The organism is Pseudomonas cremoricolorata DSM 17059 = NBRC 16634 (genome assembly GCF_000425745.1).
Classification (GTDB): Bacteria; Pseudomonadota; Gammaproteobacteria; order Pseudomonadales; family Pseudomonadaceae; genus Aquipseudomonas; species Aquipseudomonas cremoricolorata.
Genome location: NZ_AUEA01000002.1, coordinates 1 through 56489, shown reverse-complemented (window position 1 = coordinate 56489; position 56489 = coordinate 1). Strand labels below are relative to the sequence as shown.

The window sequence follows — 56489 nt, the reverse complement described above, 5'->3', positions numbered from 1 at the left end:
TGGCCGTCGTCCGCGTCAAGGCCGTTCGGCCCTTCGTGGAGCAAGACATTGCCGCGGCCTGTGCTAGCTACCATGAGCCGGGCTGGCTGGCTTGGGAACTGAGTGATGTCAGGCCGGTGAGCCATGCCGAGCCGGTACTGGCTGCGCGGGGTATCTATGACGTGCAGCTGGCGCCGCAGCCGCTGCCACTGGACCCCGCTTCGGTCGAGCATCAGGTCCAGGTCGCGCCAATCGTCCGGTAATGCTCAGGGCGTACCGTTTCTGCCGAAGCGCAGAAAGCCTGGGCGTTCGCTCAGTCGCTGGTAGTAGTCCGCCACTGCAGGCAGCCGGGGGTGCTGCAGCGGCGTTTCGAACCAGCGATTGACCGACAGTCCCACGGCAATGTCGGCAAGGCTGAACTGCTGGCCTGCCACGTAGGCGCCGGTACGCGCGAGTTGGCCGTCAAGTACTGCCATGAAGCGCGTCCATTCGCAGAGGCTGGCCGTGACGGCCTGTTGGTCCTGGTGGGCAGGTGACCTGCGCACCAGCGCCATGAAGCTGTAGCTCCAGGCGCGATTGAGGTCGGCCGCTTGCCAGTCGAGCCATTGATCGACCCTGGCGCGTTCTTGCGCTGCCTGCGGGTATAACCTGCCCGCTCCGTAGCGGTTGGCCAGGTAGCGGATGATGCTGTTGGATTCCCATAACGTGAACTCGCCATCTTGCAGCACGGGCACCATGGCATTGGGGTTGAGGTCCACGAACTCAGCGCTTTTCGTCGAAGCAAACGCGCCTCCCCAGTTTTCCTGTTCGATGGCGAGGTCGAGTTCATTGGCTGTCCACAATACTTTGCGCACGTTGATCGAGTCGGTTCTGCCCATTACCCGTAGCATGAAATCATCCTGGTAGTTACAGCGCGGTGAGGCCAATAACATACCTTTACATGAAAGTTCATTCACGCCCTTATCAATCGCGCAATGCGGCCGATACAGGCGGTAAGTGACCCTTGTTGCTGAACTGATTGCGGCTATTACCGAACACCCCCGTCGAAACTACTAAAAAGTCATGTTTTTGACGGCATTAAAATGGCGATAAGCCTTTCGGTAATTGCGCCATTGGTCTGCGTCATCGAGCCATTGCTGACTCGAATCATTGAATCAGGCCTCGATAAAAAATTGTCCGGGAGGTCAGGGAACGTTCACGGAGCGGCCCTGTCTGCTTGCTGGCTCAATGCCATTGATCTGCCACTTTTCGACTGCATGGCGCCAGGCGCTTCGATGTCCTGGCTTGCAATGGCTCAATTCCCTGGCGCGTCACTTTTCATCGAGGACGCCGGATCGAATGTCTTGAACACTGAATTCCGTATTTCCCGTGATACAGCCATTGAAAACATTAATGGCAAAAAGATGGCTAAATGCTGGCACTTTTGTGATGCTCACTGTCAGCACGTCGACGCCTGTCGAAGGGGATCGCGATGAACCTGTTACCGGTTCCTGATAACGAACGAAATCGCCTGGCCCAGGTGATGCAACTGTGTGTGTTTGAGCATCAGGAACATGCCGAACTGCGCGCTCTGGTGGATCTTGCCAGTGCGTGTTTCAGTGTGCCCATGTGCGTGATCTCGATCGTCAGCGAACGCCATCAGTGGTTCATGGCCAAAACCGGTCTGACGGCCAATTCCACGTCGCGGGACGTGTCGTTCTGCGCCCATACCTTGCTCGAAGCGCGGCCTCTGGAAGTCACCAATGCGCTGCTCGATCCGCGCTTTTGCGACAACCCCCTGGTCACCGGCGAGCCGGGCATTCGTTACTACTGCGGTGCTCCGCTGATCATCGAAGGCGACGTGGCCATCGGCAGTTTCTGCATCATCGATACGGTGGCGCGGCCGGCCATGGCGGTCGAGCAACTGGCGATGCTCGATCGCTTCGCGGAACTGGCCATGCGCATCATCACCGGCATCCGCCAGCGCAATTTCCTCGATCACCCCACCGGTTTGCTCAACCGCATCAAGCTCGAATGTGACGTCAAAGACCACCTGGCCAAGCAGCAAGACGTCTCGCTGGTGGCCTTCGATGTGATTCAGGCCGCAAGCCTCAATGATGTGGTCAAGGCGCTGGGCTACAACTTCGCTCACGACCTGACCCTGCAAGTGAAGGATCGCCTGGCCCAGCAGGTCGACGCCGACCTGCAGCTCTATCGCATCAGTCCCACGCGCTTCGGCACGTTGGTGCCAGCCGAATTCGATGTCCAGGCGCTGTGCGCGCGCATGGTCAGCGCACTGCAGGCGCCGGTGACCTGCCACGGCATTCCGGTGCCGCTGGATGTCGGTATCGGCATTTCCCGCATCGACCAGCGCGACGGCGACGGCACTGACCTGGAGTGGCTGCGCCGGGCGGTGGGCGCCGCCGATGCTGCGCGCAGGCAATCGCGGCGCTGCGCCGGCTATCAGCCGGAGGCCGATGCGGCGCAGCGGCGTGCGTTCATCCTGCTGAGTTCGCTGAGCCAGGCCTTGCGCAGCGACGACCAGCTGTCGCTGCACCTGCAACCGCGGGTCGACCTGGCACGCTCGGCCTGCGCCTCGGCCGAAGCGCTGCTGCGCTGGCGGCATCCGACCCTGGGCGACATTTCCCCGGCCGAATTCATTCCGCTGGCGGAAAAGACCGCGCTGATGCCGCTGATCAGCGATTGGGTGATGCACGCGGTGTTCGACGTGCTCGCGCGCACCCGAGGTCTGGATTTCAGTGTGAGCATGAACGTGACCGCCAGCGACCTGGAAAGCCCAGTGTTCATGGATCGCCTGCTCAGCGGTCTTGCCCGCCATGGCCTGAGCAGTTCGCGGATGCAGCTGGAATTCACCGAAAGCATGCTGGTCGAGCGCCTCGATGTGGTTCAGCAGCAATTGCAGCGCGCCCGCGACGCGGACATCGAAATCGCCATCGATGACTTCGGCACCGGCTACAGCAACTGGATCTACCTCAGCCGGATTCCGGCCACCGTGGTCAAGCTCGACCGCCTGCTGGTGCAGAAATCGCGGGAATCGGCCCGCGAGCAGACCCTGGTGCAGACGGTCATCGACCTGGCCATCAAGCTGGGGTATCAGGTCACGGCTGAGGGCGTCGAGACCGCCGAGCAGCTTGCCCACGTGCAGGCGCTGGGCTGCGCAGAGGCGCAAGGGTTTCTGATAGCGCGGCCGATGTCGGTCGCAGCGTTCGAAGCCTGGTTCATCCAGTACGGCAATACCCACGCCGTTGCCTGACGGCTCCTCCACTTTCTCCAAGAAGCAGGTCACTACCATGTTCAATCGGCATCTTAAAGCGATGTTGGCCGACCGCGAGGCCGAACTTGCCCGCGCACAGCAACTCCTGGGCCTGATGGAGCAGGCGGGTATCTTCCTGCGGCTGGACGCCGACTACCGTGTGATCGAATGCAACCCGGCCTTCACCCAGGCGATCGGCAGCGACGCTGCGCAGGTGCTCGGCAAGCGATTGTCCGAACTGGTGCCGGGCTACGTGTCCAAGCTTGCCTGCTTTCGCAATTTCGCCAAAGCAGTGGCCGACGGCGTTGCCGTACGCGACGACTACCGCTTCCTTCGCGCCGGCAACCAACTGGCCTGGCTGCGCCTGACCTGGCATCCGTTGCGCGATGAACGCGGCACTCTGCGTGAGGTGGTCGGCTACGGCTCGGATGTCTCGACCCAGGTGAGCCTGGCGCGGGAAAACCAGGAGCTGCTCGATGCGCTGCTGCGCTCCACCGCAGCGATTCAGTTCGATCTGGCCGGCACTGTGCTCGATGCCAACGAGCAGTTTCTGCACAGCATGGGCTATTCGCTGACTCAGGTGGTCGGCAAGCACCACCGCATGTTCTGCGACCCTGAGTACGTGGCAAGCCCTGCCTACAGCGACTTCTGGAAGACCCTCAACAGCGGCCAATACGTGCGCGGGCGCTTCAAGCGCCTCGACAGCCGCGGTCGAGACGTGTGGCTGGAAGCCAGCTACAACCCGGTCAACGACGCCGAAGGCAACCTGATCCGCGTGGTCAAGTTCGCCTCGGTGGTGACCGACCAGGTGCATCGCGAGAACGAAATCAAGCGCGCCGCGCAGATGGCCCTGGAAGTCTCGACCCGCACTGACCTGAGCGCCAGCGAAGGGGCGTCGGTGGTCGACCAGGCGGTGTCGACCATGCAGAACGTGTCGCAGCAAATGCAGTCGGCCTCGGTCACCATCGAGGCGTTGGGCAAGCAGTCGGTGGTGATCAGCTCGATCGTGCAGACCATCGGCGGCATCGCCTCGCAGACCAACCTGCTGGCGCTCAACGCGGCCATCGAGGCTGCGCGCGCAGGCGAGCAGGGTCGCGGCTTTGCGGTGGTGGCGGACGAGGTCAGGCAACTGGCTGCGCGCACCAGCAAGGCCACCGAAGAGATCGTCGGCGTAGTGGCGCAGAACCAGACCCTGGCCAGCCAGGCCATCGTCGATATCGAGAACAGCCAGAGCAGCGCCGCGCTGGGGTTGTCGTACGCGTCGCAGGCCGGGGTTTCGATCAGCGACATCAAGCATGGCGCACGCCAGGTGGTGCAGGCGATCAATCAGGTCAACCAGGACCTGTCGTAACGCTGCGCGGCTGAGCCTCTCGAACTGCGCCTCGGGGCGGTGTAAACCAGCGTCGCACGCGCCAGCAATCAGTGTCTGGCGCGCAGCCGATGTGCAGGCATCATCAGTAGTGAATGAGATCGCCTATCAGTAACATTCTGTTTTATCTTGCCATCGTATAGACTCCCGCCGCTGCGTCCGACGCAGCGGTCGACACGAAGAAAAAAATCAATAATCCGTCGTAGGGGAGTGGCACCTGGTGTTCAAGAAAAATGCAGTTGCATGGCTGGTGGGCTCGGCTGTTTGCGTGACTCATTCCAGTTGGGCGGCGGATCAGGCGATGGAGTTGGCGCCCATCACGGTCACCGGTGAGAAGATCAGCCGCACACTGGAAGAAACCCAATCCAGCGTGGTGGTGGTGACCGAGCAGCAATTGCTCGAGAAGGCCGATAGCAGCCTGGTCGATGTGTTTGCCCGCACGCCGGGGGTGTTCAGCCAGGCGGGCAATGAAAACTGGGGCATCCGTGGCGTGCCGGTGTCCGGTTTCGATGACCAGGGCCCGGCCACCCTCAATGGTGCGGTGTCGGTGTTCGTCGACGGCGCGGTGCAGCCCAACCGCTCCCTGACCTTGAGCCCCATGCCGCTGTGGGATACCGAGCAGGTCGAGGTGTTCCTCGGCCCGCAGTCGACCACCCAGGGGCGTAACTCGCTGGCCGGCGCGGTGGTCATCCAGGCCCGCAACCCGACCTTCGATCCAAGCTTCTCGGCCATGGCCAACACCGGCAGCTACGGCGAGCGCGGTGCGGCAGTGGCCGGAGGCGGCGCGATCATCGACGACAAGGTCGCAGGCCGCATCGCCGTGGATTACCAGCAGGGCGATGGCTACATCGACAACACCTTCCGCAACGACGACGCCAACCCCACCCGCACCAGCAACGTGCGCGGCAAGTTGCTGATCGTGCCCAATGAAGACCTCGACGTGCTGCTGACCTACGCCCACGGCGAGAGCCGCAAGGGCGACATCACCGCGATGCGCGAGAACGACCGCGTGCGCTTCTACAAGATGAGCTCCAACACCCGCGCCTTCGACAAGCTCGATCAGGACACGCTCAGCGCCAAGCTCGATTACCGCCTGGACGATAACTGGTCGATCACAAGCCTCACGGCCAACACCCGCTCCGACTACGACGCGCGCCTGGACTTCGACCAGTCGGCCATGCGTAACCAGGTGGTCTTGCGCACCCAGGAAGGCGACCTGTTCAGCCAGGAGCTGCGCCTGAACTACAGCGCCGACACCCTCAAAGGCTTTGCCGGGATTTACTACGGGCGTAGCACCAACGAGTTCAACGACCGTCTGCTCAACAACAACAGCCTTCTTGCCAGCGTCAAAGGCGACACCACCATCGATAGCCAGGCGCTGTTCGGCGAGCTGAACTGGACCTTCGCACCGCAATGGACGCTCATCACCGGCCTGCGCTACGACCACGAGAGCAACGACACCGACATCCCGGTCGACGATATCTCCAGCCCCGCCAAGGTCAGCAAATCGTTCAGCGCCGTGCTGCCCAAGCTTGGCCTGGACTATGAACTGGTCGAAGGTCAGTTCGTCGGGGTGATGGTGCAGAAGGGCTATCGTGGTGGTGGCGTCAACGTGCGCGCCGGCAGTGGTCACCAGGCCTATGACCCGGAATACACCACCAACTACGAGCTGTCGTACCGTGGCAGCTTCATGGAGCAGACCCTGCGTACCCGCGCCAACCTGTATTACACCGACTGGAAAGACCAGCAGGTCAGCGTGCTCGATCCGCAAAACGAAGTCTTGAACGTGTTCAATGCCGGTCGCAGTGACATCAAGGGGCTGGAAGTCTTCGTCGAGAAAGACTTCGGTGAGCAACTGACCATCAATGCCGGTGCTGCCGTGACCGTGGGCAAATACAAGGAATTTCTCGCCGAGGATGGTCGTGACCGCAGTGGTCAGGACTTCCTCTATTCGCCGCGCTACAAGGCCTCGTTGGGGGCTACCTATCGTTGGGACGAGCGTCTGACGCTCAATACCGATGTGGTGTACCAGAGCACCGCGCCTTCGGAGTATGAGTTCGATGACGCGGGCAAGGTGACCGGTGAGCGGCGCAGCGACAGCTACTGGCTGGCCAACTTCAACGCCGAGTACAAGCTGACCCGCAACGTCGCACTGACGGGCTTTCTCAAGAACGCCTTCAACGAGCACTACATCACCAACAACCGCAGCGGCACCATTCTCGACGTCGGCGCACCGCGCACCTTCGGTGTAGCCGTACGCTACGACCTGTAAACGGCCTGTCCGCGATGGGTCACGCAGCGGCTTCGCAAGGGCCGGCAGCGCAGCCCATCGTGGTCGAACCGGGTCACCGAACCACCGCTGACTGCGGCGGTCTGAGCCACAGCACAATGGCGTAGTGCCCACCGCACCGAGGCTCCATTGACCCAATACCGTGGACTCCTGTTCGAAGACGCGCAGCAAGCCCCAAGCGATGAGGCCATCGCAACGCTCGAAACCCGCCTGGGCGCGCGCCTGCCAGAGGATTACCGTGCTTTTCTGCGCGCCTGCAACGGCGCCACGTTCGAATACGACGTGGTCGCCACCCTGGCCAATGGCGATACAGAAAACCTCAGCTTCACCCTGCATGGTCTGGATCTGCACGAACGCTGCGACTTCAATCCTTACGAGCTGGAGCAACTGCGCGCGGTGGAAGATTTCCCCGCGTCCGGCCTGCTGCCCATTGGCCGTGACGGTGGTGCAAGTGTGCTGCTGCTGGATCTGCGCGACGGGCGTCAGGAGGTTGCGGCAATGGTCGCGGGCCTGCCGGCCTGGACCGGGCGCCGTCAGCAAGGCGATGAATATGTCGTGCTGGCCGACTCGTTCAACGGCTATCTGGACTTGCTGCACGTGTCTGCCGAGAGCATCGAGGATCACATCACGCGCTTTCTCGTCAGCCCCGACTCGATTGCCGCGACCTTGGAGTGGCTGGACCACTGTAGTCCAGGCTGGCGTGAGCGATATCGTGAGCTATGGAATGCGCGTATTCCCCAGGCGCCGATCTGACGAGCGGGGCCAACGAACGAAGCGATGAACAGCGGCCAGGCCGATTGGCCGGTCGCTGTTCGTGTTCAGCCGTTCAGAACCAGCGGTCGTTGCGCTTGCGCCCGCGGGTCAGTGCCGGAAGGATCAGGCCGACCAGCAGGCCGGCGCCGGCGATGCTACCGCCGTAGACCATGTAGCGCATCATCACCTGTTTGTTCTCATCGCCCAGGCGGGCCTGGGTGTCGCGAAGCTGCGACTGGCTCTGTTCGAGCTGCTCGCTCAGGGCGCTGTTGCGGGTCTGCAGTTCGTCGACCAGCGCCTTGCGCGAGTCGAGGGTCTCCTGCATGCCCTGCACGCGGGTCTTCCAGCTGTCATCGATGGTCTTGAGCTTCTCCGACAACTGCGCCACCTCGGCGTCGAGCTGCGGCAGGCGTTCGTTCTGGCCGGGCACGGCTTGCAGGTCGCTGCTCAGAATCCACACCTGATCACCGCTTTCGCCGCGCACCTGGCTGTAGTTGCCCTGGGTGTTGAGCAAGGTGACTTTCTGCCCGGACTTGAGATTGCCGACGATGCGGTGACCGTCGGTGGGGCCGCTGCGTACGTAGGTGGTCAGGCTGTCGCTGACCCAGCGGGCGGTGCTGGCCGGCTCCTCGGCATGGGCCGGCACGGCGAGAAAGGCCAAGGCGGCGAACAGGCCGCCGCGCAGGGCGGGAAGGGCGGAGAAGGCAGGGCGGGAATCAGGCATGTCGATCTTCGCTGGAGCTGGACAAATGAAGGCCCATGGGCAGGGCCGCGATCCGACCGGGGGCTCCGATCGTCAGCGAAAGACTGTTTTTTTCGCGGTCGGTTCACCGCTTGGCGTAGGAAATGTCTGCGGGATGTTGCGAAACGGGCAGCGGCCCTGACCTTTCGACAGGCTCAGGACCGCGCTACCCAGGGCCTCAGGTCACGACCTGATAGCACGGCACGTACGCCGCACCGCCGGGCAGTTTCATCCGGTGTTGATCGACGAATGCCTGCAACAGCCGCCCGAGCGGATCGAGCACGGCATTGTCGCCGCGGATCTGATACGGGCCGTGTTTCTCGATCAGGCGGATGCCGTTGTCCTTGACGTTGCCGGCGACGATGCCAGAGAACGCTCGGCGCAGGTTGGCGGCCAACTGATGCGGGGGCAGTTCGCGGCGCAGGGCCAGATTGGCCATGTTTTCGTGAGTGGGATCGAAGGGGTGCTGGAAGCCCTCGTCGATTTTCAGCAGCCAGTTGAAGTGGAAGGCGTCGTTGCGCTCGCGGCGGAACTGCTTGACCGCCTTGAGCCCTTCGACCATCTGCCGCGCCACTTCGGCCGGGTCGTCGATGATGATCTGATAATGCCGCTGGGCATCTTCGCCCAGGGTCGCGCCGACGAAGTCGTGCAACTGCTGGAGGAACGCTTCGGCGCTGCGCGGGCCGGTGAGCACCACCGGGAACGGCAGCGAGGCGTTGTCCGGGTGCATGAGGATGCCCAGCAGGTAGAGGAACTCCTCGGCCGTACCGGCGCCGCCCGGGAAGATGATGATGCCGTGGCCGACCCGCACGAAGGCCTCTAGGCGTTTTTCGATATCCGGCAGGATCACCAGCTCGTTGACGATCGGGTTCGGCGCCTCGGCGGCGATGATGCCCGGCTCGGTCAGGCCCAGGTAACGGCTGCCCTGCATGCGCTGCTTGGCGTGGGCGATGGTGGCGCCTTTCATTGGCCCCTTCATCACGCCCGGGCCGCAGCCGGTGCAGATATCGAGCTTGCGCAGGCCCAGTTCATGGCCGACTTTCTTGGTGTACTGGTATTCCTCGTTGCTGATCGAGTGACCGCCCCAGCACACCACCATCTTCGGCTCGACGCCGGGGCGCAGGGTACGGGCGTTGCGCAGCAGGTGGAAAACGTAATCGGTGAGGCCTTGCGAGCTGTCCAGGTCGATGCGCTGGCTGTTCAGCTCGCTTTCGGTGTAGACGATGTCGCGCAGGGCGCTGAAGAGCATTTCCCGGGTGCTGGCGATCATTTCGCCGTCGACGAAGGCGTCGGCCGGGGCGTTCAGCAGTTCCAGGCGCACGCCGCGGTCCTGCTGGTGAATGCGCACTTCGAAGTCCTTGTAGGCTTCGAGGATGGTCTTGGCGTTGTCGACATGGGCGCCAGTATTGAGGATGGCCAGGGCGCACTGGCGGAACAGGGTATAGAGGGTACCGGTACCCATTTCACTCAGTTGCTGAACTTCGCGTTGCGACAGCGTCTCGAGGCTGCCTTTGGGGCTGACGGATGCGTTGATGACTTTGCGTTGGGGCATCTAAGTCTTTCCTGTGCATGTAAAACATCCTTCTGTGTCGCCACCATACCGACAAATCGGGGCGGCAACGAGAGGGCAGATGAAAAGCGTTGCCGCGCGGTCCCGCAGGCCATGCACTGGACATGCGCGGACTGCGCGGCCATGCCATCACTGCACCGAGAGGTGCTCATACAAAATGGTCGCGCCGATCAGCATCAGCACCACACCGCCGATGATTTCGGCACGCTTGCCGACCACCGTGCCCAGGGCGCGGCCGAGCATCACGCCGAGGGTCACCATCAGGGTGGTGGCAAGGCCGATGGCCAGCGCCGCGACCAGAATGTTGACGTCGACGAACGCCAGGCCCACGCCCACGGCCAGGGCATCGATGCTGGTGGCGAAGGCGGTGACGGCGAGAATCAGGAAACCATGCTGGTTGGGCTTCTCGGCCTCTTCGTGGTCGTCCTTGAAGCCGTTGTAGATCATGTGCAGGCCGAGCAGCAGCAACAGGGTGAAGGCGATCCAGTGATCCCAGTTCTGCACGTAGTCGGTGGCGGCCTGGCCGATGGCCCAGCCGATCAGCGGGGTGATGGCTTCGATGACGCCGAAGATCAGGCCGGTGCGCAGGGCCTCGCTCAGACGCGGTTTGTGCAGGCTGGCGCCCTTGCCGATGGCCGCGGCGAAGGCGTCGGTGGACATGGCGAAAGCCAGGAAGATGAGGGATATCGGGTTCACGGTGGTTGTCCGGTCGGGCTATGAGTCAACGACGCAACCACACGCCCGACCTTAGGCATGGATGCATCGTTGGTCTCGCCAATCCGGAGATGTTCACGCCACGGCAGCCGCCGAGAATGTTGACATGAACGCGCGTCGGCATGGCCGTGCGCAGGCTACTCCCCAACAAGGGCGGCCATTATGCCTAGCGTCGAGCGGAAACGGAACGCAATTTTTCCCCTGTAACATTCGCTTGCTCACGGGGTGACTGGCATTGCCTGGCCACTGCCGTATGCTGACGCCTTCGTTCAGAAGGAGCCGCGCCATGACCTGGTCCGCTACCCAGTATTCCCGCTTCGAAGACCAGCGCACCCGGCCGGTGCGCGACCTGCTGGCTGCCGTGCCGCCGCGCCCGGTGCGCCAGGCCACCGACCTTGGCTGTGGCCCGGGCAACTCCACCGAGGTCTTGCTGCAGCACTGCAGTCACGCTCAGGTCACCGCCCTGGACAGCGACCCGGACATGCTCGACAAAGCCCGCCAACGCCCGCGCCTGAGCATCCCTCGGCTGCGCATCGAGCAGGCCGACATCGCTCAGTGGCGCGCCCGCGAAGCCCAGGACCTGATCCTCGCCAACGCCTCGCTGCAGTGGCTGGACGATCACGCCACGCTGTATCCGCACTTGCTCGAGCAGCTCAGTGAAGGCGGCAGCCTGGCGGTGCAGACCCCCGATAACGTCGATGAACCGGCGCACCGTCATCTGCGGGCCCTGGCCGCGAGCCCGGCTTGGGCCGATAGGCTCGGCGACCTGCAACTGCCGGCGCGGCATTCTGCCGGCTTCTACTACGACCTGCTGAACCCTCTGTGCACACGGGTCGATGTGTGGCGCACCACCTACCATCACCCCCTCGAAGGCGGTGCACAGGCGGTGCTTGAGTGGTTCAAGGGCTCGGCGCTGCGCCCGTACCTGGCGCGCCTGAATGATGCTGATCAGCAGGCGTTCGAGGCGCAGTACCTGGCCGCGATTACCGCCGACTATCCGCTCGCAGGTGACGGTAAGGTGCTGCTGGCTTTCCCGCGGCTGTTCGTGGTGGCGACCCGCTGAAGCCCTGCGGGCGCGGCGGGTCGGTTGTCGAACCTTCGATGAGGGCGTATAAACTGCACCGCACTTGGCCGGTCGCTTCCAGAACCGGCCACTGAAACATAGAGAGTCGACATGGGCGCACAGTGGAAAGCCAAACACAGAGAAGCCGCGGCGAATGCCAAAGGCAAGGTCATGGGCAAGTTGGCCAAGGAGATTCAGATCGCGGCCAAGTCTGGCGCTGACCCGGACATGAACCCGCGCCTGCGCCTGGCCATCGATCAGGCGAAAAAGGCCTCGATGACCCGCGAGACGCTGGAGCGCGCGATCCGCAAGGGCGCAGGCCTGGATGGCGATGCCGTGCAGTACACCGCGGTCAGCTACGAGGGCTTCGCCCCGCACCAGGTGCCACTGATCGTCGAGTGCCTGACCGACAACGTCAACCGCACCGTGGCTGAAATCCGCGTGGCCTTCCGCAAGGGCCAGCTCGGCGCCAGCGGCTCGGTGGCCTGGGACTTCAACCACGTCGGTCTGATCGAAGCGCTGCCTGAGGGCGATGCCGACCCGGAACTGGCCGCCATCGAAGCCGGTGCGCAGGACTTCGAAGAGGGCGAGGAAGAAGGTTCGACCCTGTTCATCACCGAAACCAGCGACCTGGGCGCGGTACAGAAGGCCCTGCCGGAATTCGGCTTCACCGTGACCTCGGCGAAGATCGGCTACACGCCGAAGAATCCGGTCAGCGCTGCCAGCCTGAGCGCCGATGCACTGGCCGAGGTGGAAGCCTTCCTCGAAGCCATCGATCACCACGACGACGTGCAGAACGTCTATGTCGGCCTGACCGACTGATCCTCCCGGCCGGGAGCGCAAGGCGTTCCCGGCTGCCGGCCCGCGCCCATGAACGCCGCCTTCGCCTCCCTCAGCCTGACTCACCTGCGTACCCTGGAATGCCTGCTGCAGCTGAAGAACCTCAGCCACGCGGCGCAGCGCCTGGGCTGCAGCCAGTCGGCACTCAGCAGACAACTGACCCACCTGCGCCAGGCCTTCGCCGACCCGTTGCTGGTGCGCCAGGGGCGCGGCTATGGCCTGAGCGAAACCGCCGAGCAGTTGTTGCAGCCGTTGCAGGAGGTGCTGCTGGCGCTGCAGGCCTTGCCTCAACCTGCGGCGTTCGATCCGGCGCGCTGCGAGCGGCGCTTTTGCCTGGCGGCTTCCGACTACGTGGCAGAGCACATGCTGCCGCTGCTGGTGGCCGCGCTGGAGCGGGAGGCCCCGGGGGTGTCGCTGGTCTATCGCAGCTGGCAGGCCGGGCAGTATCAGTGGTTGGCCAATGGCGAGGTCGACCTTGCCACGACCCTGTTCGACGAATCGCCCGCCAACCTGCATGGCCGGCTGCTCGGTGAAGACCGCGCTGTGTGCCTGATGCACCGCGAGCATCCACTGGCGGCGGTCGATGCGCTGAGCCAGGACGATTACCTGGCTTACCGCCACGTGCGCATCTGCGCAGGCGGTGACAAGGACAGCTTCGTCGATCGGCACCTGCGCGCCCAGGGCCTGCAACGCAGGGTCAGCCTGGAGGTGCCGTTCTTCAGCGCTGCGGTGCAGGTGGTGGCCAGCAGCCAGGCGCTGGTCACGGTGCCCGAGCACATCGCCAAACAGCTGTGTCAGCGCCATCCGCTGGTCTGGCGTGGCCTGGGCTTCGTTCGCCACAGCCAGCGCTATTGGGTGGTTTGGCATCAACGTTTGCATGGTTCAGCCGAGCACTGTTGGCTGCGCGAGCGGGTGTTCAGCCTGTGGCAGCAATCGCAGTTCAGTGTCCAGGGCGGCTCGCCGCTTTCGACATAGCAGCTATGCGCCCGGCGCGGTTCTTCCCGCCGCGCGCCCAGCCTACACTGCCGGCCTCGCTCCCCCGCTGGCGTCCTCCGCCACGGGCCAGCCTGTGGAGGACCGCCAATGACCCCCGAAGAGTTTCGCCGCCATGGCCACCAACTGATCGACCTGATCGCCGACTACCGCCAGAACGTAGAGCAGCGTCCGGTCATGGCTCAGGTCGCGCCCGGCTACCTGAAAGCCGCACTGCCCAGCGCCGCGCCGCAGCAGGGCGAGGCGTTCGCCAGTTTGCTCGGTGATGTCGAGCGCTTGCTGATGCCGGGTCTGTCGCACTGGCAGCACCCGCAGTTCTATGGCTACTTCCCCTCCAACGCCAGTCTGCCCTCGGTGCTGGGCGACATGCTCAGCACCGGTCTGGGTGTGCTCGGCCTGTCGTGGCAATCCAGCCCGGCCCTTAGCGAGCTGGAAGAAACCACCCTCGACTGGCTGCGCCAACTGTTCGGCCTGTCGAGCCAGTGGAGCGGGGTGATTCAGGACACCGCCTCGACCAGCACCCTGGTGGCGCTGATCTGCGCCCGTGAACGGGCCAGCGGCTACGCCCTGGCGCACGGCGGCCTGCAAGCCCAGGCGGCGCCGCTGATCGTCTATGCCAGCGCCCACGCCCACAGCTCGGTGGACAAGGCCGCGCTGCTGGCAGGTTTTGGTCGCGACAACATTCGCCTGATCGCCACCGACGAACACTTCGCCATGCGTCCCGAGGCCTTGCAGGCGGCAATCGCCGACGACCTCGCCCGAGGCAACCAGCCGTGCGCCATCGTCGCTACCTGCGGTACCACCGCCACCACTGCGCTCGACCCGCTCGCCGCCGTGGGGCAGATCGCCCAGGCCCATGGCCTGTGGCTGCATGTCGATGCGGCGATGGCCGGCTCGGCGATGATCCTGCCTGAATGCCGCTGGATGTGGGAGGGCATCGAGCTGGCCGACTCGCTGGTGGTCAATGCGCACAAGTGGCTGGGCGTAGCTTTCGACTGCTCGCTGTACTACGTGCGCGATCCGCAGCACCTGATTCGGGTGATGAGCACCAACCCCAGCTACCTGCAATCGTCGGTCGACGCCGAGGTGAAGAACCTGCGTGACTGGGGCATTCCCCTGGGCCGGCGTTTCCGCGCCCTGAAGCTGTGGTTCCTGCTGCGCAGCGAAGGCGTCGAGGCGCTGCAGCAACGTTTGCGCCGCGACCTCGACAACGCCCGCTGGCTGGCGGAGCAGGTCGCGGCTAGCCCCGACTGGCAACTGCTGGCCCCGGTGCACTTGCAGACCCTGTGCCTGCGCCATTGCCCGCCTGGCGTCGAAGGCGCGGCGCTGGATCAGCACACGCGCAACTGGGCGCAGCGCCTCAACGACAGTGGCCAGGCCTATGTCACCCCGGCGCAGTTGCAGGGCCAGTGGATGGTTCGGGTGTCCATCGGCGCGTTGCCCACCGAGCGTGAGCATGTCGCGCAGCTGTGGGCGGCCCTGCAGGCGGTGGTGCGCTGACAGAGCCAGGCTATCGCCGCTCAACACTCGCTCTATTAGACCTGCAATGAGCCTCGGCTACGCTCTTCCAAGGGCTGCCGGGTCTGTTATCCGGCAGCCGCGGCCGTGCAGCGACCGCATCGATGAAGGGGGAGGCTGGCACCGTGCGTGCAGCCACCCTGGCAACTGGCGCAGACCGGAATCCAACCAGACCCGAGCCAATGGGAGAGAGAGATGTCTAGCGAATCGAAGTGCCCGTTCCATCAAACCGCAGGCAGCGGCACCAGCAACCGCGACTGGTGGCCTGACCAGCTCAACCTGAGCATCCTCCACCAGCATTCGAACAAGTCCGACCCGCTGGGTGAGGAGTTCGACTACCCCAGTGCCTTTCGCCAGCTCGACTTCCAGGCGCTCAAGCAAGACCTCCACGCGCTGATGACCGATTCCCAGGACTGGTGGCCGGCCGACTTCGGTCACTACGGGCCGTTGTTCGTGCGCATGGCCTGGCACAGCGCCGGCACCTACCGCATCGCCGATGGCCGTGGCGGTGCAGGCTCGGGCCAGCAGCGTTACGCGCCGCTCAACAGCTGGCCGGACAACGTCAGCCTGGACAAGGCCCGGCGCCTGTTGTGGCCGATCAAGCAGAAGTATGGCCAGCGCATCTCCTGGGCCGACCTGATCGTGCTGACCGGCAACGTGGCGCTGGAGTCGATGGGCTTCAAGACCTTTGGCTATTCCGGCGGGCGTGCCGATGTGTGGGAGCCGGACCAGGACGTGTACTGGGGTTCGGAAAAGGTCTGGCTGGGCGGCGATACCCGCTACGGCAAGGCGCAGACCAAGGCTCAGGAACCCGGCCAGGGCGACCTGGTGGCCGAGCCTGAGAAACACGCTGAAGAACAAAGCCGCGATCTGGGCGGTGAACGCAATCTTGAAAACCCGCTGGCGGCGGTGCAGATGGGCCTGATCTACGTTAACCCCGAAGGCCCCGAGGGCCACCCCGACCCGGTCGCCTCAGGCCGTGACATTCGCGAAACCTTCGCCCGTATGGCCATGAACGATGAAGAAACCGTGGCACTGATCGCCGGGGGTCACGCCTTCGGCAAGACCCACGGTGCCGCCCCCGCTGACAACGTCGGCGCCGAGCCGGAAGCGGCCGGCCTCGAAGCTCAGGGCCTGGGCTGGCACAACCGGCATGGCAGCGGGGTTGGCCCAGATGCGATCACCAGCGGCCTGGAAGTGACCTGGACCTCGACCCCCACGCGCTGGAGCAACGAGTACCTGGAAAACCTATTCAACTTCGACTGGGAACTGACCAAGAGTCCCGCCGGCGCGCACCAGTGGCGACCGACCGCAGGGCAGGGCGCCGGGCAAATTCCCGATGCCTTCGATGCCGGCAAGCGCCACGCACCGTCGATGCTCACCTCCGACCTGGCGCTGCGCTTCGACCCGATCTACGAACCCATCGCCCGGCGCTTCAAGGAGCATCCCGAGCAACTGGCCGATGCTTTCGCCCGCGCCTGGTTCAAGCTGATCCACCGTGACATGGGGCCGCTGTCGCGCTACCTCGGCCCGGAATTGCCGCACGAAGAGCTGCTCTGGCAAGACCCGCTGCCCGCGCCGGGCGCCGCCCTGTCGGCCGAAGACATCGCACAGCTCAAAGGCCAACTGCTCGCCTCGGGGCTGACGGTGCCGCAGTTGGTGCGCACCGCCTGGGCCTCGGCCTCGACCTTCCGCGGTTCGGACAAACGCGGCGGTGCCAACGGCGCCCGTGTGCGCCTTGCGCCGCAGGTGGACTGGGCGGCCAACGAGCCGCAGCAGTTGCGGCAGGTGCTGGCGCAGTTGGAGCAGATTCGCAGCCAGTTCAACGCCGGCGGCAAGCAACTGTCGATGGCCGATCTGATCGTGCTGGGTGGTTGCGCGGCGGTCGAGCAAGCGGCCAAGGACGGCGGTCACTCGGTCAGCGTGGCGTTCCACGGCGGGCGCAGCGATGCCAGCCAGGCGCAGACCGATGTCGAGTCGTTCGCCGTGCTCGAACCGCTGCACGACGGCCTGCGCAACTTCAGCAAGGCGCGCTACAGCGTCGCCGCGGAAAAACTGCTGCTCGACCGCGCGCAACTGCTGACCCTCACCGCGCCGGAATTGACCGTGCTGGTCGGCGGCCTGCGTGTGCTGGGCGCCAACCATGGCGATAACCAGCAGGGCGTGTTCACCGACCGCGTCGGGGTGCTGAGCAACGACTTCTTCCGCAACCTGCTCGACATGGGCGTGGTATGGACCCCGGTCAACGGCGACAACGAAGCCTTCGAAGGCCGCGACCGCAGCAGCGGCCAACTGCGCTGGAGCGCCAGCCGGGTCGATCTTGTGTTTGGCTCCCACGCGCAGTTGCGCGCGTTGGCGGAGGTGTACGGCAGCAGTGATGGCAACGAACGCTTCATCGAGGACTTCGTCGCGGCTTGGGAGAAGGTCATGGAGCTCGATCGCTTCGACCTGCGCTAACGGCGGTCAGCCGCACCAGCGCTTGGGTGTGCAGCACGCAACCCTCTACACTGCACCTCTGCAACTCACTCCACGGCAGCCCATCGGCTGCCGTGCTTTTGGAGGTGTCACCTTTGACCGCTGATTCTGACCTTGCCAAGCTGCCGGGCATTGCCGTGAGTGCCGAGGCGCTCGAGGTGCTGGCCGATGCCGCCAGCTACCGCGAAGCACTGCTGCAACGCATCGCCACGGCGACCCGGCGCATCGTGCTGGTGGCGCTGTACCTGCAAGAAGACGAGGCCGGGCAACAGGTGCTCGATGCGCTGTACCGGGCCAAGGCTGCGCGGCCCGAGTTGCAGATCACCGTGGTGGTCGACTGGTTCCGCGCCCGCCGTGGCCTGCTCGGCGGTGGCAAACAGCCGGGCAACGCCGCCTGGTACCAGGCGCAGCGCCAGTTGCATGGCCTGGATGTGGTGATTCACGGCGTGCCGGTGCAGACCCGCGAGCTGTTCGGCGTGCTCCACCTCAAGGGCAGCGTCATCGATGATTGCGTGCTGTACACCGGTGCCAGCCTGAACAACGTCTACCTGCACCGCTTCGATCGCTATCGCCTCGACCGCTACCACCTGCTGCACAGCCCTGAGCTGGCCGACGCCATGGTGGCCCTGGTGCAGCGCATTCTGGCCAGTGACGCGACACCGCGCCTGGACGTGCCCGAAGCGCCCGACCCGCGCAGCCTGCGCGGCAAGATCCGCCGTCTGCGTGGCCACTTGCGCAGTCAGCAGTACGCGCCTGCGGCCCCGGTATTCAGCGGCCTGCGGGTGATCCCGCTGCTGGGCATCGGTCGTGGCAACCTGCTCAACCACACCCTGTGCACGCTGGTGCGCGCCGCGCGTGGCGAGCTGGTGCTGTGTACGCCGTATTTCAACCTGCCGCGCATGCTCCTGCGCGAGGTGCGCCTGGCGCTGGCGCGCGGGGTACAGGTCGAGCTGATCGTCGGCCACCGCACCGCCAATGACTTCTACATCGCCCCCGACCAACCCTTCAGCGCCAGCGGCGTGCTGCCTTACCTCTATGAAGACAACCTCAGGGCTTTCGTCCGCCGCCAGGCCAAGGCCATTGCCCGCAAGCAACTGAAACTGCGTATGTGGAACGACCCAGGTCACACCTTCCACGCTAAAGGCATGTGGGTCGACCAGCGCTACAGCCTGCTGACCGGCAACAACTTCAACCCTCGCGGCTTCAACCTCGACCTGGAAAACGCCCTGCTGATCGACGATCCCGACGGCGCCTGGCTCGAGCCACGGCACCGCGAGCTGGAGGGCATTCGCCGGCACACCGAACTGATCGAGCATCCGGCCGAACTGGGCGAGAAGGGCGATCACCCGAAAAAGGTCCGCACCTTCCTGCGCCGTTTGCGCTATACCCGGCTCGGGCCGTTGATCAAGCGGGTGCTGTAGGGGCGGTCAAAGGCCCCTCGAACGATGTGGCTCTAGGGGTTTCGGCGTCTCAGGACTCCACCTGATCCTGCGCCGCCACCCGCTGGCACAGCTCGATGATCTGCTCGCGCATCCAGCGATTGGCCGGGTCCTGATCGGTGCTTTCGTGCCAGTACAGGTGCGTTTCCAGCGGTGTGACCTCCACCGGCAGGGGCAGGTGGCGCAACTGATGGCGGCGGGCGAAGCGTTCCGGCACGGTCATCACCAGGTCGGACTGCTGCAACACCTGGCAGGCCATCAGGTAGTGCTGCGAGCGCAATACCACCTTGCGCTGAACGCCCATCTTGCCCAGCGCCAGGTCGACGTAACCCAGGCCATTGCGCCGGCTGGAAATATGGATGTGCGCCATCGACAGGTAGCTTTCCAGGGTCAGGCGGCTGTCGGCCAGCGGGTGGCCCTGGCGCAGGGCGCAGACGAAGCGGTCTTCCAGCAGCTTGACGTGGCGTACCTGCGGGTCGGTGTTGAGCGGCGCATCCACGGCGAAGTCCAGGCGCCCGGCGGCCAGCTCCTTGGTGGTCTCGCGACGCTTGCTCAGAAAACTCTCGATCACCACCCCCGGCGCCAGCCGGCGCAGGCGCTGGAACAGCGGTGGCAGGATCACGGCCTCGATCAGGTCGGTCATGCTGATGCGAAAGGTCTTGTTCGCCTCCAGCGGGGTGAAGGTGCGGCTTTCCTGCACCGAGGTGCGCAGCAGGGCCAGTGCGCTGCGCACCGGGCCGATGATGTTCTGCGCCATGGGCGTGGGCACCATGCCGTGGGCAGTGCGCACGAAGAGTGGATCGTTGAAGGTGTCGCGCAACCGCGACAGGGCATTGGACACCGCCGGCTGGGTAATGCCGACGATCTGCCCGGCGCGGGTCAGGTTGGCTTCGGTGTAGATGGCGTCGAAAACGATGAACAGATTGAGGTCGACCTTGCTGAGGTTCATGCGCGTGGCTCGATGGCAGGCAATGCGCTCGATCATATAGCGCTTATGAATGTTAATACACGTTGAAAATAGGCTGGATGGATGCCGCTGCACTGACCTACGCTCGCGCCCATTCGTGCTCATCGCCCCCAGGACGCCACCCATGGATTTCTCCTACACGCCCAAGGTCCAGGCCCTTTGTGAGCGCGTCAGCGCGTTCATGGATGCCTATGTATATCCCGCGGAGGCGCTGTTCGCCCGTCAGGTTGCCGAGGGCGATCGCTGGCAGCCCACCGAGATCGTCGAGGTGCTCAAGCGCCAGGCCCAAACCGAAGGGTTATGGAACCTGTTTCTGCCCGAATCCGAGTACGGCGCAGGCCTGAGCAACCTGGAGTACGCGCCGCTAGCGGAAATCATGGGCCGCTCGCTGCTCGGCCCGGAGCCGTTCAACTGCTCGGCGCCCGACACCGGCAACATGGAAGTGCTGGTGCGCTATGGCAGCGACGAACAGAAACGCCGCTGGCTCGAGCCGCTGCTGCGCGGCGAGATCCGTTCGGCCTTCGCCATGACCGAGCCTGACGTGGCGTCCTCCGATGCCACCAACATGCGCGCCAGCGCGCGCCGCGAAGGCGATCAATGGGTGATCGACGGGCGCAAGTGGTGGACCTCAGGCGCCTGTGACCCGCGCTGCAAAGTGCTGATCTTCATGGGTCTGAGCAACCCTGACGGTGCACGCCATCAGCAGCATTCGATGATCCTGGTGCCAACCGACACGCCGGGGGTGAAGATCATTCGGCCGCTGACGGTGTTCGGCTACGACGATGCGCCCCATGGCCATGCCGAGGTGCTGTTCGAGAATGTGCGGGTGCCCTACGAGAACGTGATTCTTGGCGAGGGTCGCGGCTTCGAGATCGCCCAGGGGCGTCTGGGGCCGGGGCGCATCCATCACTGCATGCGTTCGCTGGGCATGGCTGAGCGGGCGCTCGAACACATGTGCCGGCGCGCCAGCGAGCGGGTAGCGTTCGGCAAACCGCTGGCATACCTGGGCGGCAACCTCGACCGCATCGCCGACTCGCGCATGCAGATCGACATGGCCCGGCTGCTGACCCTCAAGGCTGCGTACATGATGGACACGGTCGGCAACAAGGTGGCGCGCAGCGAGATCGCCCAGATCAAGGTGGTGGCGCCCAACGTTGCGCTGCAGGTGATCGACCACGCCATTCAGTTGCATGGCGGCGCTGGCGTCAGCGATGACTGCCCGCTGGCTTACATGTACGCCATGCAGCGCACTCTGCGCCTGGCCGACGGCCCGGACGAAGTACACCGGGCAGCGGTGGGCAAGTACGAACTGGGCCGCTACCTGCCGCCACGCGCCTGAGGCTCGCTGCGGCTCACAGCACGATCAGCTCGCGCACCTTGGCCACCAGCGCATCGACCGCGAAGGGCTTGGTCAGGATCAGCATGCCCGGTTCCAGCTGCCCGCTGCCGATGGCGGCGCTTTCCGCGTAGCCGGTGATGAACAAGGTTTTCAGCTCCGGGCGCAGGGCGCGCCCGGCATCGGCCAACTGCCGGCCATTGAGGCCGCCGGGCAGGCCGACATCGGTGATCAGCAACTCGATGGCGGTGTCCGAACGCAATACCGCCAGGCCGGCGACGCTGTCGGCAGCGTCGATGATGGTGTAGCCAAGTTCGCTCAGTACATCGTTCAGCAACATGCGCACGGTCGGCTCGTCGTCGACCACCAGCACGGTCTTGCCGGCCTGGATGTGCAGGTCGGTGCTGGCGCTCGGCTCGATGCGCGGCTCGACGCTGTCGTCCTCCGAGCGTGGCAGGTAGATCGACACCGTGGTGCCTTCGTCCAGCTTCGAGTGGATCCGCGCCTGACCGCCGGACTGCTTGGCAAAGCCATAGATCATCGACAGACCAAGGCCGGTGCCTTGGCCGATCGGTTTGGTGGTGAAGAACGGGTCGAAGGCCTTGGCCAGCACCTCAGGGCTCATGCCCATGCCGGTGTCGCTGACGCTCAGCGACAGGTACTGCCCGGCCGGAATGTCCAGCGCCCGCGCCGCATCGGCGTCGATCCAGCGGTTGGCGGTCTCGATGATGATGCGCCCGCCCGCGGGCATGGCGTCGCGGGCGTTGATGCACAGGTTGAGCAGGGCATTTTCCAGCTGACTGGCATCGGCCCGGGCCGGCCAGCTGCCGCTGACACTCACGGTCTCGATGACGATGCTCGGGCCGACGGTGCGCTGGATCAGATCGCTCAGGCCTTCTACCAGGCGGTTGACGTCGATCGGTTGCGGGTCGAGGGTCTGCCTGCGCGAGAACGCCAGCAGGCGGTGGGTCAGGCCCGCAGCGCGCTTGGCGGCGCCTTGCGCGGCGGTCATGTACTTGTCGATGTCCTGCACCCGGCCCTGGCCGATGCGCAGGTTCATCAGCTCGAGCGCGCCTGAGATACCGGCCAGCAGGTTGTTGAAGTCATGGGCCAGGCCGCCGGTAAGCTGGCCGACCGCTTCCATCTTCTGCGACTGACGCAGTTTTTCTTCCGACTGCATCAGCTCCAGGGTGCGTTCGGCGACCCGCTGTTCGAGGGTCTCGGTGAGGTGGCGCAGCGCCTTGAGGGCGTCGTCGCGCTGTTCGCGCACGGCGCGGCGTTCCTCGACATCGATCAGCACGCCGGGAAAATCCAGCGGCGTGCCGTCGGCGGCGTGATCGACCCGGCCATTGGCCTCAATCCAGTAGTAGCGGCCATCGGCGCGGCGCACGCGGTACTGGTGGGCATAGGCGCCGCCGCGCTTGCACGCTTCATCGATGGCGGCGATCAGCCCGGCGCGGTCTTCCGGGTGCACGGTGGCGACCACCTGTTCCAGGCTCAGGCCCACACGCCCCAGCGACGGGTCGAGGCCGAAGGCCAGGGCGAAGGCTTCATCGACGGTGAAACGGTCGTGCACCAGATCCCAGTGCCAAGTGCCGATGATCGCCCCGGCAGCCAGGGCCAGTTGCACGCGCTCGACGTTTTCCCGCGCCAGCTGCTCACTGACGCGCAGCCGTTCCTGGGCCGTACGGCGTTCGGTGACATCGTTGAAGAAGATGCCGATCTGGCGCTTTTCCGGCTCACCGACGCGCACCGCGCGCACATCGAACCAGCGCTCGAAGGCTTCGGCGTAGTTTTCGAAGTGGGTCGACTCGCCCGTCCTGGCCACGTGTCCATAAACCTGGAACCAGAACGGCTCGAGGTCAGGCGCGTATTCGGTGACCCATTTGCCCTGCAGGTTGACCCCGGCCTGGCGCTCGAACGCCGGGTTGACCTCAAGGAAGCGGTAGTCGACCGGCTGGTCCTGGGCGTCGAACTTGACCTCGACGATGGCGAACGCCGTTTCGATGATCTCCAGCATGGTGCGAAAGCGTTCTTCGCTCTTGCGCAGCGCAGCTTCGGCCGAGCGCATGCGGGTCAGGTCGAGCATGGCGCCGATCATGCGCACCGCATTGCCCTCGGCGTCGCGGCTGACGTGGCCGCGGTCGAGCACTTCGGCATACGAGCCGTCGGCGCGCTCGAAGCGGTAGCCATCGCTCCAAGCGGTTTCGGTGCCGTCGATCACCGCCCGCAGCGAGGCATGGATGCGCGCGCGGTCGTCGACATGAATGTGCGATACCCACCATTGGTGGAGCATCTGATTGGGTTCGAGGTGATGGCCATAGGCTTCGTGCAGGGCATCGTTCCACAGCACGTAGTTGCTGCGCAGGTCCCAGTCCCAGATGGCGTCGTTGGTGGCCTTGGCCGCCAGACGGTGGCGCTCCTGCGCTTCGGCCACGGCGCGTCCGGCCAGGTGTTCCTGGGTGCGGTCGCGCAGAATCTTCATGAAACCCAGGTGGACGTCGCTTTCGCTGTACAGCGGCATCATCTCGCCCGAGGCCCAGAACTGCCCGCCGTCCTTGCGCAGATGCCAGCGCTCGTCGGACACCCGACCGTCGCGCAGGGCCAGGCGCATTTCTTCGGCGACCCGGCCGTCGGCACGGTCGCCATGGGTGAAAAAGGCCTCAGCGGTGTGCCCGCACATCTGTTCGGCGCTCCAGCCCATGACATGCACCGCGCCGGAGTTCCAGTCGGTGATCACCCCGTGCTGATCGGTCAGCACAATGGCGAAATCCACTGCGCTCTCGAACGCGGCCCACTGTCGCGCGGCATTGCGCGCGCGGCGCGCATGCTCGGCGCTGGCCGCTGCACGCTGGACGTCACAATGTGGCTCGGCTGGCTGGTCGGGGTCGAGGCCAGCGGCATCGAGCAGCGCGCGTAAACGCAGGATTTCCGCGTGCAGGGCCTGCTGTTCAGCAGCGCCAGAGGAGGGAGACAGCGGGTTCTGGACGGTCATTCTGTTCGGTCACACAGGGCCACGGGGAGGGTGCCTGGAAGGTTGGCAAGGCTTGGACATTGGCCGCTTGGCCGGGGTTGCATGCTGCAGGCGGTAAGCGAGGATTTTTTACCCTGCCAGGGCGCCGCGCAGTATGCCTGAACCCGGGGGGCGGACGTAGTGGGGCATTGCGGGTGTTCATCAGGTCGTGGCGCAAGCTCGCTCGCGGCGCCGCAGAACCCGTGGGAACGGGCTTGCCGGCGAACCCCCTAGCGAGACTCCCCAGGCCGTTTGCCGTCGAACCACTGCGGCCACGAACTGCGATGGCGCGTGCCTACCTCGACGCACTCGATCAGTGTCTGGCTGGCCAGCGCCGCCTGTGGGTCGGCCTTGGCGGTGCGGTAGCGCACGCTATGGATGCATTCGCGGTCGCCGAACTCGCAGCGGTTCAGTTGGGTGCCGCCACACGGCCCGTTGGCCAGGCCCTTGGGGCAGGTCTCCGGGCAAATATACAGGGTCTGCTCCAGGCGGCAGCGGCCGCAGGTGTCGCAACCTACCAGGGGGCGTTTGGCACGGCGCTCCAGCCAGTGCAGCCAGCGCGCGCCGCGCCGGCCTTGCCAGAACGGCCGGCGCACGGCCCAGGCGAAGCCGCGACTGAGCGGGGTGCTGGCGCTGAACAGTTGGTGGTGCAGGCGGCCGAGCAGCTTGACCCGCGCCGCCTCGCGCCACGACGGCTGCACCTGCGATTGGCCCTGGCGCCAGTTGCCCTGCTCGGGATGAAACGTCACCGGCGCGCAGCCGTCGATGTGCCAGGCCTCGTTCCAGGCCGCTTGCCAATCGGCCGGGCTATGGATTTGCGCCTGGCAGGCCTGCACCTCAGCTTCCAGGGCATCCATGTGCTGCGCCTCGTGCAGGCCAGACAGATGCACCCCGGCATAGCCAAGCCGTTGCAGCTCGATGATCTGCAAGGCCAGGCGACGCACACTACGGGCCTGGGCGAAGGCCTTGGACACCGCAGCCTCGGCCTCGAGCATCGCCAGCATCGAGGCCGACACGGTGACCCCGGCCACATGTCCGAGCATCTTCGCCCGACCGTGGGTCAGCGCCAGCAGGCAGGCGATCAGTGGCCGCGGCTGTGGCTGGCGCTGCATCCAGTGCAGCGCCTCGACATGCTTGTCCATGTCGAAACCCAGCTGCAAATCGAGAAAGTCGGCCCCGGCCTGCAGCTTCTTGGCCGCTTTGAAATACTGCGCGCCGCCTTCTTCCTCGCGGTACTTGAACGGGTTCAGCGCAGCACCGAGCAGCCAGTCGGGGCGGGCCTGGCGGATGATGCCCAGCGCCGCCACCGATTCCAGATAGCGCACCGGGCGCTGCCCTGGCTGATGGCCGTGCAGGCGGTCGCCGGTGAGCACCAGCATCTGCGCAAGGCCCGCCGCGTCCATGCGTTGCAACTGCGCCAGCAGCTCGCTGCGCTCGCGGTCCTTGCCGGAGAAGTGCAGCAGCGCCGGCACTGGCTCGGGCAGTGAGTCGAAGGCGTCGAGGGGGGAAAGATCCAGCGCGCTGCCGACCCGGTCGCCGATCGACACGGTCAGCGGCCAGCCACAGAAACCGCCGCGCGCCATCATCGTCGCCACCGCGCTGAAGCGCTGCGCGGACGGCTTGGGCACGAACTCCAGAATGCACACGAACTGGCCTTGCTGCAGAGCGTTCTTGAGGGCGGTCATGACTCGGCTTACCTGGGCGTGAAGACGCCCTCAGTGTGCCCCATTGCGCGCAATCGCGTTGTCTGTGCGCGCAGGCGATGTGGCTGAATCCGACATGTCCGGGAGCCACCGCAGGGCGCCCCGGTACAGTGGCCGGCGCGATCTACAGTGCAGCTGCAGACCACCGGTCGCATGCTGCTGTCGGCCGACCGAACGGTCGCCTTCGGGCGAGGTTCTGGATGTATGGTGCAAGAGGCTGCCTGCCCTGTTTCCAGGCCCGAGCACCTGCCTGTGTTCGCGCCTGCCGCGAGCAGCCCACTTGCTACCCAGAGGGTCGTGACATGTCTCTGATCGGCGTTTCAATGCTTGAAATGCGCCAGATGATCGAACAGGCCTGCCTGCCTGATCGCTGCGAAGTTACCTGCCCGGACGGGGTCTGCCTGACCATCCGCCTTGGCCAGGGCGAGAGCCTGGAATCCTGCGTGCTGCTGACCGGTGTGCCTATCGACAGCCTCAACAGTTGCCGTGATGTGGTGGGGCTGGTCGGCCAGTTGCGCCTGGAGCAGCGGCGTCAGGGGTTGCGCCGGTACGCGTGATTCCTGCGCCGACCATTCGCGGCTGAAGCGGCTCTTACAGGGCCTGTAGGAGCAGCTTTAGCCGCGAATGGCCTTGTGATGCCAAGCAGAACCCACGACCACCCCGCATTCAGCCCAACTGCTCGGCAATGAACCGAGCCGTTCGACTGGCCTTGCAGTCTGCCACCTGGCGCGGCGTGCCACTGGCCACCACTGTGCCGCCCGCGTTGCCGGCACCGGGGCCGATGTCGATCACCCAGTCGCTTTGCGCCACAACGCGCATATCGTGTTCCACCACCAGCACGCTGTGTCCGGCCTCCACCAGCCGCTGCAATTGCTGCAGCAGGCGGTCGATGTCGTGGGGGTGCAGGCCGTTGGTGGGTTCGTCCAGCACATACAAACTCGCCCCGCGGGCCTGACGTTGCAGCTCGGTCGCCAGCTTGATGCGCTGCGCTTCGCCGCCCGAAAGCTCGGTGGCCGGCTGGCCCAGGCGCAGGTAACCCAGGCCGATGTCGTGCAGCACGTGCAGGCTGCGGGCGATGGCAGGTTGTTCGGTGAACACCTCCAGCGCCTGCTCGACGGTCAGTTGCAGCACATCGGCAATGCTCAGGCCCTGCCAGGTCACCGCGAGGGTTTCGGGGTTGTAGCGCGCGCCGTGGCAGGCCGGGCAGGGCGCGTAGACGCTGGGCATGAACAGCAATTCGACGCTGACGAAGCCTTCACCCTCGCACTCGCTGCAGCGGCCCTTGGCCACGTTGAAGGAAAAGCGCCCAGCGTCGAAGCCCAGCGCCTTGGCCTGTTCGGTGGCGGCGAACAGCTTGCGCACGTGGTCGAACAGGCCGGTGTAGGTGGCAAGATTCGACCGCGGTGTGCGGCCGATCGGCTTTTGATCGACATTCACCAGACGCTTGATGTGCTCCATCCCGCCACTGATTCGACCCTCACTGCGGATCAGCGCGTCATCTTCAAGGCCCTGCGCCTCGTCTTCTGCCGGGCTATGCCCCAACTGCGCGCCGACCAATTCGAGCAGCGCCTGACTGACCAGGCTGGATTTGCCCGAGCCGCTGATACCGGTCACTGCCGTGAAGCACGCCAGCGGCACTGCGACGCTGAGGTCGACCAGGTTGTTGCGGGTGATGCCGTCGAGCTGCAACCAGTGCCGAGGTTCGCGGGGCGTGCGCGGTGGCGCGGGGTCACGCTCGAACAGGAACGGCCGGGTGCGCGATTCGGCGACCTCGGCCAGCCCCGCCGGCGGCCCGCTGTAGAGAATCCGCCCGCCACCTTCGCCTGCCGCCGGGCCGACATCCACCAGCCAGTCGGCGCGCTGCATGATCGCCAGGTCGTGCTCGACCACGAACACCGAATTACCCGATTGCCTGAGCCGCTCCAGCGCGGCATACAGCGCTTCGCTGTCGGCCGGGTGCAGGCCGGCAGAGGGCTCGTCGAGCACGTAGATCACCCCGAACAACTGCGAGTTGAGCTGGGTCGCCAGACGCAGGCGTTGCAGCTCGCCGGAGGACAGGCTCGGCGTGCTGCGCTCCAGCGCCAGATAGCCCAGGCCAAGGTCGAGCAGGGCGTGCAGGCGCTCGAGCAGTTCTGCGGCGATGCGCTGGGCGGCCAGGCGTTTTTCCACCGACAGCCCGTCGCTGTGCGCGCCTGTGCCGCTGGCCACCGGACGCAGCAGCGCGGCCAGTTCATCCAGGCTCAGGCGCGACAGCTCGGCGATGTCCAGCCCGGCGAAGGTCACGCTCAGCGCTGCTTGCTTGAGGCGTTTGCCTGCACACACCGGGCAGTCGCTGGGCAGCATGAACTGCGCGACGCGCTTGCGCATCTGCGCGCTCTGCGACTGCATGAAGGTGTGTAGCACGTAGCGCCTGGCGCCGCTGAAGGTGCCTTGGTAACTGGGTTCGAGCTTGCGCTTGAGTGCCTCGCGGGTCTGCGCCGGGGTCAGCCCGGCGTACACCGGCACGCTGGGCGTTTCGTCGGTGAACAGAATCCACTGGCGTTGTTCCTGCGGCAGATCGCGCCACGGTACGTCCACGTCATAGCCCAGGGTCACCAGAATGTCGCGCAGGTTCTGCCCTTGCCAGGCCGGTGGCCAGGCGGCGATGGCGCGCTGGCGGATGCTCAGCGACGGGTCCGGAACCAGGCTCGCTTCGTTCACCTCGTACACCCGGCCCAGGCCGTGGCAGTGACTGCACGCACCCTGCGGGGTGTTGGCGGAAAAGTCCTCGGCATAGAGCATCGCTTGCCCAGCCGGGTAGTGCCCGGCGCGCGAATAGAGCATGCGGATCGAGCTGGACAAGGTGGTCACGCTGCCCACCGACGAGCGTGCGCTGGGGGTGCCGCGCTGCTGTTGCAGGGCCACTGCCGGCGGCAGGCCTTCGATGGCGTCCACCTCCGGCACCCCGACCTGATCGATCAGCCGCCGCGCATAGGGCGCCACCGATTCGAAGTAGCGGCGCTGGGCCTCGGCATACACGGTCGAGAACGCCAGCGACGACTTGCCCGAGCCTGAGACGCCGGTGAACACCACCAGGGCGTCACGCGGGATGTCGACATCGACGTTCTGCAAGTTGTGCTCGCGGGCGCCGCGCACCTTGACGAAACCGGAAGGGTTGAACGAAGCGCTGGGCTTGCGAGGCATGGGGCAGGGTCCTGGTTACAGTCCAATCCAGCTAGGACCGCCTGGGCTCAGGAGGCGTTCAGCGCCGTCGCCTGTTGCAGACGCTCGAGCATGGCCGTGCGCAAGGCGTGCGGGCGCTTGACCCTTAACTTGCCAGCATGGGCCAGCAGCCAAGCCATCAGGGCTTTGTCGTCGCGCACGCTGGCCGCGACATGGCCGCCACCGAGCTCGTCACGGCGCATCTGCATGTCGCTGGAAAGGGGCGATTGCAGCAGCTGTTCAGCCAGCTCGGCGTCGACCCACAGGTACAGGTCGAGCATCGCCGTCGCAGTGCTGCCGGCGCCGTCGGCGCAGTGCTCCGGATCGAGCGGGTAGAGGTCGAGTTCAGGCAGCAGGTACCAGCCAAATGGCGTGCCCTGGTCGTTGCGGCGCAGCGGGAACAGTGCCGACAGCTCGTTCAGATCGCGCTCGATGGTGCGCTTGCTGGTGCTGTGGCCGGCTTCGCTCAGCGCCCGGTGCAGGTGCGTGGAGGTGGTGCCGGGGTGTTGCGAAGGCAGCAGCTTGAGCAGCTGCCACTGGCGAGCGATGGTGTGGCGGGTGGAATGGCTGGGCAAGGTCAGGTCCGGTAGTGGCACAAAGCTATGATCGCAGCATAGCGTGCCACACCGGCTCCGCCAAGCGCCGCACGGCGGCCATTGCGGCGTGCCGTGACGGGCGAGGAAGTGCTTAGAAAGTGTACGAGACCCCGGCCTGGACGGTGCGCGGCGCGCCCGGATAGGCATAGGTGAGGAACGAGCCTTCGTCGTAGCCCTTGTTGAACACGTTCTTCAGGTCGAGGTTCAGGCGCACGTGCTCGTTGACCTTGTAGAAGCTCAGCAAGTCGACCACGCTGTAGCGCTCCATGGTGTAGGTCACCGCTTCGGTGGCCGCGTTGCGGTCGTCGACGTACTTGAAGCCGACGCCAAGGCCCAGGCCTTTGGCGAAGCCGTCCTGGAATTCGTAGGTGTTGAGCAGGCTCAGGGTATTGCGCGGGATGTTCGCCAGGCGGGTGCCGGTCGGCACACGGTTGTCCTTGGTCACTTCGGCGTCGACATAGGAATAGCCACCGATCACGCGCCACTCGGGGGTGATGTTGCCTGCCACGTTGAGGTCCAGACCGCGGCTGCGTACCTCGCCGGCTGCCACACTGAAGTTGGCGTTGGCCGGGTCGAGCGTCAGCACGTTTTCTTTCTCGATGTGGTAGATCGCCGCATCGGCGCTGAGCTGGCGGTCCAGCGCTTCCCATTTCAGCCCCAGCTCATACGACTTGCCCTTTTCCGGGTCGAAGCCGCCACCGCCGAAGGCAGCGCCGGTATTGGGCTTGAACGAGCGCGCGGTGTTGGCGTAAACGGCCAGGGTGTCGGTGAGGTCGTAGATCACGCCCAGGCGCGGGGTGACGCTGTTTTCGCCCTTGTCGAAGGTGCGGCTGGCCAACACGTAGTCTTCGTTGTGGTTTTCGAAGCGCTCGAAACGCAGGCCGCCCAGGACCTTGAGGCGTTCGGTGAGCGCCACCTGGTCCTGGATGAAGAAGGCCCAGGTCTTGAGGTTGGACTTGTCGTGGGTCGGGGTGCGGGTCAGGGCCGGGCGCGGCTGGCCGAGCACCGGGTCGTAGATGTCGATCGGGTACTGATCGGCGCCGCTGGCCGAGCGCATGATGATCGACTTGTAGTCGTAGTCTTCGTATTCCACACCGGTCAGCAAGGTGTGGGAGACGTTGCCGGTGTCGAAGTGGCCGGTCAGGTTGAGCTGGTAGTCGCGGTCGGTCCATTCCAGCTTGCGGTAGTTGAAGTTGCGTCCCAGGGTGCGGTTGTCCGCTTGCAGGCCGTTGGCCTCGACTGCATTGCCCTTGAGGCTGCCGTCGAGCCACTGCATGCCGCCGCCCAGGGTCCAGTTGTCGTTGAGGCTGTGCTCGAAGCGCACCTGGGCCATGTTGTTGTCGTTGTGCAGCAGGTTGTCGCTGCCCTTTTCCCACAGGTAGGTGTCGCGCGAGGCGCCAGCGGTCTGCGTGGTGTAGCGGGTCAGGCCGCGGTCGAGCGGGTGGTTGTTGCGCATGAAGTCGCCTTCGAAGACCACCTTGGTGGTCTCGTTGATCTGCCAGCTGATCACCGGCGCGACGTCGTAGCGTTCGGTCTGGACGTCATCGCGAAAGCTCTCGCCGCCTTCGCCGAGGATGTTCAGGCGGTAGGCCAGGCTGCCGTCCTGGTTGAGCGGGCCGGTGGCATCGAGGGTGCCGCGGTGCATGCCGTAGTCATCGAATTGCGTGCCCACGGTGACCTTGGATTCGGCCTGGGGCTGCTTGCTGACCACGTTGAAGGTGCCGCCCGGGTCGCCGCGGCCGTACAGGCTGGTGGCCGGGCCGCGCAGCACTTCCAGGCGCTCGATGGTGTTGGCGTCGGGGGCGTTGGGGTAGCCGCGGTTGATCGGAAAACCGTTGCGGTAGAACTCGCCAGTAGTGAAGCCGCGCACGGTGAAGGTGGTCAGGCCCTGACCGCCGAAGTTGTTCGCCCGACCGACGCCGCCGGCGTAGTCCAGGGCATCCTGCAGGCGCGTGGCGCCGGTGTCCTCGACCACGTCCTTGGGCACCACGCTGACCGACTGCGGGGTTTCGTGCAGGGCCGTGTCGGTGCGCGTGGCGCTGGCCGAACGCGAGGCCTTGTAGCCCACCACCGGGCCGTCGACACGCTCGAATTCGCCGTCGGCGCTGATGTTCACGGCATCGAGCTGAATGTTGCCGACCTCGAGCGGCGGTTGCGCCGCCCAGACCAAGGTGGGCGCGGCGTGAAGCAGGCACAGCGAGACGAACGAGCGACGCATCGAGATCAAGTCCTGAATGAGATGTAAGGCTTTGTAAATGCGGCGCGATAGTATCTGGTAATTATTCGTATTCACAGCGGTTTTTGGTGTGCCAGATACCTGTGCCTTGCCAATGACGCCAACGAACGGGCGTGGTTGTGAGCTGCCGCACAGCCGCGTACCATGCCGGGCAATCCTTCCAATAAAAACTTCGTGCCGGCGCCCCCAAGGGCGGATGGCGTCTAGCCCATTGTCTTGCGGAGCCGATTCTCGCCCATGCACGGTCCCATCCCCCTCACCACGCCAGCGCCCGCCGGCGGCGGCAGTTGGCTGAGCGTCATCGCCCTGGCCCTGGCGGCGTTCATCTTCAACACCACCGAGTTCGTGCCGGTGGCGCTGCTCAGTGACATCGGCGCCAGCTTCAGCATGACCCCGGCGCAAGTCGGCCTGATGCTCACGGTCTATGCCTGGGTAGTGGCGCTGACCTCGCTGCCGATGATGTTGCTGACCCGTAACGTCGAGCGCCGCAAGCTGTTGCTGTGTGTGTTTCTGGTGTTCACCGTCAGCCACGTGCTGTCGTGGATGGCGCAGAGTTTTGCCATGCTGCTGCTCAGCCGGATCGGCATCGCCCTGGCCCACGCGGTGTTCTGGGCCATCACCGCATCGCTTGCGGTGCGCGTGGCGCCGCCTGGGCAGCAGGCCAAGGCGCTGGGGTTGCTGGCCACCGGCACCACCCTGGCCATGGTTCTGGGCATTCCGCTCGGGCGCGTGGTGGGCGAAGCGCTGGGCTGGCGGGTGACGTTCCTGAGCATCGCCGGCGTGGCCCTGGCGACGATGCTCTGCCTGATGAAGTCGCTGCCGCTGCTGCCGAGTCAGAATTCCGGCTCGCTGCGCAGCCTGCCGATTCTGTTCCGCCGCCCGGCGCTGGTGATTACCTATGCACTGGTGACCCTGGTGATCACTGCGCAATTCACCGCCTACAGCTACATCGAGCCCTTCGCCCTGCACGTCGCGCAGATCGGCGGCGAGCGCACCACGCTGCTGCTGCTGCTGTTCGGCGGCGCCGGGGTGATCGGCTCGGTGTTGTTCAGCCGCTACAGCGAGCGTTTCCCGCAGGGCTTCCTGCTCGGCTCGATCGCCAGCCTGGCGCTGTGCCTGCTGTTGCTGCTGCCGCTGTCCGGGCACTTCTATGTGCTGTCGGCGCTGAGCATGCTCTGGGGCATTGCTATCCTCAGCTTCAGCCTGGCCTTGCAGTCCAAGACCCTCAAGCTTGCAAGCGATGCCACCGATGTGGCGATGGCGCTGTTCTCCGGCATCTACAACATCGGCATCGGTGGCGGCGCGCTGCTCGGCAGCATCGTCAGCAGCCAGCTGGGGGTGGCCAACATCGGCCTGGTCGGTGGCAGCGTGGCGCTGCTCGGCCTGCTGCTGGCGCTGCTCGGCACCCGGCGCTTTGCACAGGCCCAGGCACCGCACTGACGGTTTCGCCTACAGCAGGGTCAGCCAGGCCGAGGCCAGCAACAGCCCGGCCAGGCTGCGGTTGAACAGGCGCCGCGCCCCGGGCGCCTGCAGCCAGCGCGCGCTGCTGGCGCCGAGCCAGGCCCAGGCAGCCATGCTCGGCAGTGCCACCAGCAGGAACACCAGCGCCAATTGCCAGACCGGCAGCGCCGGTGTGGCGAACACGCCAATCACCGCCACCGCCATCCACCACACTTTCGGGTTGAGCAATTGCAGCGCCGCCGCGCTGCCAGGGCCAAAGGGCTTGCCCTGGGTCGCCTCGAGCGGCGCGCCGGCACTGCGCAGCATGCACAGCGCCAGCCAGCTCAACCAGGCCACGCCCAGCCAGCTCATCGCCCGCTGCACCTGTGGCTGGCCGAGCAGCCAGTCCCCCAGGCCCAGACCCACCACCCAGACGATCGCCGCAGCCGCCAGGCACGCGGCCAGCACCGGCAGCAGGCTGGCGCGCCAGCCACGGCGGGCGGCGTGGGCGAGGATCAACAGGTTGGTCGGGCCGGGGCTGATACTGGCGGCCAAGGCGAACAGGGTGAAAGGCAGCAGGGTGGGGGACATGGGCGACGCTCCTGACGGTGGAGTCATCATCCTCGCCGCCCGCTGTGCGCTCAGTCTGGAAGGTCTGTGCAGCGCTTGCGGTAGTCGGCTGGGGTCAGCCGGTAGGCGCGGCGGAACCAACGGCCCATATGGCTCTGGTCGGCAAAGCCGAGGCGGGCGGCAACCGCTGCCGGGGTCTGTCCGCGACTGAGCAATTGCCGCGCCTGGGTCAGACGCAGTTGAATCAGATAGGCATGGGGTGCCAGGCCATAGGCGGCCTTGAAGGCGCGGGTCAGGCGGTAGCGGTCGGTGTTGCAGGCGGCGGCCAGTTGCTCCAGGCCGATGTCTTCGGCCACATGTGCATGCAGGTACTCGCGGGCGCGCTGCGCGGTCAGCGGCAGGCGCGGGTCAATCGCCAGGCGCTGGCGCCACTGCAAGTGGCGGGTGACGGCGCAGAGCAGGTCGTCGCTGGCAGTTTCGCGCACGATACGCAGCTCTTTGCCATGCACGGCGTGGAAGGCTCGCACGGTAGCGGCGGCCAGTTGCGGGTCTGCGTTCAGGGTGTCGGCAAACCCCGGCAACGCCTGTTGCGGGGCGTGTTCGAACAGCGCGCGCAACTCGCGCTCCAGCCACTGCGGTGGCAGGTGCAGCATCGAATAGGTGAAGCCGTCTGCGCTGGGCGCATGTCCGTCGTGCAACTCGCCGGGTTCGAGTAGAAACACCTGCCCCGGCGTGCTCTGGTGGCGCTTGCGCCGGCAGTTGAACTGTTGCACGCCTTGCTCGGTGACACCGACCAGAAAGCTGTCGTGCCAGTGCGGGTCGTAGGCGTGGCCGACAAAGTGCGCGCGCAGCGACTCGATACCGGTCTCGGCGTCCTGCTGCAGGTCGATCCAGTTGCTCACGCGCGCCTCCACTGCCGGGCAAAGGGCTCAGGATAATGGCTGGCAAGCGTGAGGGTCTGGAACATCTGTGCAGTCATCCCAACGGTTTGCTTTCATCCAGCGCCAGCGGGTGCAGGGCGCGGAAGCTCTGTGCTTCTTCCACCAGCCAGTCATGCACGGCACGTGCCCCGGGTTGCAACAGGCCGGCCTGGGAATACAACAGCACGTAGCGCTTGTGGTTGGCGATCGGCACGCCGAACGGCACGATCAGCGCGCCGCGCTCCAGCTCGTCGTTGAGCAGGGTGCGCCGGGCAATCGCCACGCCCACCCCGGCGATGGCCGCCTCGATGCTCAGGTGATTGCGGTTGAAGGTGTGGCCGCGGCGCACGTCCAGGCCGTCGGCGCCGATGCCGCGCAGGTAGAACTCCCACTCGGCGTATTCCGAACTGCCGCGCCAGGCGGTGATGTCGTGCAGCAACGGGTAGTGGATCAGATCAGCCGGGCCATGCAGCGGTGGTCGCCCGCGCAGCAGCGCCGGTGAGCACACCGGAAAAATCTGTTCATCGAGCAATGGCGTCGAGAGCATGCCGGGGTAGCTGCCATCGTTGAGGTCGATGGCCAGGTCGAACTCGCTTTCATCCAGCGCCTGACTGCTGTCCTCGGCCACCAGGCGCAGTTCGATGTCCGGGTAGCGCTGCTGAAAGCGTGGCAGGCGCGGCGTCAGCCACTTGGCCAGGAACGAGGGGATCGAGCGCAGGCGCAAGGTGCCGCGGATTTCACCCGCATCCAGGCGCAGCAGTTCAGCTTCGATGCTGGCGTAGGCATCGCTGACGGTCTGTGCCAGCCGTTGGCCCTCTGCCGTCAGCTCGACACCACGCGCGCGGCGCAGGAACAGGCGAAAGCCTAGGCGCTCTTCGAGCTGGCGCATCTGCTGGCTGACCGCGCCGGGGGTGATGTGCAGCTCTTCGGCGCAGCGGGTGAACGACAAATGCCGCGCGGCGCAGGCGAAGACATGCAGCCACACATACACCTGCCCGTTCAATTGCCCTTTCATGGTTTAGTCCTGCTAAAGGCTTGCTTAGGAATTTTCGTTGGTCATTGTAGGCAATGAGGACGACGATAGTCTCCAACAGCAGCACCCATTCATTTTTCGGAGGGGCGGTGCAGCGGCCCAGTGCCGTGGAACCGCCAGGTATTAGCATGGCTATCAGTGTTTTTGATCTCTTCAAGATTGGCATCGGCCCCTCCAGCTCGCATACCGTCGGGCCCATGCGCGCCGCCGCCACCTTCGCCCAGGCCTTGCGCACTGCCGGTGTGCTGGAGCAGGTCAGCCGGGTCGAAGTGCGCCTGTATGGCTCGCTGTCGGCCACAGGCATTGGCCACGCCACCGACCGCGCCTGCCTGCTCGGGCTGATGGGCCAGTGGCCTGATCAGATCGACCCGCACAGCATCGAGCCGCGCATCGCTCAGTTGCTCAAGGAGCAGTGCCTGATTCTCGACGGTCGCCAGCCGGTGCACTTCGAGTACCAACGCGACATGCTGCTGCTCGACGAAGACCTGCCGTACCACCCCAACGCCATGTCGCTGGAAGCCTGGAACGGCGAGCAAAGCCTGCTCAAGCAAACCTACTACTCGGTCGGTGGCGGTTTCATCATCGAAGAAAGCGAGATCGACGCCCCGGCCAGTGACGCTGGGCAGGTCAACCTGCCGTATGAGTTTTCCTCCGGTGCCGAACTGCTGGCATTGTGCAAACGCTACAACCTCAGCGTCAGCCAATTGATGATGGCCAACGAGCGCGCCTGGCGCTGCGACGAGGAAATCCGCTCCGGCCTGCTGAAAATCTGGGCGGCCATGCAGCAGTGCGTGGAAAACGGACTACGCAACGAAGGCACTTTGCCCGGTGGCCTGAACGTCAAGCGCCGCGCTGCCAAGCTGCACCGCAGCCTGCAAGAGCTGGGCAAGCCCAACGTGATCGGCTCGACCCTGAGCGCCATGGAGTGGGTCAACCTGTTCGCCCTGGCGGTCAACGAGGAAAACGCCGCCGGCGGACGCATGGTCACCGCGCCGACCAACGGCGCGGCCGGCATCATCCCCGCGGTGCTGCACTACTACATGAAGTTCAACCCGCAGGTGTCCGACGACGACGTGGTGAACTTCCTCCTCGCCGCCGCAGCGGTGGGCATTCTGTGCAAGAAGAACGCTTCGATCTCCGGTGCCGAAGTGGGCTGCCAGGGTGAAGTCGGCTCGGCCTGCTCGATGGCCGCTGCGGGCTTGGCCGACATCCTCGGCGCCACTCCCGAACAAGTGGAAAATGCTGCGGAAATCGCCCTCGAGCACAACCTTGGCCTGACCTGCGACCCGGTCGGTGGTCTGGTGCAGGTGCCGTGCATCGAGCGCAACGCCATCGCCGCCGTCAAGGCCATCAACGCCGTGCAGATGGCCCTGCGCGGCGACGGCGAACACTTCATCTCGCTCGACCGGGTGATCCGCACCATGCGCGACACCGGTGCGGACATGCACGCCAACTACAAGGAAACCTCGCGCGGCGGGCTGGCGGTGGCGTTCGTCGAGTGTTGAGAGGGTCAGATGCGCGCACGTGGCCAGGCATGCCGGGCGGCAGCGTGTGCGCACCTTCCGGCTTCGTCAGCCAGTGGCAACTTCCTTGATTCGTGACCAATCGCGAGCCACCTCTTCGACGCTGCTACAGGCTACCCGAGCCAGATCCCTGGGGTAGCTCACCCCCGGGTTCTCATCGAACCGGGTGGCCGTGAACTGGCCGTTGCTGGCGCGCAGAATCACTCCGCTGTCCTGGCACAGGCGGCTTGCCAAGTACAGCACGCCGGGCGCGACCCACTCAGGCTTCAGGTCCTGCGGGGGTTGTTCGATACCCCACATGCGCGTCTTGGCCACCGGAGAGATGGCGTTGACCAGAATGCCGTGGGGCGCGCCTTCTGCGCTCAGTGCGTTCATGATGCCCACTTGCGCCATCTTGCCCGCCGCATAGGCGCTCAACCCCGGTTGCGCATAGCACTGATACAGGGCACGGTCCGAAGTGGTCAGCACGATTCGTGGCGCAGGGGCGCCGCGCAGGTGCGGCCAGGCATGCTTGCACAGCCAGATCGGCGCGCGCAGGTTGATGCCGATGGCGCGTTCCAGAAAGGCATCTTCCTGCTCTTCGATGGGTTGGTAACCGACCCAGCCGGCGTTATGAATGACAATGTCCAGCGCGCCGAACTGCGCGATTGTCAGCTCCACAAGCGCCCGACAGCCGGGTTCATCGTCGAGCGCGCCGCTGTGGGTGATGAGTCGGCCATTGGCGTTGGGTACCAGGCGGGCGACTTCGGCGATTCGTTGCGGGTCGTTACCTTCGCCTGAACGATCGGTGCCCAGATCGCTGGCGACGACCTTGGCACCGCGTTCGAGCAATGCCTGCACGTAACACAGGCCCAACCCCTGCGCGGCACCGGTGACTATCGCGACCTTGCCGTCAAACAACGACTCGTCGGTATCAAGTAGAGGGTTCATCGTGGGTCTCTAGAAATGGGCGTTTCACGATGATGAGCAGGATGGGTCGATCCGTAAAATATCTTATCCGTTGCCGATGAAGACCTCCGGAGTATCAATCGGCAGGCGTTCACGTACGCGCTCGATCAGCTGGTCGCGAATCACGCTGGACGTTCGCTCTCGCCAGGCCATCAACAACGGCACGTGGCGCAACTGCTCAGAAGCGTTTACCTCGATCGCCCTGAACACCACATCGTCGCGCGTCGCATCCGCCATCGAGGCGGGCAGCAGCGCGACGCCGAATTCTCCGGCCACCAGCGCCACCAGCGTCTGCAGGAGCCGCGCCTGCTGCACGATACGCGGTGTGTAGCCTGCGGTTTGGCACAGTTGCACGATCTGGTCATGGAAGCCTTGGCCCAGATGCCGTGGCGAAGCGACGAAGTCATCGTCCGCGAGCGCGGCCAGAGGCACAGGATCAGTGTTGGCCAAGCGATGCGAGGCGGGCAGGGCGATGATGATTGGCTCTTCCAGCAGGGTGATCCAGCGCAAACCCGGCGCCGTCCGACCGGGCGGACGCATGAAGGCAAGGTCGGCGCGGCCGTGCTCCAGCGCATCGACCTGCTCCTGGGTGGTGGCCTCCTGCATCGTCAGCGCGACCGCCGGGTAGTCGCTACGAAAGCGCCTGAGCACCTGCAACAGTTGCCCGTAGGGCGCGAGATTGATGAAGGTCAGGGTCAGATGCCCCTCCATGCCCTTGGCGACCCGGCGCGTGTGCTCGACGCCTTGATCGAGGGTTTCCAGCACTGTTCTGGCCCATTGCAGGAACACCGTACCGGCCGATGTCAGCGCAACGCTGCGACTGTTTCGTTCGAGCAACGGCGCGCCAATTTCCTGCTCCAGTCGACGAATCGCCTGACTCAGTGGCGGCTGGGCCATGTGCAAGCGCTGCGCTGCGCGGTTGAAATGCAGCTCCTCGGCGACGGCGATGAATTGCTGCAGCAGGCGGGTTTCAATCACAGGCGTTGCTCCTTGCACTGGCCGCTGGCAAAAAAAATGGCGCCGAAGCGCCATTTTGCAGTACTCGACGAGGCTTAAACCACCACACCCTGGCTGCGCAGGTAGTCGTCGTAGGTGCCGCTGAAGTCGACGACGCCATCGGGCGTGAGTTCCAGAATGCGCGTGGCCAGCGAGGAAACGAATTCACGGTCGTGGCTGACGAACAGCAGCGTGCCCGGGTAGTTCTCCAGCGCCAGGTTCAGCGCCTCGATCGATTCCATGTCCAGGTGGTTGGTCGGTTCGTCCATCACCAGCACGTTGGGCTTTTGCAGGATCAGCTTGCCGAACAGCATGCGGCCTTGCTCACCACCAGAAATCACCTTGACCGACTTGAGGATCTCGTCGTTGGAGAACAGCATGCGCCCCAGGGTGCCGCGAATCACCTGCTCGCCGCTGGTCCACTGACCCATCCAGTCGAACAGGCTGACGTCGTCCTCGAATTCGTGGGCGTGGTCTTGGGCGTAATAGCCGACTTCGGCGCTGTCGGTCCATTTCACCGCGCCGGCGTCGGCTTGCAGTTCACCGACCAGGGTGCGCAGCAGGGTGGTCTTGCCGATGCCGTTGGGGCCGATGATCGCCACGCGCTCGCCGGCTTCGACGGTGAAGCTGAAGTCCTTGAACAGCACCTTTTCGTCGAACGACTTGGCCATTTTCTCCACGGTCACGGCCTGACGGTGAAGCTTTTTGGTCTGCTCGAAACGAATGAACGGGCTGACCCGGCTCGACGGCTTGACCTCGGCCAGTTGGATCTTGTCGATCTGCTTGGCACGCGAGGTGGCCTGCTTGGCCTTCGAGGCGTTGGCCGAGAAGCGGCTGACGAAGGTTTGCAGTTCGGCGATCTGGGCTTTCTTCTTGGCGTTGTCCGACAGCAACTGCTCGCGTGCCTGGGTGGCGGCCATCATGTACTCGTCATAGTTGCCCGGGAACAGGCGCAGCTCGCCGTAGTCCAGGTCAGCCATGTGGGTGCACACGCTGTTGAGGAAGTGCCGGTCGTGGGAAATGATCACCATGGTGCTGTTACGCGCGGTGAGAATCGTCTCCAGCCAGCGGATGGTGTTGATGTCCAGGTGGTTGGTCGGCTCGTCGAGCAGCAGCACGTCCGGATCCGAGAACAGCGCCTGCGCCAGCAGCACCCGCAGCTTCCAGCCCGGCGCCACTTCACTCATCGGCCCGAAATGCTGTTCCAGCGGAATGCCCAGGCCCAGCAGCAGCTCACCGGCACGGGACTCGGCGGTGTAACCGTCCATTTCAGCGAACTCGGTTTCCAGCTCGGCGACGGCCATGCCATCGTCTTCGGTCATTTCCGGCAACGAATAGATGCGATCACGCTCAGCCTTGACCTGCCACAGCTGGCCATGACCCATGATCACCGTGTCGATGACCGAGTACTGCTCATAGGCGAACTGATCCTGGCGCAGCTTACCCAAGCGGGTATTGGGCTCGAGCATGACCTGGCCGCCGGTAGGCTCCAGATCACCACCCAGGATTTTCATGAAGGTGGACTTGCCACAACCGTTGGCGCCGATCAGGCCGTAACGGTTGCCATTGTTGAATTTGACCGAGACGTTTTCGAACAGCGGCTTGGAGCCGAATTGCATGGTGATGTTGGCGGTAGAGATCAAGTGCTTGTCCTGCGGGGGTTCCAGAGGTGTATTGGGTCCCTCTTGTCAGTGATGGGCCATTCTTGGGCCGATCCGACGCGGGGCGATCGCTTCTCCAGCTCCCTCCAGTCCGAGGAGGAGCTGATCCATTTCGCGTAGGTAGAGGGCGACATCTCGACGCGATGTCCGCGCAAGTTGGCGATGAATAGGTAATTCATTCCAGCCATCAGGCACGGTGTTGCGTAGGTGTGGCGGGTGTCGTACTGGCGACGCTCACGGATGTTCAGCGCGCTGGGCGCCGATTTGAAGGGGCGGATTGTAACACTTGCCTCGTTGATCCACAGCCCACCATTGCGTAGCTGCAGGACGAAAGGGCTGGCTGGAGCGCAAGATCAGTCACGACAAACGCAGTGTCTGTTCTTTCGCAGCGCAGGCTGCGCCGTCGAGGGGCGCGAAAACCACACGATCGCGCCCCGACTGTTTGGCATGGTACATCGCCAGGTCTGCTCGTTTGAGTGCGTGGACAAAAAGCTCGTTACTTGCGCGCAGGGCGACGCCGATGCTGAGGGTGACGGGAATAACTGCATTGGCATGCTGAACCGGCGAAGTGCGCGCCGAGTTGCGGATGCGTTCTGCGAGTTCGACGATCTGTTTCTGGCTGGTGATATCGGCGATGATCAGGAACTCTTCTCCGCCCATGCGTATGAGGTGGTCTGTGGGGCGCATGGCGGCATTTATACGCGCCACTAGCTCTCGCAGCACTTCATCTCCGGCATCGTGGCCGTGCTGGTCGTTGATGCGTTTGAAGTTATCGATGTCGATCAGGATCAGCCCGGGTGCTACAGCGTCCTGCGTGATGACAGCCCTTAACCCGGCGCGATTAAGCGCGCCGGTCAACGGGTCGCGGCGCGAGGTCTTGATCAGGTGCTGTAGATCTCGTTGGCCGACCATGGCAATCACCGCGATGGTGAACACGATCGACATCACATGATCGGTCAATATGAAGAGCACTCCGCTCCCTTCGTCTTTAACTGGAGCACCGCTTGAAAAGCTGGTTGCCATGATCGAGCCGATGATCAGGATGACTGCGTAGGCCGAGATCGAGCGTTGGTCGTACCAGGAGTTGCGTCCACGCAGCACATAGACCACCTGGCCGGCGGAGATGGCGCAATAAAGGGCGACGGTAATGTTGTTCGTCACGGTAGTGCTGCTGCCGAGAAAGTCTGCGAGCAGGCAAGCGATCAGCGGCAATGAGGGTAATGCAACGAGCCACAGTGGCAGGGCGCGGACTTTATCGAAGGCTCGGTATCCGGCCCAGAACATGATATTGGCCACCTGCAATGCGGCATAACCAAGGCCCAACCCGAGCACGCCGGCGGGCAAGTAAGGAAACCACGAGGCGGTCAGGCCATAGAGCAGACTGCCCATGCCCCAGAAGGCAAAACAGCGGTCGCGGGGGCGGCTCGCCCAAATCGCGAAGCACATCGCACCACAGGTCAGGTTGACCAGCGCATCGGTAAGATGAAGCGTCGTAAGGTCCATCTGGCGTTCCTCAAATATGGAAAACCCGGCATGTTTTGATGTCTGCCGCTCGCAAGACTCGTGAGGAAACACAAAGGGTCACTGCGCAGAGGTAGCGCTCGATACCTCTTTCGCTGCTATTGATGCCACTGTTTTTGAGACTTTCGGTTGCTGGCATCGTGCCATTAATTATGCGGGCGTCGATATGTCTTACGGTAAGTGGAGAACACAGCGCATGTCGGGTCGCTACGACCCTCTAAGGGAACCCGTTGGGTTTGCCCGTGATTTCGGGCTGGCCTTGGACGACACAGGGAGGGGCGATCAGCCTGATCGGCGGCCAGGGATCGCCCGACCTACGGGTTCTGCGTCCAGTCGAAATCCATCTGTCTGGCAGTGCGCTCTGCCAGCGCGCCGCTGTGCAGGCGCTCGACCAAGTGCAGGCTCATGTCGATGCCGGCGCAGATTCCGGCCGAGGTGACCAGGGCGCCTTGATCGACCCAGCGCACGTTGCTCACTACCTCGAGCGTTGGGAACATCGCCTTCAGCTCGTCGATGTCTTCCCAGTGTGTGGTGGCGCGCAAGCCATCGAGCTTGCCGGCCTTGGCCAGCAAAAAGGCGCCGGTGCAGACCGAGGCGACCACAGGGGTGAGGGCTGCCTGCTGATCGATCCAGCGGATGACGTCCGGCTTTTCCAGCTCGGCGGTAACCACACCGCCCGGGACGATCAGGCAATCGAGGGGCGGATGGCCATGAATGTCGTGGTCGGGGTCGATCTTCAGCCCTGCACGGGCCTTGATCGGGGCAGTGGTGCGGCCAATGGTGAAAACGGTGAACAGAGGTTGCGCACCGGCATCACTGCGCTGCTGCATGCGCGTTGCGGTGGTGAACACTTCGTAAGGTCCGGCGAAGTCGAGCACTTCGACTTCATCGAACACATAGATTCCGACATTCAGCGACATCGATGAGCCTCCAATGCTATGCGCCGAGCAAATGGCTCAGGCAGTCCACTTCAACTGCGACACTATCAGCGCTGCCCCTGTCGGGCCATCCGGGCGAAGTGCGATCAGCGATTACAACTTCGGTTTGTTGTCCTTGGCCTTTTCATCCGATAACTGCTGGTCTTGCGCTGCCTTGGCTTGCGCTTTTTCACCGGTGATCTGGTCGTACATGGCCTTGTAGTCGGTGATCGACAGCTTGTACATCGAGATCATGTTGGCGTCCATGCCGGAGAAATGCGCTTCGATTCGTGTGCCGCATTCGGCTCTGAATTGGTGCGGGTAGCGGATGGTCATCCCGTTGAAGCCGGTCGTGTTGCCATTACCCATGATGCCTGGGCAGGGGCCTTGGGGGATGTTTCCGAAGTACTGTTTGCCACTGCGATCGTACATCCAGAAATAATGCGTGCCTGATAGCGGAACGATCTTGGAGGGTTTGCCGAATTTTTCCACCAACGCAGCTTCAAGGGTTTGCTTGTTGATTCGTTCGCCTTCTGGCAAACGTTGCACGCGGGAGACGAACCAGATTCTTTCGGACTTGTCGGTCAAAGCGAGAAATTCATCGGTAGGGCCGCCGTCATCGGACAGGCCCAGCCCGGGCATGTACACTTCAGTCACTGCCTTGACGCCCACTTCACGCATACCTTCACCCAATAGCGGCGAGATGATGTAGTCGTCGTTGGCATTGCTGACGGCTTGTTTGGCTTGAGCCAGTGAGGCGCCCAGCGAGACGCCGGCGATATCTTCGCCTGCAATCACAGCTGTGCTGGCGAGTGCAGCGAATGCGGCGATCAACGCCGAAGAACGGACAGACATGAACAGCTCCTTGGACACTACGCCCCCTCCATGGCGGGGCGTATTACTTGATGAGTGGGCGCAAGCCCGGCGCCATTCTAGCATGTTGATGGTATGGCCGCGCATTGCGAAGTTGCCTGGCAGGCAGCACCTTCTGGGTACTTACAGCGGATCGGGCCGGCTAGTGGCCCAGGCCAGGAGTTGATGATTTGTTTGTCAGCCCTTGCGCTCGCTAGCGCGTACTCACGCAATCGCCAAGATGCTCATCGATCAACTTCGCGACTGCAATTGCGTGACGGTGTCCAAGGTCATGGCCTGCCTGCGGGAACACTTCCAGCCGGGCATTGGGCAACAGTTGCGCAAGTCGCTCGCCTACTGCGACCGGGCTGATCGGGTCGGCGCCACCCCATAGCAGTAACACCGGTACATGCACTTCGTGCAGACGCTGGGTGAGGTCGGTGCGGTCGTCGAAGAACCAACGTGGCAGATTCGGTCGTTCGGCTTCCAGTTCCGCGCGCCAGTCTGCACCGCCCAACTCGGAAAGGTCGAGACCGCCCGAAGTGACTGCCAGAACCAGGTGGGTCACCAAGTCGGGACGGGTCAGCGCGATGTGCATCGCGACCACGCCGCCCATGGACTGTGCGACCAGCGCGACAGGGCCATCGAGTTGCGCGATAGCCAGTTCAGCGAGGTGCTCCAGGCAGGTGATGTGTGGGTTGGCCGGGGTATCGCCAAAGCCGGGCCAGCCGAGGTGCTGCCGGGCGATGGGCGTATTCAGATGATCGGCGACAGGTTGCCAGAAGTGTATGTTGCCGGAGGCGCCGGGAAGAAAAACGATCTTTTCGGGAGAGGTTGTCATGGCTCTTTCCTTGAGTCAGAAACGCAAGTTGCAGGCTTTGGCACTGCGCTGAAATGCTTGGCTCGTCATCGAGCCTCGCAGGCGTACGGGGCAAAAAAACAGCATATTTTGCAACGACCACCCGCTCTTTGCTATAACGAGCGCCCAACTTTCAAGGAATGATTGTATGTTTGGCAAGACACTGACGGCTTTCTGCGCAGCGCTGTTCTCGGCAACGCTCTTGAGCGCATGCGGTGAGTCAATCGACAAAGCCGCCTATGAAGCGAACGATCAGAACTGTACGCCTGATCACATCAAGTCGCTGCCGGACAGCCCCGATCGCGAAGGGCTGATGGAGAAGTGCATGACTCGCGGTTCTTACCAAAAGTCGGATGCCAAGACCTGGTAGGTTTCAAAGTGCCATCAGGGCTCAGGTTCAGACCTTGAGCCCTGATGGTGTGACGTTGAACGATACTTGTTATGCCCCCGGTCATTTCCCAGCAAGGAACCTCATGAGACACACTGTACTTGGCGCTCTATTACTGGCCTTTACCGCGCTGTCGCTCAGCGGATGTTTTGGGTCTGAACAAGAAAAGCAGGCGCAGCAGGAGTCGAGCGACAATCTGTGGAACATCACGCCACCAGATGAAAGCAAGGATAAAGGTTTCACCCCGTAATACCCCGCCGCCGCTCTCGATAAGCAGCGCCCAAGATTCAATTCCACCCCGCAAGGATCTACAGGTGATAAAAGCACTACTGGCCAGCATGTTCCTGCTGGCCCTACAAGGCTGCGCTCAAATGGGACCCTATTCGAACGTCAAGCCCGAACAGCTCGCTGATACGTCCAGCTACACCATTTTGGAAACTGAAACCTACGCCGGGCAACCGAACCGCAGTTGGGCGGACATGCAGCCGAACCTGGACATCATCCGTATCAACGACAAGAAAGTCGGCGACATTCCTTTCGCCACCTACTACTACAAGAACGGTTCGCCGCAGCGCGCCATGCTCGAACCTGGGCACTACACTGTCCAGCTCAAATACAACGTGCCGGGCAGCTACCTGATGGCAGACTTCGAGTTCGATGCCGAGCCTGGGCAGAAAATCATGGCCCGCACCCGGTACATCGGTCTCAACAGGCTGATCGTCTGGCTCGAAGACGCCAAAACCGAAAAAGCCATCGGCAAGCGCGTGCAGTAGCGGCGCAACCGTCATGAGCGGCTAGACTGCAAGCCTCGCTGTACAGGAACTCGGCCGATGAATGATCAACCCCTTACAGACACCCATCCCGTACTGGACGATCAGGCTGCGCGGGGTGTTGCGCTGATCATTCTGGCGGTATTCCTGCTGGCGATGGCCGATGCGTCGGTCAAGTATTTCAGTCTGCGCATGCCCATTTGGCAGTTGTTCATGGGCGTTTCGTTCATTTCGGTGCCCACCCTCGGTGCCTGGGTGTTCAGGCAAGTGAAGGCCGGGCGCATCCAGATTCGCTCGTTGCGCTGGGCGGCACTGCGAAGTGTGCTGCTGCTGGTGATGTGGGTCACCTATTACGCCGCACTGCCGCTGATTCCTTTATCGGTCGCGGCGGTGGCGATCTACACCGCGCCGCTGTTCATCGCCTTGTTTGCCGCCTGGTGGGGCAACGAGCGGTTGTCGGTGTTGGGCTGGTTGGCAGTGGTGCTCGGCTTTGCCGGTGTCGTCACCGTGCTCGAACCGGGCTCTATCGGCTTCTCGCTGGCTGCGTTGCTGCCGGTGGTTGCGGCGATCTTCTACGCCCTGGCGATGGTCGTCACCCGCAGCCACTGCCGGGGTGAACATCCCGTGGTACTGGCCTTTGCCTTGAACGTGGTGTTTTTCGTCGCAGCCTGTGGCGGGGCGGTGGCCTCGCAGGTGTTCACCCAGGCCGCGGCCAAGGCGCCGTTTCTGTTGGCGCCCTGGCAACCGCTCGGCTGGCATGAAGCGCTGTTCATCAGCGCCTATTCGCTGGTACTGGTGAGCATCAACATCACTACCGCCAGAGCCTACCAGTTGGCACCCGCTGCGCTGGTGGGCACGTTCGACTACGCCTACCTGATCTTCGCCTGCTTCTGGGGCTATTGGCTCTTCGATGAGGTGCCCAATGCCCATACGTGGGTCGGCATGTTGCTGATTCTGCTGGCCGGGCTGCTGGTTGCGCGCAGGCCGGCACGATGAACGCGTGCTGTGACCGCGAGTCAGCCCTGCGATCGATCATCCGTAACGACCCACTGCGTTGGCGATTGCTCGGTGTGGTGAATACACTGCAACTGCCCGACTGCTGGATCGGCGCAGGTTTCGTGCGCAATGCCGTGTGGGATCACCTGCATGGCCGCAGTTCATCGCCGATCGTGACGGATGTCGATGTCATCTGGTTCGATGCCGACGCGTGCAGTGTCGAGACCGATCGAGCGCTTGAGCAGAAGCTCCAAGTGCTCGCGCCAGGCGTGAAGTGGTCGGTGAAGAATCAGGCGCGGATGCACCTCAATAATGGTGACGCTGCGTATTTGAACGCCAACGACGCCATGCGTCATTGGCCCGAGACCGCTACCGCAGTTGCGGTAAGGCAAAGCCAGGAGGGTCACTGCGAGGTGGCAGCGCCGTTGGGTCTGGCTGATTTGTTTGAATTGCGGATCAGGCCTGCGGGGCAGTTCGCCGCAGCCAAGGCGTCGGTTTTTCGCCAGCGCTTGAATGACAAAGGCTGGTTAATCACCTGGCCGCTGCTTAGGGTCTGCGCAGAGAACTCAACCGGGTCGCGCTGATGTCCGTCATTCGCAACACCCTCACATCGTCGTACTAGAACGCAGCCGCTAGGCTCAATCACAGGTTCAGGAGGAACTGCAATGCGTCAGGAAACCAGCAAGCCGTTTTACATGGTGGCTTCACCGTTATTGATTCTGGGCGCGTCATTCGCTGCGGTCGGTGCGTCCGGGCAGTCCACGTTCGGCTACCTGGCAGCAGGATTTCTGGTGCCGGGCCTGGTGCTGCTGTTGGTGGCGTTCAAGCAGCGCGCCAAACGCTAGTCTGCAGCTGATTGCCGCTGCTCCAGAGGCAACAGCGGCAATCGAAACGCCGAAGGGCTACTGCTTCATCAACGCATCACGTCGCTTGCCCACCTCACTTGCCGTCACTTCGCTCGCCGCGTTGCCCCAAGTGTTGCGGATGTAAGTCAGCACCGCGGCGACCTGATCATCCTTGAGGTTCCAGGCGAACGCCGGCATGGCCGGGCCGGTTGGCGCCGCTTCGGTGCTCACCGCTCGGCTGCCAGCCAGCACCACACCGATCAGCGAAGTGGGGTCGTCGGCGTTGACCAGCGGCGCGTTGGCCAGTTTCGGGAACAGCTTGGCGATGCCTTCGCCATTTGGGGTATGACACCCAGAACAGCGGTCTTCGTAGATGGCGCGGCCTACGCTCATGACCGGTTGCTCGGCGGCCAGAGGTTCGGGGCGCTCGTGCTGCTCGCCCAGGTCCTTCAGGTACACCGCCACCGCGCGCAGATCCTGGTCGTGCCAGAACTGGGTGGAGTGCTCGACGGCCTCGGCCATGGGACCGGAGGCAATGTCGTAGCGATTGGCGCCGGTCTTGAGGTACTCGACGATGTCGTCTTCGCTCCAGGCACCAAGGCCGACATGGTCGGTACCGGTGATGTCCGGCGCGGTTACCCCTCCTAAGGCGCCGCCTCTGAGGAAGGCGCTGTCATTGTCGCCGCCGAGCAGGCTTTTCGGCGTGTGGCAGGTGCCGCAGTGGCCCAGACCCTGCACCAGGTAAGCGCCGCGGTTCCACTGCGCACTCTTGTCGGCCTTGGGCTGGTACTCGCCTTCGCTGAAGTTGAGCAGGTTCCACACGCTCATGTTCAGGCGCACGCTGAGCGGGAAGGGCAGTTGGTTGGTCTCTACCTTGTGATGCACCGGTTCGATGGTGCGCAGGTAGGCCCACAGCGCGTAGTTGTCCTCTCGGCTGACCTTGGTGTAGGCGGTGTAGGGCATGGCCGGGTACAGCCGTTTGCCGTTGCGGGCATGGCCGCGCGCCATGGTGTTCTGGAAGTCCTCGAAGCTCCAGCGGCCGATGCCGGTGGTGGTGTCGGGGGTGATGTTGGCGCCGACCAGCTTGCCGAATGGCGTATCGATGCTAACCCCACCCGAGAACAACGGCTGCCCCGGTACCGTGTGGCATGCCGTGCAGTCGCCTAGGGTGGCGATGTAGCGACCCTTGCTGACCAGCTCGTAGGAATCCTGGCCACCTATGGCGTGAGCACCGAGGCTTACGCTGCCGAGCAGGGCGACGCTTGAGAGAATGAGAGCTTTCATACGCTGATCATCTCCCCAGGACGCTTGAGATAGAGCGTACGGATCGCGTGCGCCGCCTTGAATGCCAAAGCTCCGACAGTGCCGGTCGGGTTGTAGCCGGGGTTCTGCGGGAAGGCCGAAGCGCCCACTACGAACAAGTTCGGCACATCCCACACTTGCAAGTGCTTGTTCACCGAACTGGTGGCCGGATCTGCGCCCATGACGAAGCCGCCGACCACGTGGGACGACTGGTACGAGGTGTTGTTCCACGGCGCTTTTCGCGGGCTCTCCACTACTAGCGAAGGGTTCAGCGCGCGGGCGATTTCGGCGGTCTTGCCGGTGACGTACTGGGCCATGCGCAGATCGTTCTCGGTGAAGTCGAAGGTGATGCGCAGCAGTGGCCGGCCATGCGGGTCCTTGTAGGTCGGGTCGAGCGACAGGTAATTGGTGCGCGAGCTGTAGTTGCTCGCCTCGCAGCCGATGGACATGCTCGCCGAGTAGTACTGTGCGGTCGTCTTCTTCCACTGCGAGCCCCAGCGCGGGGTGCCGGGCGGCACTGGACGCGAGGCGATCGGCGCTGCGCCGATAGGCGTGACGCGGGTGCTGCCGCCGCCGACGAAGCCCAGGCCACTGTGGTCGAAGTTGTCGTTGTTGAATTCATCGATGCCCATGCCGATGGCGCCACCGCCGATGAACGGGTTGAAGTTCTTGCCTTCATCGAAGAACAGCTGAACGTTGTTGGCGGTCTGGTAGGCGTAGTTGCGCCCGGTGGTGCCGGTGTTGCTGACCGGGTCGTAGGGTTCACCGATGCCTGAGAGCAACATCAGTCGCACGTTCTCGAAGGTGAACGCGGCCACCACGACGATCTCAGCCGGCTGTTCCCAAGTCTGACCGTTGGCGTCGACATAGACGATGCCGGTGGCACGTTTGCCGGAGCTGTCCTTGCGCACTTCCAGCACTTCACAGTGGGTCTTGGCGGTGAAGTTGGGCATGCGGATCAACGCCGGGAGCACGTTGACGATGGCGCTGGCCTTGGAGTAGTTGGCGCAGCCGTAGTTGGTGCAGAAGCCGCAGAAGGTGCACGGCCCCATGGTCACGCCATAGCTGTTGGTATAGCCTTGGGACGCCAGCGCCGAAGGCACCGGGAAGGGCTTGTAACCCAGGTTGCGGGCGGCCTCGGCGAACAGCGTCGGGGCGAAGGTCTGTTGCGTGGGAGGGTTGGGGTAGTCACGCCGGCGCGGGCCTTCGAATGGGTTGCCGCCCTCGATCAGCGTGCCGCCGATGTTGCCTGCCTTGCCGGAGATCCCGGCAACGCGCTCGAAGGCGTCGTAGAACGGTTCCATTTCCTCCCAGGTGGTGCCCCAGTCCTGCACGCTCAGACCTTCGAGCGCCTGTTTGCCATAGCGATCTTCAAGATGGCTCTTGAGGTGGAATTCGTCGGGCTGGAAGCGGAAGGTGATGCCGGCCCAGTGGTTGCCAGCGCCGCCGGTGCCGTTACCGGGGTGGAACGAGCCCCAGGTGCGCATTGGCAGGGCGGTTTGCGTGACATTGTTGCGTAGCGTGCAGGTGTTCTGCCGGGTGCGCAGCATGAGTTCCTGGCGCTGCACATAGCGCAACTCGTCGGCTGCCGAGGCGATGTTGAAGTCGCTGGCGGTGTCGCGCCAGGCGCCGCGCTCGAAACCGATCACTCGCAGACCCGCATCGGCGAGCTCCTTGGCGACGATGGAACCGGCCCAGCCGAGGCCGACCACCACGACATCGGTTCCTGGCAGTTTCTTGGCTTGGGTCGTCATGCTTTACGACTCCAGGCCGAGCTGCCGATGATCGACAGCGGAATCAGCTCCAGCTTCTGGTTGTGCCGGGCGATGTAGGGCCGGTAGTCGTAGCGTGCGCCAGGGAAACCCAGCATCTTCCAACTGACCATGTCGCGGTTGCCGCCATACACCGGGTCGGCAAAGAAGCCTTCCATGGTGTTTTGCAGCACTTGCTCGAAAAACACCTGCGACTCGATACCGGCGAATTCGATCTTGCCACCCTCCAGTGCTTGCAACACTTCGTCGCGCTGCGCATCGGGCAGCTCGCTGAAATGTTTCTGGTAGCTCTGTTGGCAGTGTTTCTCCAGTTCTTCAAGGCCCAGCCGATAGCGCTCGCGCGGGACATGATCAGACTTGGGCTCGACACCTGCGATGAACGGCCCGTGCTGATACAGACGCTCGTATGTGCCGTACTGGCCTGCCAATTGACGGTCGATGAACACCGCACAGCCGGCCTCTTTGCCGCTCACCGACAGCTCATCGCCCGGAATCAGGCGCTCGACGATGGCTTCGACTTCGCGCAGCTGCTCGGCGCTGAAGAATTGCGGTTGCTGATCCTGGTAATGCAGCGGGCCGTTGTGGTCGAACGGCAGCCAGCTCGGCACGCCCTTGACCGTGGCGGCCTGGGTGTAGGCCGCAGCGCTGGCGGCAACGGTGGTGGCCGAGGCCTTGAGCAGGCTGCGCCGGCTCAGTCCTGCGAGAGGGGGTGTAGTCATATCACGCTCCATTTATGTCCGCGCAAGACAGCTGCACGGCTCAGGCTTTGGTATTGGAGCCACTGCACGACGGCATGCGGATGCACGGACATCCGTGGCTGAGGGCCGCGAAACCTTCGCCGTTGCCTGGACAGGCGACAGCAAGTGCCGGTGCTTGGAGCGCTGTAGTACCTTGCAACAATCCACTGGGCAGCTTTGCGGAACTTCCTCAAAGCAGCTAGACCGCTGGCACAACGATAGCGTTCCGCAATTTTCCTGACGGAGTGAACAGACTGTTTATTGACGAGCGTGTCACAAGGAGGGTAGAGCGAGGCACTGCTGGCGCGAGCAAGTGGTTCAATCACCAGAAACGGTCTGTTACAGTTCGCACCGTGTTCAAATCAGTCGAGAGGGATCTTAAATGCGGCAATTCATTGCGATGACATTCGGCGGCCTGACGCCGGCCTACTACCTGCGCCAGTTGTTTTTCGGCGCATTGTTCGCGGCGCTGTTCATCTGGATGAAGTCCCAGTCAACCCAGGGCCTGGACGTTGCCAGCGTACTGATGGCGGTGGTCAGCACGCTGCTGTACCCCTATTCGCGATTCGTCTACGAGACCGTGATGGGCTTCATCATGGGTGGCAACCTGTTCGTGGTGAACGCCTTGCTGATGCTGTTCGTCAAGTTCATCACCATGATGTTCTGCTGGTTCCTGGCGATCTTCATCGCACCAGTCGGACTCGCCTACCTGTACTGGCATCACCGCCGTCAGCAGGCGTCTTGAATGGCGCCTGCTTGAGCCATTGCGGCTGAGGTTGAGTCGGTTCGAGCCCTGGTAAATGCCAGGGCTTTTTCGTTTTTGTGGTCTTGCATACCGAGTGCCCTTACACGCGCAGACTGTGCCTGATGCGTTACACCTGGCACCCTGCTCAAAGGTGCACTTTGGCATGACAGGCACTGGCGATCAGGCTCGCACCACAGGCCGTCTTCATCCCTTCCAGCGCGACAGGCGTGCCATTGACGCGATAAGTGCTGCTGCCCTCGATAATCGCAAACTCACCCTTGCAGAGTGGGCAAAGAACCCTGTCGCCCTTGCCGGCGATGGGCTTGCCGTTGAGGTGGGTGTGGGAGATGGCGCTGAGCACCACGCCGCCGTGGGAAGTGGTGTCGCCGAGGCGGATGATCTTATTCATGGGGAGGAGTCCTTGTCAGGAAGCGCAGTTTTAGTTGAAGAGTTTCGAGTTTGTGGCTGGATTTGCTGGCGTGTTAGATGGAAAGGGTGTTGCCGGTGAGGATTGAAGATGTAGTGGAGGCTGGGGTGTAGCAGGTAAGACCGCAGCCGAGTGGTTCGGTGCGCTGCACCGTATGGACTCGTTCATTAAAACGTGCTGTAAGATGTTGCGCTGACGAATGATAAGACAACAGCGCTAAGCTCCATAGCTGTGAGTTTAGGTAGGCGGCAAATCCCAATAAAGATCAGCCCGGATCAGGTCGACAACTGAGTTTTAGTTTTCTAATCGTATTTCCTTCAATGCTTTTTCTAGCATGGTCATGTCTGGCGGATTTTTTTTGGAGCTTTTGGAATCACTCCAGGAAGGGACCTTTAGTTTTATTAGGGTCAATCCTTCATCTGTGAAATCGCTAGTCTTAAGATCCATGTCCAAAAGTTCGTTATTGGCATCAGTAATGTTCGTGGCTAACAGGCCTTTATCCAAGAAGAAGCGCCGTAGCGCCTTCAGCGACCGCAACACAATTTCTTGGCTAGGCAGATCCGGCACCAGTTTGCTTTGATCGTCAAAAACCACATGGCGTTGCATTTCAGAGTTTATGTTGGGCCAGACTAGCTTGTCTTTATTCATCGAATGGCTCTCTTGTTGTCACAGATGACCCTGCGGTGAGAATAAGGCGATTAGTGATTCTGTATAGTATAAGTTCTCTTCAGTCGCTATGATTCTCAATCACTTCTAAGTTTCGAGTGCTGGGTTTGTATTGCCAGACCGGGTCACGGCCCGTGCTGTAGTACTCGCCATATTCGGGCCTGTGTATCAGGCTTAGCGGAGTATGGATAAACGTCTAGCGACGGGCACCAATGTCCCGGGTTCACAGACGTAGTGGATGGTACTGATCGCGGTGTACTATTCAACCGTGCGGCAACCATTGCATCGAGGCAGCATTCCTTCCTGTAGTTGATATTTTCAGGACCTCCTCTAGTGATAATGTAAGACTTGTGGGCTTCGAAAATTAACAGCCTACCTGACATTGAAACTATCAAATGGAGAGCCATCCAGGATAACTTCTACGGCTCTGTCTGTTCGAGCTGTAATGTACATTGAATATTAGTGCGCGATCAACGTTATGCTAAGGTGCAGGTTTTTTGTCGTCCGGCGCATAGTCAATTATGCTCTAACGAAGTACCGCGTAAACTCGGACCAATTCCTCGCCGCAAGCCTGATCAAAAAATCGACTCTCATAGAAATCAAAAATTTTGGACAAGTGGCATCCAGCAAATAGGGTCTTGGTGGATTTCAATTCTGTTGATTCAGTTAGGCTGTTTCGAGTTTTTAGTCGATCAAAAAACTGCTTAGTTGTCTCTCCTGAGTATATGAAAAAATTTGGTATCGGAGGTTCTTCGGTGTCTTCGAAATTAAATTCTGTAAAGGTGATCGCAAAAAAACGATCACCACGCTTCGCTTCATCTTCGCGCTTCATGGATATTGCCATCGACAAGATGAAAAAAGCAGTGCCGACCAAGAAGCTTGCCGCGTCTTCAATTTTTAATTTTTTCTTGACGCGAACGAGTCGGCTATATCGAGAGACAAGTGGTATTTCCTCGAATGGATCATACTCATCATAAAATATGCTCAAGTCACACCATGGTTCTCCTTCGAAGGTTTCGTTGAATGCGCCATATATATCTGTCATTTTTTAATCTCCCAGTCGTGATCGTTAAGCCATTCTATCGTTCTTCTTGAAAAGCTTACTTCTCCCTTCCCTTTGTCATGGATGGAACCATCTTGATTGTATCCAGACCCACAGTCACAATGTGCATGCCACTGGCTTTTGGGTACATTCGCTTCGGGCTTGTCAATTCTTTTGATTTCTTCTGGTGCCTGCTGGCGCTCTACCTTTCGTTGAGCTTGTTTGGGTGTCCCGTGTGTCTTGTTTTTGGCGAGACCTAGAGGATCAACCCAATTCCCCGGACTCGGCGCATACTGATAAACATTAACCCCACCCGCAATCCCTGTCGGGTCCTTGCTTATGCACTGCTCCGCCTGCGGGTAGTAGCTTGCTTTTGACTTAGGGGGTGAAGGTCAACTTCCTGAATTGGCTATCCAATGGTACAAGCTTTCTAACAGTTCATTTAGGTTTTCTATCCCCCCGAAAGCAATGGTTTCAAGTCCGGTATCTTTGTTTTCCTCAATCACTGAAACATTATTACTGTCTTCTTCAATGATAATTCTAATGCTATTGCTCGATTTCAAATTCTTTGCCGAAAATATTGGGTTCGCATCACGAAAGGGCTGCCCATTGTTGAATGTCGTCTGATAATAAGGCGTAAGAAAATTCCCGGATAGACCGTCCGCCTCAATGGCTTTCTTGAATGTTCTTGCAAAGCAATCCTCAAGCCTGTGATAGCTGATAGCACTTGTCAAATAGTCTTCATACATACTTTCTATTCCTTGAATGCTACGCCAGTTATGATCTCTACATCGACGCGCTCGCCCTTTGTATCTTTCACCTTAAATGAGCGAGATGTCTGAGCTCTGACTCCCCCGCATCTGCAGGCATCATCTATAAATCGCTCGGCCTTTTCGAAAGCTGTGCGCCTTAGAGTCAGGTCTCGATCAGTAAGTTTTGCTTTTAGTTCGCCCATTAGCCTCTTTCCATCTGCAACGGTAATGGGGTCGTCTTGATTCCAAGAAACAGATTCCTCCAGCTTTGCCCCTTGTGCTTGGAATCTTCCTCTATTTGCTGCTAACCCTAACGGATCAACCCAATTCCCCGGACTCGGCGCATACTGATAAACATTGACCCCGCCCGCAAACCCAATCGGGTCCTTGCCGATAAACCGTCCCACCCGCGGGTCGTAATATCGATACCGGTTGTAGTGCAACCCCGTCTCGACATCGAAGTACTGCCCCTGAAAGCGTAACGCATTGTGGATGTTTTTCCGCTTGGCGGTGTCGCTGCGCTCTTCGGTGGCCTGGCCCCAGGCTTTGTAGTTACCGCGCCAGGCGATCTGGCCGTCGGTATCGGTCAGCTCCATCGGGGTGCCCAGTTGGTCGCACTGGTACCAGGCGAAGGTATCGACGTTCCCCGGAGTCGGTTTGTGTCGCCAGACCGGGTCGCGGGCGGTGCTGTAGTACTCGCCGTAGACGGGTTGGGGGATGAGCTTGAGCGGGGTGTCGATCACCGCTTGGGCGACGG

51 protein-coding genes, 1 pseudogene and 1 riboswitch (1 of these 53 running past the window's edge) are annotated in these 56489 nt (G+C 63.0%); of the genes and pseudogenes, 23 read left to right on the top strand and 29 right to left on the bottom strand.

The annotated features are described in order from the left end of the window. Positions 1 to 242, top strand: the 3' portion of a protein-coding gene (locus H618_RS21165; protein ID WP_245586744.1) for an ASCH domain-containing protein. It extends 199 nt beyond the left edge of the window; the window shows 242 of its 441 coding nt (coding positions 200-441); its start codon lies off the left edge, out of view; the stop codon is at positions 240 to 242. 3 nt (positions 243 to 245) lie between these two features. Here H618_RS21165 and H618_RS0102760 read toward each other — a convergent pair whose 3' ends face one another. Next, a complete protein-coding gene (locus H618_RS0102760) occupies positions 246 to 869 on the bottom strand; it encodes a glutathione S-transferase family protein (RefSeq protein WP_028693610.1) in 624 nt (207 codons plus the stop codon). Positions 870 to 1450: 581 nt separating this feature from the next. Here H618_RS0102760 and H618_RS21160 point away from each other — a divergent pair. The 5 genes and pseudogenes from H618_RS21160 (at position 1451) to H618_RS0102740 (ending at position 7644) form a co-directional block, all read left to right on the top strand. After that, a complete protein-coding gene (locus H618_RS21160; RefSeq protein WP_033727430.1) occupies positions 1451 to 3232 on the top strand; it encodes a sensor domain-containing diguanylate cyclase in 1782 nt (593 codons plus the stop codon). A gap of 37 nt (positions 3233 to 3269) precedes the next feature. Further along, positions 3270 to 4046: pseudogene (locus H618_RS23365) on the top strand (PAS domain-containing protein); the annotation flags it as partial. A gap of 30 nt (positions 4047 to 4076) precedes the next feature. Further along, positions 4077 to 4583, top strand: coding sequence for a methyl-accepting chemotaxis protein (locus H618_RS23360; RefSeq protein ID WP_245586747.1), 507 nt, complete (start codon positions 4077 to 4079; stop codon positions 4581 to 4583). A gap of 235 nt (positions 4584 to 4818) precedes the next feature. Further along, positions 4819 to 6873, top strand: coding sequence for a TonB-dependent receptor (locus H618_RS0102745; RefSeq protein WP_028693608.1), 2055 nt, complete (start codon positions 4819 to 4821; stop codon positions 6871 to 6873). A gap of 147 nt (positions 6874 to 7020) precedes the next feature. Beyond that, positions 7021 to 7644, top strand: coding sequence for an SMI1/KNR4 family protein (locus tag H618_RS0102740; RefSeq protein WP_028693607.1), 624 nt, complete (start codon positions 7021 to 7023; stop codon positions 7642 to 7644). 73 nt (positions 7645 to 7717) lie between these two features. Here H618_RS0102740 and H618_RS0102735 read toward each other — a convergent pair whose 3' ends face one another. The 3 genes from H618_RS0102735 to mntP all read right to left on the bottom strand — a co-directional run bounded on the left by H618_RS0102735 (position 7718) and on the right by mntP (position 10652). After that, positions 7718 to 8368 (bottom strand): TIGR04211 family SH3 domain-containing protein, encoded by a 651-nt coding sequence (locus tag H618_RS0102735; protein WP_028693606.1) that lies wholly within the window; start codon positions 8366 to 8368, stop codon positions 7718 to 7720. 196 nt (positions 8369 to 8564) lie between these two features. Continuing rightward, entirely contained in the window at positions 8565 to 9938 is a 1374-nt protein-coding gene (gene ppnN, locus H618_RS0102730) for a nucleotide 5'-monophosphate nucleosidase PpnN (protein ID WP_028693605.1), read from the bottom strand. Between the two features lie 147 nt (positions 9939 to 10085). Then, the gene (gene mntP, locus H618_RS0102725; RefSeq protein ID WP_028693604.1) at positions 10086 to 10652 is read right to left on the bottom strand and encodes a manganese efflux pump MntP; all 567 of its coding nucleotides are present in this window, start codon (positions 10650 to 10652) and stop codon (positions 10086 to 10088) included. Positions 10653 to 10659: 7 nt separating this feature from the next. Next, positions 10660 to 10823, bottom strand: a riboswitch (yybP-ykoY riboswitch). A gap of 133 nt (positions 10824 to 10956) precedes the next feature. Here mntP and tam point away from each other — a divergent pair. The 6 genes from tam (at position 10957) to pssA (ending at position 18980) form a co-directional block, all read left to right on the top strand. Beyond that, a complete protein-coding gene (gene tam, locus H618_RS0102720) occupies positions 10957 to 11733 on the top strand; it encodes a trans-aconitate 2-methyltransferase (protein WP_028693603.1) in 777 nt (258 codons plus the stop codon). Between the two features lie 111 nt (positions 11734 to 11844). After that, a complete protein-coding gene (locus tag H618_RS0102715) occupies positions 11845 to 12555 on the top strand; it encodes a YebC/PmpR family DNA-binding transcriptional regulator (protein WP_028693602.1) in 711 nt (236 codons plus the stop codon). A gap of 48 nt (positions 12556 to 12603) precedes the next feature. Next, complete coding sequence (locus tag H618_RS0102710; RefSeq protein WP_028693601.1) at positions 12604 to 13548, top strand: LysR family transcriptional regulator; 945 nt, start codon at positions 12604 to 12606, stop codon at positions 13546 to 13548. A 108-nt stretch (positions 13549 to 13656) separates the two neighbouring features. Beyond that, the gene (locus H618_RS0102705; RefSeq protein ID WP_028693600.1) at positions 13657 to 15066 is read left to right on the top strand and encodes a DOPA decarboxylase; all 1410 of its coding nucleotides are present in this window, start codon (positions 13657 to 13659) and stop codon (positions 15064 to 15066) included. Positions 15067 to 15279: 213 nt separating this feature from the next. Then, positions 15280 to 17541: a catalase/peroxidase HPI gene (katG, locus tag H618_RS0102700; RefSeq protein ID WP_028693599.1), complete on the top strand. Its 2262-nt coding sequence runs from the start codon at positions 15280 to 15282 to the stop codon at positions 17539 to 17541. Between the two features lie 113 nt (positions 17542 to 17654). Further along, positions 17655 to 18980 (top strand): CDP-diacylglycerol--serine O-phosphatidyltransferase, encoded by a 1326-nt coding sequence (pssA, locus tag H618_RS0102695; protein ID WP_033727425.1) that lies wholly within the window; start codon positions 17655 to 17657, stop codon positions 18978 to 18980. Positions 18981 to 19029: 49 nt separating this feature from the next. Here pssA and H618_RS0102690 read toward each other — a convergent pair whose 3' ends face one another. Further along, positions 19030 to 19947, bottom strand: a complete 918-nt coding sequence (locus H618_RS0102690; protein ID WP_028693597.1) for a LysR family transcriptional regulator — start codon at positions 19945 to 19947, stop codon at positions 19030 to 19032. 142 nt (positions 19948 to 20089) lie between these two features. Between H618_RS0102690 and H618_RS0102685 the strand changes: the two genes are divergently transcribed. After that, positions 20090 to 21304 (top strand): acyl-CoA dehydrogenase, encoded by a 1215-nt coding sequence (locus H618_RS0102685; RefSeq protein WP_028693596.1) that lies wholly within the window; start codon positions 20090 to 20092, stop codon positions 21302 to 21304. Positions 21305 to 21317: 13 nt separating this feature from the next. On the opposite strand, the gene H618_RS0102680 is transcribed toward H618_RS0102685, so the two are convergent. Together H618_RS0102680 and H618_RS0102675 are read right to left on the bottom strand one after the other, a co-directional pair. Then, positions 21318 to 24227, bottom strand: coding sequence for a PAS domain-containing hybrid sensor histidine kinase/response regulator (locus H618_RS0102680; RefSeq protein WP_028693595.1), 2910 nt, complete (start codon positions 24225 to 24227; stop codon positions 21318 to 21320). Positions 24228 to 24544: 317 nt separating this feature from the next. Then, positions 24545 to 25999 carry a methylenetetrahydrofolate reductase C-terminal domain-containing protein gene (locus H618_RS0102675; protein WP_028693594.1) on the bottom strand — a complete coding sequence of 485 codons (1455 nt, stop codon included), beginning with the start codon at positions 25997 to 25999 and terminating at the stop codon, positions 24545 to 24547. A gap of 320 nt (positions 26000 to 26319) precedes the next feature. Here H618_RS0102675 and H618_RS21155 point away from each other — a divergent pair, with 320 nt between their 5' ends. After that, positions 26320 to 26574: a DUF1652 domain-containing protein gene (locus H618_RS21155; RefSeq protein WP_050577188.1), complete on the top strand. Its 255-nt coding sequence runs from the start codon at positions 26320 to 26322 to the stop codon at positions 26572 to 26574. Between the two features lie 109 nt (positions 26575 to 26683). On the opposite strand, the gene H618_RS0102665 is transcribed toward H618_RS21155, so the two are convergent. The 3 genes from H618_RS0102665 to H618_RS0102655 all read right to left on the bottom strand — a co-directional run bounded on the left by H618_RS0102665 (position 26684) and on the right by H618_RS0102655 (position 32032). After that, positions 26684 to 29200: an excinuclease ABC subunit UvrA gene (locus H618_RS0102665; RefSeq protein ID WP_028693593.1), complete on the bottom strand. Its 2517-nt coding sequence runs from the start codon at positions 29198 to 29200 to the stop codon at positions 26684 to 26686. 47 nt (positions 29201 to 29247) lie between these two features. Further along, positions 29248 to 29793, bottom strand: a complete 546-nt coding sequence (locus H618_RS0102660; protein ID WP_028693592.1) for a WCX domain-containing protein — start codon at positions 29791 to 29793, stop codon at positions 29248 to 29250. A gap of 112 nt (positions 29794 to 29905) precedes the next feature. After that, on the bottom strand, positions 29906 to 32032 hold the full coding sequence (locus H618_RS0102655; RefSeq protein ID WP_028693591.1) for a TonB-dependent siderophore receptor: 2127 nt from the start codon (positions 32030 to 32032) through the stop codon (positions 29906 to 29908). Positions 32033 to 32287: 255 nt separating this feature from the next. On the opposite strand from H618_RS0102655, the gene H618_RS0102650 reads away from it, so the two are divergent. Continuing rightward, positions 32288 to 33490, top strand: a complete 1203-nt coding sequence (locus H618_RS0102650) for a sugar transporter (protein ID WP_028693590.1) — start codon at positions 32288 to 32290, stop codon at positions 33488 to 33490. Positions 33491 to 33499: 9 nt separating this feature from the next. On the opposite strand, the gene H618_RS0102645 is transcribed toward H618_RS0102650, so the two are convergent. The 3 genes from H618_RS0102645 to H618_RS0102635 all read right to left on the bottom strand — a co-directional run bounded on the left by H618_RS0102645 (position 33500) and on the right by H618_RS0102635 (position 35995). After that, positions 33500 to 34081: a LysE family translocator gene (locus H618_RS0102645; RefSeq protein ID WP_028693589.1), complete on the bottom strand. Its 582-nt coding sequence runs from the start codon at positions 34079 to 34081 to the stop codon at positions 33500 to 33502. 50 nt (positions 34082 to 34131) lie between these two features. Next, positions 34132 to 34962 carry an AraC family transcriptional regulator gene (locus tag H618_RS0102640; RefSeq protein ID WP_028693588.1) on the bottom strand — a complete coding sequence of 277 codons (831 nt, stop codon included), beginning with the start codon at positions 34960 to 34962 and terminating at the stop codon, positions 34132 to 34134. 73 nt (positions 34963 to 35035) lie between these two features. After that, on the bottom strand, positions 35036 to 35995 hold the full coding sequence (locus H618_RS0102635; RefSeq protein WP_028693587.1) for a LysR substrate-binding domain-containing protein: 960 nt from the start codon (positions 35993 to 35995) through the stop codon (positions 35036 to 35038). Positions 35996 to 36141: 146 nt separating this feature from the next. Between H618_RS0102635 and H618_RS0102630 the strand changes: the two genes are divergently transcribed. Next, on the top strand, positions 36142 to 37518 hold the full coding sequence (locus H618_RS0102630) for an L-serine ammonia-lyase (RefSeq protein ID WP_028693586.1): 1377 nt from the start codon (positions 36142 to 36144) through the stop codon (positions 37516 to 37518). Between the two features lie 66 nt (positions 37519 to 37584). Here the strand turns inward: H618_RS0102630 and H618_RS0102625 are convergent, their stop codons facing one another. From H618_RS0102625 to H618_RS0102590, 8 genes are all read right to left on the bottom strand, one after another. Then, positions 37585 to 38466: an SDR family NAD(P)-dependent oxidoreductase gene (locus tag H618_RS0102625; RefSeq protein ID WP_033727422.1), complete on the bottom strand. Its 882-nt coding sequence runs from the start codon at positions 38464 to 38466 to the stop codon at positions 37585 to 37587. 63 nt (positions 38467 to 38529) lie between these two features. After that, on the bottom strand, positions 38530 to 39462 hold the full coding sequence (locus H618_RS21150) for a LysR family transcriptional regulator (RefSeq protein WP_050577187.1): 933 nt from the start codon (positions 39460 to 39462) through the stop codon (positions 38530 to 38532). A 74-nt stretch (positions 39463 to 39536) separates the two neighbouring features. Beyond that, the gene (locus H618_RS0102615; protein WP_028693584.1) at positions 39537 to 41123 is read right to left on the bottom strand and encodes an ABC-F family ATPase; all 1587 of its coding nucleotides are present in this window, start codon (positions 41121 to 41123) and stop codon (positions 39537 to 39539) included. Continuing rightward, a complete protein-coding gene (locus tag H618_RS23315; protein WP_081673694.1) occupies positions 41120 to 41467 on the bottom strand; it encodes a site-specific integrase in 348 nt (115 codons plus the stop codon). Before H618_RS23315 ends, H618_RS0102615 begins: the two co-directional genes overlap by 4 nt. Before the next feature lie 31 nt (positions 41468 to 41498). After that, a complete protein-coding gene (locus H618_RS22050) occupies positions 41499 to 42644 on the bottom strand; it encodes a GGDEF domain-containing protein (protein ID WP_050577186.1) in 1146 nt (381 codons plus the stop codon). Between the two features lie 332 nt (positions 42645 to 42976). Further along, positions 42977 to 43582, bottom strand: a complete 606-nt coding sequence (locus tag H618_RS0102600; protein ID WP_028693583.1) for a DJ-1/PfpI family protein — start codon at positions 43580 to 43582, stop codon at positions 42977 to 42979. 111 nt (positions 43583 to 43693) lie between these two features. Beyond that, positions 43694 to 44434: a hypothetical protein gene (locus H618_RS0102595; RefSeq protein ID WP_154660612.1), complete on the bottom strand. Its 741-nt coding sequence runs from the start codon at positions 44432 to 44434 to the stop codon at positions 43694 to 43696. Positions 44435 to 44645: 211 nt separating this feature from the next. Further along, a complete protein-coding gene (locus tag H618_RS0102590; protein ID WP_028693581.1) occupies positions 44646 to 45272 on the bottom strand; it encodes an alpha/beta fold hydrolase in 627 nt (208 codons plus the stop codon). A 166-nt stretch (positions 45273 to 45438) separates the two neighbouring features. On the opposite strand from H618_RS0102590, the gene trbK reads away from it, so the two are divergent. The 6 genes from trbK to H618_RS0102560 all read left to right on the top strand — a co-directional run bounded on the left by trbK (position 45439) and on the right by H618_RS0102560 (position 48289). Next, a complete protein-coding gene (gene trbK / locus H618_RS0102585; RefSeq protein WP_028693580.1) occupies positions 45439 to 45660 on the top strand; it encodes an entry exclusion lipoprotein TrbK in 222 nt (73 codons plus the stop codon). A gap of 103 nt (positions 45661 to 45763) precedes the next feature. After that, entirely contained in the window at positions 45764 to 45928 is a 165-nt protein-coding gene (locus H618_RS22685; RefSeq protein WP_154660611.1) for a hypothetical protein, read from the top strand. An 88-nt stretch (positions 45929 to 46016) separates the two neighbouring features. Then, on the top strand, positions 46017 to 46451 hold the full coding sequence (locus tag H618_RS0102575; RefSeq protein WP_028693579.1) for a hypothetical protein: 435 nt from the start codon (positions 46017 to 46019) through the stop codon (positions 46449 to 46451). Between the two features lie 57 nt (positions 46452 to 46508). Further along, the gene (locus tag H618_RS0102570) at positions 46509 to 47444 is read left to right on the top strand and encodes a DMT family transporter (protein ID WP_081673693.1); all 936 of its coding nucleotides are present in this window, start codon (positions 46509 to 46511) and stop codon (positions 47442 to 47444) included. Beyond that, positions 47441 to 48028, top strand: a complete 588-nt coding sequence (locus H618_RS0102565; protein WP_028693577.1) for a nucleotidyltransferase family protein — start codon at positions 47441 to 47443, stop codon at positions 48026 to 48028. The genes H618_RS0102570 and H618_RS0102565 overlap by 4 nt, the downstream gene beginning before the upstream one ends. A gap of 81 nt (positions 48029 to 48109) precedes the next feature. Then, on the top strand, positions 48110 to 48289 hold the full coding sequence (locus tag H618_RS0102560; protein WP_028693576.1) for a hypothetical protein: 180 nt from the start codon (positions 48110 to 48112) through the stop codon (positions 48287 to 48289). Between the two features lie 57 nt (positions 48290 to 48346). On the opposite strand, the gene H618_RS0102555 is transcribed toward H618_RS0102560, so the two are convergent. The 3 genes from H618_RS0102555 to H618_RS0102545 are packed head-to-tail and all read right to left on the bottom strand — an operon-like array spanning position 48347 to position 52082. Next, the gene (locus H618_RS0102555) at positions 48347 to 49573 is read right to left on the bottom strand and encodes a c-type cytochrome (protein WP_028693575.1); all 1227 of its coding nucleotides are present in this window, start codon (positions 49571 to 49573) and stop codon (positions 48347 to 48349) included. After that, on the bottom strand, positions 49570 to 51345 hold the full coding sequence (locus H618_RS0102550) for a GMC family oxidoreductase (RefSeq protein ID WP_028693574.1): 1776 nt from the start codon (positions 51343 to 51345) through the stop codon (positions 49570 to 49572). Before H618_RS0102550 ends, H618_RS0102555 begins: the two co-directional genes overlap by 4 nt. After that, on the bottom strand, positions 51342 to 52082 hold the full coding sequence (locus H618_RS0102545; protein WP_028693573.1) for a gluconate 2-dehydrogenase subunit 3 family protein: 741 nt from the start codon (positions 52080 to 52082) through the stop codon (positions 51342 to 51344). Before H618_RS0102545 ends, H618_RS0102550 begins: the two co-directional genes overlap by 4 nt. Before the next feature lie 400 nt (positions 52083 to 52482). On the opposite strand from H618_RS0102545, the gene H618_RS0102540 reads away from it, so the two are divergent. Further along, on the top strand, positions 52483 to 52845 hold the full coding sequence (locus tag H618_RS0102540; protein WP_028693572.1) for a hypothetical protein: 363 nt from the start codon (positions 52483 to 52485) through the stop codon (positions 52843 to 52845). Between the two features lie 145 nt (positions 52846 to 52990). Here the strand turns inward: H618_RS0102540 and H618_RS0102535 are convergent, their stop codons facing one another. The 5 genes from H618_RS0102535 to H618_RS22045 form a co-directional block, all read right to left on the bottom strand. Further along, positions 52991 to 53254, bottom strand: a complete 264-nt coding sequence (locus H618_RS0102535; RefSeq protein WP_028693571.1) for a PAAR domain-containing protein — start codon at positions 53252 to 53254, stop codon at positions 52991 to 52993. A gap of 312 nt (positions 53255 to 53566) precedes the next feature. Then, the gene (locus H618_RS0102530; RefSeq protein WP_028693570.1) at positions 53567 to 53920 is read right to left on the bottom strand and encodes a hypothetical protein; all 354 of its coding nucleotides are present in this window, start codon (positions 53918 to 53920) and stop codon (positions 53567 to 53569) included. A gap of 544 nt (positions 53921 to 54464) precedes the next feature. After that, entirely contained in the window at positions 54465 to 54983 is a 519-nt protein-coding gene (locus H618_RS22680; RefSeq protein WP_154660610.1) for an Imm15 family immunity protein, read from the bottom strand. Positions 54984 to 55372: 389 nt separating this feature from the next. Beyond that, the gene (locus H618_RS22675; protein WP_154660609.1) at positions 55373 to 55729 is read right to left on the bottom strand and encodes a hypothetical protein; all 357 of its coding nucleotides are present in this window, start codon (positions 55727 to 55729) and stop codon (positions 55373 to 55375) included. A gap of 5 nt (positions 55730 to 55734) precedes the next feature. Further along, positions 55735 to 56489, bottom strand: a 755-nt coding sequence (locus H618_RS22045; protein ID WP_211232349.1) for an RHS repeat-associated core domain-containing protein, incomplete at its 5' end; no start/stop codon positions are given.

What these genes read in the sequence shown, in the direction of transcription:
- katG (WP_028693599.1), top strand. Translation starts at nt 15,280, where the DNA reads ATGTCTAGCGAATCGAAGTGCCCGTTCCATCAAACCGCAGGCAGCGGC.
- H618_RS0102715 (WP_028693602.1), top strand. Translation starts at nt 11,845, where the DNA reads ATGGGCGCACAGTGGAAAGCCAAACACAGAGAAGCCGCGGCGAATGCC.
- H618_RS0102590 (WP_028693581.1), bottom strand. Translation starts at nt 45,272, where the DNA reads ATGACAACCTCTCCCGAAAAGATCGTTTTTCTTCCCGGCGCCTCCGGC.
- H618_RS0102530 (WP_028693570.1), bottom strand. Translation starts at nt 53,920, where the DNA reads ATGAATAAAGACAAGCTAGTCTGGCCCAACATAAACTCTGAAATGCAA.
- H618_RS23360 (WP_245586747.1), top strand. Translation starts at nt 4,077, where the DNA reads ATGGCCCTGGAAGTCTCGACCCGCACTGACCTGAGCGCCAGCGAAGGG.
- H618_RS0102545 (WP_028693573.1), bottom strand. Translation starts at nt 52,082, where the DNA reads ATGACTACACCCCCTCTCGCAGGACTGAGCCGGCGCAGCCTGCTCAAG.
- H618_RS0102760 (WP_028693610.1), bottom strand. Translation starts at nt 869, where the DNA reads ATGCTACGGGTAATGGGCAGAACCGACTCGATCAACGTGCGCAAAGTA.
- tam (WP_028693603.1), top strand. Translation starts at nt 10,957, where the DNA reads ATGACCTGGTCCGCTACCCAGTATTCCCGCTTCGAAGACCAGCGCACC.
- H618_RS0102705 (WP_028693600.1), top strand. Translation starts at nt 13,657, where the DNA reads ATGACCCCCGAAGAGTTTCGCCGCCATGGCCACCAACTGATCGACCTG.
- H618_RS0102560 (WP_028693576.1), top strand. Translation starts at nt 48,110, where the DNA reads ATGCGTCAGGAAACCAGCAAGCCGTTTTACATGGTGGCTTCACCGTTA.
- H618_RS0102625 (WP_033727422.1), bottom strand. Translation starts at nt 38,466, where the DNA reads ATGAACCCTCTACTTGATACCGACGAGTCGTTGTTTGACGGCAAGGTC.
- H618_RS0102565 (WP_028693577.1), top strand. Translation starts at nt 47,441, where the DNA reads ATGAACGCGTGCTGTGACCGCGAGTCAGCCCTGCGATCGATCATCCGT.
- H618_RS0102675 (WP_028693594.1), bottom strand. Translation starts at nt 25,999, where the DNA reads ATGACCGCCCTCAAGAACGCTCTGCAGCAAGGCCAGTTCGTGTGCATT.
- H618_RS0102550 (WP_028693574.1), bottom strand. Translation starts at nt 51,345, where the DNA reads ATGACGACCCAAGCCAAGAAACTGCCAGGAACCGATGTCGTGGTGGTC.
- H618_RS22675 (WP_154660609.1), bottom strand. Translation starts at nt 55,729, where the DNA reads ATGTATGAAGACTATTTGACAAGTGCTATCAGCTATCACAGGCTTGAG.
- H618_RS0102570 (WP_081673693.1), top strand. Translation starts at nt 46,509, where the DNA reads ATGAATGATCAACCCCTTACAGACACCCATCCCGTACTGGACGATCAG.
- H618_RS0102710 (WP_028693601.1), top strand. Translation starts at nt 12,604, where the DNA reads ATGAACGCCGCCTTCGCCTCCCTCAGCCTGACTCACCTGCGTACCCTG.
- H618_RS0102655 (WP_028693591.1), bottom strand. Translation starts at nt 32,032, where the DNA reads ATGCGTCGCTCGTTCGTCTCGCTGTGCCTGCTTCACGCCGCGCCCACC.
- H618_RS0102685 (WP_028693596.1), top strand. Translation starts at nt 20,090, where the DNA reads ATGGATTTCTCCTACACGCCCAAGGTCCAGGCCCTTTGTGAGCGCGTC.
- H618_RS22680 (WP_154660610.1), bottom strand. Translation starts at nt 54,983, where the DNA reads ATGACAGATATATATGGCGCATTCAACGAAACCTTCGAAGGAGAACCA.
- H618_RS0102575 (WP_028693579.1), top strand. Translation starts at nt 46,017, where the DNA reads ATGTTCCTGCTGGCCCTACAAGGCTGCGCTCAAATGGGACCCTATTCG.
- H618_RS0102735 (WP_028693606.1), bottom strand. Translation starts at nt 8,368, where the DNA reads ATGCCTGATTCCCGCCCTGCCTTCTCCGCCCTTCCCGCCCTGCGCGGC.
- H618_RS0102600 (WP_028693583.1), bottom strand. Translation starts at nt 43,582, where the DNA reads ATGTCGCTGAATGTCGGAATCTATGTGTTCGATGAAGTCGAAGTGCTC.
- H618_RS0102690 (WP_028693597.1), bottom strand. Translation starts at nt 19,947, where the DNA reads ATGAACCTCAGCAAGGTCGACCTCAATCTGTTCATCGTTTTCGACGCC.
- H618_RS0102665 (WP_028693593.1), bottom strand. Translation starts at nt 29,200, where the DNA reads ATGCCTCGCAAGCCCAGCGCTTCGTTCAACCCTTCCGGTTTCGTCAAG.
- H618_RS21160 (WP_033727430.1), top strand. Translation starts at nt 1,451, where the DNA reads ATGAACCTGTTACCGGTTCCTGATAACGAACGAAATCGCCTGGCCCAG.
- H618_RS22050 (WP_050577186.1), bottom strand. Translation starts at nt 42,644, where the DNA reads ATGGACCTTACGACGCTTCATCTTACCGATGCGCTGGTCAACCTGACC.
- H618_RS0102630 (WP_028693586.1), top strand. Translation starts at nt 36,142, where the DNA reads ATGGCTATCAGTGTTTTTGATCTCTTCAAGATTGGCATCGGCCCCTCC.
- H618_RS22685 (WP_154660611.1), top strand. Translation starts at nt 45,764, where the DNA reads ATGAGACACACTGTACTTGGCGCTCTATTACTGGCCTTTACCGCGCTG.
- H618_RS0102535 (WP_028693571.1), bottom strand. Translation starts at nt 53,254, where the DNA reads ATGAATAAGATCATCCGCCTCGGCGACACCACTTCCCACGGCGGCGTG.
- H618_RS0102595 (WP_154660612.1), bottom strand. Translation starts at nt 44,434, where the DNA reads ATGTCTGTCCGTTCTTCGGCGTTGATCGCCGCATTCGCTGCACTCGCC.
- H618_RS0102540 (WP_028693572.1), top strand. Translation starts at nt 52,483, where the DNA reads ATGCGGCAATTCATTGCGATGACATTCGGCGGCCTGACGCCGGCCTAC.
- H618_RS0102650 (WP_028693590.1), top strand. Translation starts at nt 32,288, where the DNA reads ATGCACGGTCCCATCCCCCTCACCACGCCAGCGCCCGCCGGCGGCGGC.
- H618_RS0102645 (WP_028693589.1), bottom strand. Translation starts at nt 34,081, where the DNA reads ATGTCCCCCACCCTGCTGCCTTTCACCCTGTTCGCCTTGGCCGCCAGT.
- H618_RS0102635 (WP_028693587.1), bottom strand. Translation starts at nt 35,995, where the DNA reads ATGAAAGGGCAATTGAACGGGCAGGTGTATGTGTGGCTGCATGTCTTC.
- ppnN (WP_028693605.1), bottom strand. Translation starts at nt 9,938, where the DNA reads ATGCCCCAACGCAAAGTCATCAACGCATCCGTCAGCCCCAAAGGCAGC.
- trbK (WP_028693580.1), top strand. Translation starts at nt 45,439, where the DNA reads ATGTTTGGCAAGACACTGACGGCTTTCTGCGCAGCGCTGTTCTCGGCA.
- H618_RS21155 (WP_050577188.1), top strand. Translation starts at nt 26,320, where the DNA reads ATGTCTCTGATCGGCGTTTCAATGCTTGAAATGCGCCAGATGATCGAA.
- H618_RS0102555 (WP_028693575.1), bottom strand. Translation starts at nt 49,573, where the DNA reads ATGAAAGCTCTCATTCTCTCAAGCGTCGCCCTGCTCGGCAGCGTAAGC.